At 63.8% G+C, this 55,867-nt stretch carries 56 protein-coding genes and 1 pseudogene; 28 read left to right on the forward strand and 29 right to left on the reverse strand.

Annotated features, from left to right (window positions below; all coding sequences use genetic code 11):
* From GCT19_RS25800 to GCT19_RS25810, 3 genes and pseudogenes are all read right to left on the reverse strand, one after another.
* Positions 1-144 (reverse strand): annotated as a pseudogene (locus GCT19_RS25800) (hydrolase); the annotation flags it as partial.
* Positions 145-301: 157 nt separating this feature from the next.
* Positions 302-1,309, reverse strand: a complete 1,008-nt coding sequence (locus GCT19_RS25805; RefSeq protein ID WP_152853521.1) for an alpha/beta fold hydrolase — start codon at positions 1,307-1,309, stop codon at positions 302-304.
* A gap of 289 nt (positions 1,310-1,598) precedes the next feature.
* Positions 1,599-2,516, reverse strand: a complete 918-nt coding sequence (locus tag GCT19_RS25810; protein WP_152853522.1) for a LysR family transcriptional regulator — start codon at positions 2,514-2,516, stop codon at positions 1,599-1,601.
* Positions 2,517-2,847: 331 nt separating this feature from the next.
* On the opposite strand from GCT19_RS25810, the gene GCT19_RS25815 reads away from it, so the two are divergent.
* Positions 2,848-4,062 carry an MFS transporter gene (locus GCT19_RS25815; RefSeq protein WP_152853523.1) on the forward strand — a complete coding sequence of 405 codons (1,215 nt, stop codon included), beginning with the start codon at positions 2,848-2,850 and terminating at the stop codon, positions 4,060-4,062.
* 134 nt (positions 4,063-4,196) lie between these two features.
* On the opposite strand, the gene GCT19_RS25820 is transcribed toward GCT19_RS25815, so the two are convergent.
* The 7 genes from GCT19_RS25820 to glnH form a co-directional block, all read right to left on the reverse strand.
* Complete coding sequence (locus GCT19_RS25820) at positions 4,197-4,793, reverse strand: FMN-dependent NADH-azoreductase (protein ID WP_152853524.1); 597 nt, start codon at positions 4,791-4,793, stop codon at positions 4,197-4,199.
* Positions 4,794-4,897: 104 nt separating this feature from the next.
* A complete protein-coding gene (locus GCT19_RS25825) occupies positions 4,898-7,192 on the reverse strand; it encodes a GAF domain-containing sensor histidine kinase (protein WP_152853525.1) in 2,295 nt (764 codons plus the stop codon).
* A gap of 93 nt (positions 7,193-7,285) precedes the next feature.
* The gene (locus GCT19_RS25830; RefSeq protein ID WP_152853526.1) at positions 7,286-8,284 is read right to left on the reverse strand and encodes a MurR/RpiR family transcriptional regulator; all 999 of its coding nucleotides are present in this window, start codon (positions 8,282-8,284) and stop codon (positions 7,286-7,288) included.
* A complete protein-coding gene (locus tag GCT19_RS25835) occupies positions 8,220-9,305 on the reverse strand; it encodes a C45 family autoproteolytic acyltransferase/hydolase (RefSeq protein ID WP_152853527.1) in 1,086 nt (361 codons plus the stop codon). The genes GCT19_RS25830 and GCT19_RS25835 overlap by 65 nt, the downstream gene beginning before the upstream one ends.
* Positions 9,306-9,315: 10 nt before the next feature.
* Positions 9,316-10,053, reverse strand: coding sequence for a glutamine ABC transporter ATP-binding protein GlnQ (gene glnQ / locus GCT19_RS25840; protein WP_018438275.1), 738 nt, complete (start codon positions 10,051-10,053; stop codon positions 9,316-9,318).
* Positions 10,050-10,706 (reverse strand): glutamine ABC transporter permease GlnP, encoded by a 657-nt coding sequence (gene glnP, locus GCT19_RS25845; protein ID WP_018438276.1) that lies wholly within the window; start codon positions 10,704-10,706, stop codon positions 10,050-10,052. The genes glnQ and glnP overlap by 4 nt, the downstream gene beginning before the upstream one ends.
* 27 nt (positions 10,707-10,733) lie before the next feature.
* A complete protein-coding gene (gene glnH, locus GCT19_RS25850; protein WP_018438277.1) occupies positions 10,734-11,480 on the reverse strand; it encodes a glutamine ABC transporter substrate-binding protein GlnH in 747 nt (248 codons plus the stop codon).
* A gap of 443 nt (positions 11,481-11,923) precedes the next feature.
* Between glnH and GCT19_RS25855 the strand changes: the two genes are divergently transcribed.
* The 12 genes from GCT19_RS25855 to GCT19_RS25910 all read left to right on the forward strand — a co-directional run bounded on the left by GCT19_RS25855 (position 11,924) and on the right by GCT19_RS25910 (position 23,849).
* A complete protein-coding gene (locus tag GCT19_RS25855) occupies positions 11,924-12,505 on the forward strand; it encodes a cytochrome b/b6 domain-containing protein (RefSeq protein WP_152853528.1) in 582 nt (193 codons plus the stop codon).
* 3 nt (positions 12,506-12,508) lie between these two features.
* Complete coding sequence (locus tag GCT19_RS25860) at positions 12,509-13,303, forward strand: molybdopterin-dependent oxidoreductase (RefSeq protein WP_018438279.1); 795 nt, start codon at positions 12,509-12,511, stop codon at positions 13,301-13,303.
* Positions 13,304-13,352: 49 nt separating this feature from the next.
* A complete protein-coding gene (locus tag GCT19_RS25865; protein WP_152853529.1) occupies positions 13,353-13,967 on the forward strand; it encodes a hypothetical protein in 615 nt (204 codons plus the stop codon).
* A 278-nt stretch (positions 13,968-14,245) separates the two neighbouring features.
* Complete coding sequence (locus tag GCT19_RS25870) at positions 14,246-16,630, forward strand: bifunctional salicylyl-CoA 5-hydroxylase/oxidoreductase (protein WP_152853530.1); 2,385 nt, start codon at positions 14,246-14,248, stop codon at positions 16,628-16,630.
* Positions 16,627-17,400, forward strand: coding sequence for an SDR family NAD(P)-dependent oxidoreductase (locus GCT19_RS25875; protein ID WP_321576873.1), 774 nt, complete (start codon positions 16,627-16,629; stop codon positions 17,398-17,400). Before GCT19_RS25870 ends, GCT19_RS25875 begins: the two co-directional genes overlap by 4 nt.
* A complete protein-coding gene (locus GCT19_RS25880; RefSeq protein ID WP_321576874.1) occupies positions 17,397-17,951 on the forward strand; it encodes a MarR family winged helix-turn-helix transcriptional regulator in 555 nt (184 codons plus the stop codon). Before GCT19_RS25875 ends, GCT19_RS25880 begins: the two co-directional genes overlap by 4 nt.
* 19 nt (positions 17,952-17,970) lie before the next feature.
* Positions 17,971-18,822 carry an enoyl-CoA hydratase family protein gene (locus tag GCT19_RS25885; RefSeq protein ID WP_152853531.1) on the forward strand — a complete coding sequence of 284 codons (852 nt, stop codon included), beginning with the start codon at positions 17,971-17,973 and terminating at the stop codon, positions 18,820-18,822.
* A 1-nt stretch (position 18,823) separates the two neighbouring features.
* Positions 18,824-20,035, forward strand: a complete 1,212-nt coding sequence (locus GCT19_RS25890; RefSeq protein WP_152853532.1) for an acyl-CoA dehydrogenase family protein — start codon at positions 18,824-18,826, stop codon at positions 20,033-20,035.
* Positions 20,032-20,472: an acyl-CoA thioesterase gene (locus GCT19_RS25895; RefSeq protein WP_152853533.1), complete on the forward strand. Its 441-nt coding sequence runs from the start codon at positions 20,032-20,034 to the stop codon at positions 20,470-20,472. The genes GCT19_RS25890 and GCT19_RS25895 overlap by 4 nt, the downstream gene beginning before the upstream one ends.
* The gene (locus tag GCT19_RS25900) at positions 20,472-20,867 is read left to right on the forward strand and encodes a RidA family protein (RefSeq protein WP_152853534.1); all 396 of its coding nucleotides are present in this window, start codon (positions 20,472-20,474) and stop codon (positions 20,865-20,867) included. The genes GCT19_RS25895 and GCT19_RS25900 overlap by 1 nt, the downstream gene beginning before the upstream one ends.
* An 84-nt stretch (positions 20,868-20,951) precedes the next feature.
* Positions 20,952-22,592 carry an AMP-binding protein gene (locus GCT19_RS25905; RefSeq protein WP_152853535.1) on the forward strand — a complete coding sequence of 547 codons (1,641 nt, stop codon included), beginning with the start codon at positions 20,952-20,954 and terminating at the stop codon, positions 22,590-22,592.
* 33 nt (positions 22,593-22,625) lie between these two features.
* Positions 22,626-23,849, forward strand: coding sequence for a dienelactone hydrolase family protein (locus GCT19_RS25910; protein ID WP_152853536.1), 1,224 nt, complete (start codon positions 22,626-22,628; stop codon positions 23,847-23,849).
* Positions 23,850-23,938: 89 nt separating this feature from the next.
* On the opposite strand, the gene GCT19_RS25915 is transcribed toward GCT19_RS25910, so the two are convergent.
* Both GCT19_RS25915 and GCT19_RS43550 read right to left on the reverse strand, forming a co-directional pair.
* Positions 23,939-24,271, reverse strand: coding sequence for a hypothetical protein (locus tag GCT19_RS25915; protein ID WP_152853537.1), 333 nt, complete (start codon positions 24,269-24,271; stop codon positions 23,939-23,941).
* A 41-nt stretch (positions 24,272-24,312) separates the two neighbouring features.
* Positions 24,313-24,486, reverse strand: coding sequence for a DUF6402 family protein (locus tag GCT19_RS43550; RefSeq protein ID WP_221309551.1), 174 nt, complete (start codon positions 24,484-24,486; stop codon positions 24,313-24,315).
* Here GCT19_RS43550 and GCT19_RS25920 point away from each other — a divergent pair.
* The 3 genes from GCT19_RS25920 to GCT19_RS25930 all read left to right on the forward strand — a co-directional run bounded on the left by GCT19_RS25920 (position 24,469) and on the right by GCT19_RS25930 (position 27,645).
* Complete coding sequence (locus GCT19_RS25920) at positions 24,469-25,143, forward strand: glutathione S-transferase (RefSeq protein WP_152853538.1); 675 nt, start codon at positions 24,469-24,471, stop codon at positions 25,141-25,143. The two genes, GCT19_RS43550 and GCT19_RS25920, sit on opposite strands and share 18 nt — an antisense overlap.
* A 129-nt stretch (positions 25,144-25,272) precedes the next feature.
* Complete coding sequence (locus GCT19_RS25925) at positions 25,273-26,766, forward strand: DHA2 family efflux MFS transporter permease subunit (protein WP_152853539.1); 1,494 nt, start codon at positions 25,273-25,275, stop codon at positions 26,764-26,766.
* A gap of 45 nt (positions 26,767-26,811) precedes the next feature.
* Complete coding sequence (locus GCT19_RS25930) at positions 26,812-27,645, forward strand: AraC family transcriptional regulator (RefSeq protein WP_152853540.1); 834 nt, start codon at positions 26,812-26,814, stop codon at positions 27,643-27,645.
* A gap of 44 nt (positions 27,646-27,689) precedes the next feature.
* Here the strand turns inward: GCT19_RS25930 and GCT19_RS25935 are convergent, their stop codons facing one another.
* Both GCT19_RS25935 and GCT19_RS25940 read right to left on the reverse strand, forming a co-directional pair.
* Entirely contained in the window at positions 27,690-29,051 is a 1,362-nt protein-coding gene (locus GCT19_RS25935) for an MFS transporter (RefSeq protein ID WP_013092728.1), read from the reverse strand.
* A gap of 380 nt (positions 29,052-29,431) precedes the next feature.
* Complete coding sequence (locus GCT19_RS25940; RefSeq protein ID WP_152853541.1) at positions 29,432-30,304, reverse strand: AraC family transcriptional regulator; 873 nt, start codon at positions 30,302-30,304, stop codon at positions 29,432-29,434.
* Positions 30,305-30,455: 151 nt separating this feature from the next.
* On the opposite strand from GCT19_RS25940, the gene GCT19_RS25945 reads away from it, so the two are divergent.
* Positions 30,456-30,839 carry a hypothetical protein gene (locus GCT19_RS25945; protein WP_018438295.1) on the forward strand — a complete coding sequence of 128 codons (384 nt, stop codon included), beginning with the start codon at positions 30,456-30,458 and terminating at the stop codon, positions 30,837-30,839.
* Positions 30,840-30,845: 6 nt separating this feature from the next.
* Here GCT19_RS25945 and GCT19_RS25950 read toward each other — a convergent pair whose 3' ends face one another.
* On the reverse strand, positions 30,846-31,127 hold the full coding sequence (locus GCT19_RS25950; RefSeq protein ID WP_084598462.1) for a His/Gly/Thr/Pro-type tRNA ligase C-terminal domain-containing protein: 282 nt from the start codon (positions 31,125-31,127) through the stop codon (positions 30,846-30,848).
* 254 nt (positions 31,128-31,381) lie between these two features.
* Here GCT19_RS25950 and GCT19_RS25955 point away from each other — a divergent pair, with 254 nt between their 5' ends.
* Positions 31,382-31,879, forward strand: a complete 498-nt coding sequence (locus GCT19_RS25955) for a GNAT family N-acetyltransferase (RefSeq protein WP_013092731.1) — start codon at positions 31,382-31,384, stop codon at positions 31,877-31,879.
* 6 nt (positions 31,880-31,885) lie between these two features.
* Here GCT19_RS25955 and GCT19_RS25960 read toward each other — a convergent pair whose 3' ends face one another.
* The 3 genes from GCT19_RS25960 to pdxR form a co-directional block, all read right to left on the reverse strand.
* Positions 31,886-32,467: a flavin reductase family protein gene (locus GCT19_RS25960; RefSeq protein ID WP_018438297.1), complete on the reverse strand. Its 582-nt coding sequence runs from the start codon at positions 32,465-32,467 to the stop codon at positions 31,886-31,888.
* A gap of 190 nt (positions 32,468-32,657) precedes the next feature.
* The gene (locus GCT19_RS25965; RefSeq protein ID WP_026229237.1) at positions 32,658-32,990 is read right to left on the reverse strand and encodes a hypothetical protein; all 333 of its coding nucleotides are present in this window, start codon (positions 32,988-32,990) and stop codon (positions 32,658-32,660) included.
* 192 nt (positions 32,991-33,182) lie between these two features.
* Complete coding sequence (gene pdxR / locus GCT19_RS25970; protein ID WP_152853542.1) at positions 33,183-34,775, reverse strand: MocR-like pyridoxine biosynthesis transcription factor PdxR; 1,593 nt, start codon at positions 34,773-34,775, stop codon at positions 33,183-33,185.
* A 91-nt stretch (positions 34,776-34,866) separates the two neighbouring features.
* On the opposite strand from pdxR, the gene GCT19_RS25975 reads away from it, so the two are divergent.
* Complete coding sequence (locus GCT19_RS25975; RefSeq protein WP_152853543.1) at positions 34,867-35,601, forward strand: GNAT family N-acetyltransferase; 735 nt, start codon at positions 34,867-34,869, stop codon at positions 35,599-35,601.
* A 208-nt stretch (positions 35,602-35,809) separates the two neighbouring features.
* Positions 35,810-36,472, forward strand: a complete 663-nt coding sequence (locus GCT19_RS25980) for a VC0807 family protein (RefSeq protein WP_018438301.1) — start codon at positions 35,810-35,812, stop codon at positions 36,470-36,472.
* A 21-nt stretch (positions 36,473-36,493) separates the two neighbouring features.
* Here GCT19_RS25980 and GCT19_RS25985 read toward each other — a convergent pair whose 3' ends face one another.
* Positions 36,494-36,832: a LysR family substrate-binding domain-containing protein gene (locus GCT19_RS25985; protein ID WP_018438302.1), complete on the reverse strand. Its 339-nt coding sequence runs from the start codon at positions 36,830-36,832 to the stop codon at positions 36,494-36,496.
* A gap of 171 nt (positions 36,833-37,003) precedes the next feature.
* Here GCT19_RS25985 and GCT19_RS25990 point away from each other — a divergent pair, with 171 nt between their 5' ends.
* From GCT19_RS25990 to GCT19_RS26015, 6 genes are all read left to right on the forward strand, one after another.
* Positions 37,004-38,521 (forward strand): efflux transporter outer membrane subunit, encoded by a 1,518-nt coding sequence (locus GCT19_RS25990; RefSeq protein WP_152853544.1) that lies wholly within the window; start codon positions 37,004-37,006, stop codon positions 38,519-38,521.
* 54 nt (positions 38,522-38,575) lie between these two features.
* The gene (locus tag GCT19_RS25995; RefSeq protein ID WP_013092738.1) at positions 38,576-39,727 is read left to right on the forward strand and encodes an efflux RND transporter periplasmic adaptor subunit; all 1,152 of its coding nucleotides are present in this window, start codon (positions 38,576-38,578) and stop codon (positions 39,725-39,727) included.
* 16 nt (positions 39,728-39,743) lie between these two features.
* The gene (locus tag GCT19_RS26000) at positions 39,744-42,812 is read left to right on the forward strand and encodes an efflux RND transporter permease subunit (protein WP_018438304.1); all 3,069 of its coding nucleotides are present in this window, start codon (positions 39,744-39,746) and stop codon (positions 42,810-42,812) included.
* 109 nt (positions 42,813-42,921) lie between these two features.
* Complete coding sequence (locus GCT19_RS26005; protein ID WP_152853545.1) at positions 42,922-43,890, forward strand: quinone oxidoreductase family protein; 969 nt, start codon at positions 42,922-42,924, stop codon at positions 43,888-43,890.
* A 150-nt stretch (positions 43,891-44,040) separates the two neighbouring features.
* Positions 44,041-44,628 carry a DUF4337 domain-containing protein gene (locus GCT19_RS26010; RefSeq protein WP_152853546.1) on the forward strand — a complete coding sequence of 196 codons (588 nt, stop codon included), beginning with the start codon at positions 44,041-44,043 and terminating at the stop codon, positions 44,626-44,628.
* A gap of 55 nt (positions 44,629-44,683) precedes the next feature.
* Entirely contained in the window at positions 44,684-45,301 is a 618-nt protein-coding gene (locus tag GCT19_RS26015) for a LysE family translocator (RefSeq protein WP_184128828.1), read from the forward strand.
* A gap of 25 nt (positions 45,302-45,326) precedes the next feature.
* Here GCT19_RS26015 and GCT19_RS26020 read toward each other — a convergent pair whose 3' ends face one another.
* The 5 genes from GCT19_RS26020 to GCT19_RS26040 form a co-directional block, all read right to left on the reverse strand.
* Positions 45,327-46,601: an RNA polymerase sigma factor gene (locus GCT19_RS26020; RefSeq protein WP_321576876.1), complete on the reverse strand. Its 1,275-nt coding sequence runs from the start codon at positions 46,599-46,601 to the stop codon at positions 45,327-45,329.
* Positions 46,602-46,617: 16 nt separating this feature from the next.
* Positions 46,618-47,031, reverse strand: coding sequence for a YciI family protein (locus tag GCT19_RS26025; RefSeq protein WP_018438308.1), 414 nt, complete (start codon positions 47,029-47,031; stop codon positions 46,618-46,620).
* Positions 47,032-47,209: 178 nt separating this feature from the next.
* On the reverse strand, positions 47,210-47,563 hold the full coding sequence (locus tag GCT19_RS26030; RefSeq protein ID WP_018438309.1) for a YciI family protein: 354 nt from the start codon (positions 47,561-47,563) through the stop codon (positions 47,210-47,212).
* A gap of 504 nt (positions 47,564-48,067) precedes the next feature.
* Positions 48,068-48,541 carry a hypothetical protein gene (locus GCT19_RS26035; RefSeq protein ID WP_152853547.1) on the reverse strand — a complete coding sequence of 158 codons (474 nt, stop codon included), beginning with the start codon at positions 48,539-48,541 and terminating at the stop codon, positions 48,068-48,070.
* Positions 48,542-49,266: 725 nt separating this feature from the next.
* A complete protein-coding gene (locus tag GCT19_RS26040) occupies positions 49,267-49,539 on the reverse strand; it encodes a DUF1488 family protein (protein WP_013092747.1) in 273 nt (90 codons plus the stop codon).
* Positions 49,540-49,940: 401 nt separating this feature from the next.
* On the opposite strand from GCT19_RS26040, the gene GCT19_RS26045 reads away from it, so the two are divergent.
* Positions 49,941-50,426, forward strand: a complete 486-nt coding sequence (locus GCT19_RS26045) for a GNAT family N-acetyltransferase (protein ID WP_013092748.1) — start codon at positions 49,941-49,943, stop codon at positions 50,424-50,426.
* A 47-nt stretch (positions 50,427-50,473) separates the two neighbouring features.
* On the forward strand, positions 50,474-50,824 hold the full coding sequence (locus tag GCT19_RS26050) for a DOPA 4,5-dioxygenase family protein (RefSeq protein ID WP_152853598.1): 351 nt from the start codon (positions 50,474-50,476) through the stop codon (positions 50,822-50,824).
* 26 nt (positions 50,825-50,850) lie between these two features.
* Here the strand turns inward: GCT19_RS26050 and GCT19_RS26055 are convergent, their stop codons facing one another.
* The 5 genes from GCT19_RS26055 to GCT19_RS26075 all read right to left on the reverse strand — a co-directional run bounded on the left by GCT19_RS26055 (position 50,851) and on the right by GCT19_RS26075 (position 55,689).
* Complete coding sequence (locus GCT19_RS26055) at positions 50,851-51,165, reverse strand: high-potential iron-sulfur protein (protein WP_018438314.1); 315 nt, start codon at positions 51,163-51,165, stop codon at positions 50,851-50,853.
* Between the two features lie 36 nt (positions 51,166-51,201).
* Positions 51,202-51,891: a nitroreductase gene (locus GCT19_RS26060; RefSeq protein ID WP_018438315.1), complete on the reverse strand. Its 690-nt coding sequence runs from the start codon at positions 51,889-51,891 to the stop codon at positions 51,202-51,204.
* Between the two features lie 108 nt (positions 51,892-51,999).
* Entirely contained in the window at positions 52,000-52,698 is a 699-nt protein-coding gene (locus tag GCT19_RS26065) for a PepSY-associated TM helix domain-containing protein (RefSeq protein ID WP_152853599.1), read from the reverse strand.
* 20 nt (positions 52,699-52,718) lie between these two features.
* Positions 52,719-53,402 carry a Fe2+-dependent dioxygenase gene (locus GCT19_RS26070; RefSeq protein WP_018438317.1) on the reverse strand — a complete coding sequence of 228 codons (684 nt, stop codon included), beginning with the start codon at positions 53,400-53,402 and terminating at the stop codon, positions 52,719-52,721.
* A 79-nt stretch (positions 53,403-53,481) separates the two neighbouring features.
* Positions 53,482-55,689: a TonB-dependent receptor gene (locus GCT19_RS26075; protein ID WP_018438318.1), complete on the reverse strand. Its 2,208-nt coding sequence runs from the start codon at positions 55,687-55,689 to the stop codon at positions 53,482-53,484.
* Positions 55,690-55,867 lie beyond the last annotated feature (178 nt).

A 55,867-nucleotide genomic window follows, 5' to 3' on the forward strand; every position in this document is an offset into this window, starting at 1 on the left:
GAACAGCCTGGCGGCCTTCGCGAGGATCTGCACGTTGTGCAGCACGGTGGTGCGCTCGTGCGAGTGCGTGCCGAAGAACATCTGCGGCTGGTGGTCGATCAGCGCGAGCGCGCAGTTCTCGGGGGTCAGCAGTTCAAAAGCCATGATTGCTCCAGTGAGGTACGGGTATGGACACGCGATGCCGCGCGCAGCGGTCATCGAACGCGTGCAGATTACGGATCGCGCGCCTTAAAGTCCTTGGGAAAACCTGAAGCGTTATGAACGCTTCAGGTCCGCCGAGGCGAGCGCGCGAGAGTGGGCTTCAGCCCTTGAGGAAGGCGAGCAGGTCGGCGTTGACCTGGTCGACGTGCGTGCTGCACATGCCGTGCGGAGCGCCCGCATAGACCTTCAGCGTGGCGTTCTTGACGATCTTCGCGGAGAGCTTCGCGGAATCGTCGATCGGCACGATCTGGTCGTCATCGCCGTGCAGGATCAGCGTGGGCACGCTGATCTTCTTCAGGTCTTCGGTGTAGTCGACTTCCGAGAACTGCTTGATGCACTCGTACTGGCCTTTGATCGAACCGGCCATGCCCTGGCGCCAGAAGTCCTGCACCAGACCTTGCGAGACCTTTGCGTTGGGACGGTTGAAGCCGTAGAACGGCGTGGCCAGGTCCAGATAGAACTGCGAGCGGTTCGCGGCCACGCCCGCGCGGATGCCGTCGAATACCGACATCGGCAGACCGTTCGGGTTGTTCGCGGACTTCACCATCTGCGGCGGCACCGCGCCGATCAGCACGGCTTTGGCAACACGCTTCTCGCCATGGCGACCGATGTAATGCGCCACTTCGCCGCCGCCCGTGGAGTGACCGACCAGCATCGCACCCTTCACATCGAGCGCGTCGAGCACGGCGGCCAGATCATCGGCGTAGGTGTCCATGTCGTTGCCCTCGGAGGGCTGGCCCGAGCGGCCATGGCCGCGGCGGTCGTGCGCGATCACGCGGTAGCCCTGATTCACGAGGAACAGCATCTGGGCGTCCCACGCGTCGGCGCTCAGCGGCCAGCCGTGCGAGAAGACCACCGGCGTACCGGTGCCCCAGTCCTTGAAGTAGATCGGCGTGCCGTCCTTGGCATTCACATAGCCGCCGCCATGATGATGGCCCGTGCCATGTGCGTGCGATGCGCCTGCCGCACCCGCGTTGCTTGCCGCGCCAGCCGCGTTGGCGGAAAAGCTGGCCATGGCCGCCGCGGCACCCGCCATGCCGGCGCCGGCAGAAAGCAGGCGGCGGCGTGTGGTCGAAGGAATGGACTGTTCGATGTTCTGCGTATTCATGGTGCTTCTCCGTCGTTGCATCGCTATGCGTGTGGTTAGCGATGAGGTTCGCATTTGCGTGGAAAGCGACGCGGCGCGGACCCGACTGGGTCGAGGAGCGCCGCATGCAGGACGAAGCTTAAGAACGCGACTCTTCAAAGTCCTTGTGGCGATCTGAAGAGTTCTGAAAATGCGAAAACGCGCGGTGAATGCGGCATCGAAGGTGCGACGACTCTAACTTTTGTCATCGCGTGGAAATACTTTTATGGGTGAGAGCCGACTGGCGGCTGTGAACTCACCACCCGTGCGGCTAGACCGGGGGCTGCCCGATGCGCGCTTCAAGAAACTGCAACAAGGCCCGCACTTTCGTCGAATGCCTGCGATTGGGCAGGTATGCCGCATGGACCACGACATCGCCACTCTGCGGCGTCACCTTCCAGTCAGCGAAGCATCGCATCAGGCGGCCGGAATCGATGTGTTCGTTCACCAGCCAGCCGGGCAATAGTGCGACCCCCTGCTCCGCGAGGACTGCTTGAAGGAGCATATCGAGGCTGTTCGAAATCAGTCGCCCGCGCACGTTGACCTTTTCAATTTCCTCCCCGCGCGTGAACGTCCAGATCTGGCGTGCCCGATAGCTTCCGCCATAGGCGATGCGCAGACATTCGTGTTCCGCGAGGTCGGCCGGCTCCTCGGGCCTTCCCGCTCTTTTCAGGTACTCGTGGGCCGCAACCACTAAGCGCGGATTGTCGGCCATCTTCCTGACGATGAGATTCGGATCGCCGCTGGGCAGCCCAATCCGCACAGCCACGTCGATGCGATCGAGCGCGAGATCCACGAAGTGATCCGCAACCACGACGTCTAGCGCAACGCGAGGATATTCACGCAGGAAAGCGGCGAGATGCGGCGCAAGCACGATGCGGTTGTACGTGGACGGCACCGTCACGCGCAATGCGCCAACGGGCGCCGCGCCGCTGTCCAGCACGCTTTCGTCGGCCTCGGCAAGCTCGTCGAGCAGCCTGGAAATCTGCTCGACATACGTCGCGCCAGCATCGGTCAGGCTGACACGCCGCGGGGTTCGCGTCAGCAGCGCGGTGCCGAGCGAGTCTTCGAGTGCGTCCATCAAACGCGTGACCGACGAGGTTGCCACGCCCAGACGCTGGGCGGCTTTCGCGAAGCCGCCGGCATCAGCCACTTCGAGCAGGGTGTTGAGGGCGAGCAATTTGTCCATGCGGGGGATTATGCCAGCGGAAATCGGGCGGTTCGCACTCTGCGCGCCTTCATCAAGCGCAAGGATTAATGGCGGGGCTCAGGACTTTTCAGGTGCGTGATGGCAGCCTACCGTCATCATGACCTTGGCTTTCGAGCGCCGCTCCTCGCGTTGCGTGGCGCGCAACGGGGGATTGCGCGCCGATCGTATTCCGCATGCACCGGCTCGCGCCTAACCTTGGTGCAGTCGCGAACACCAGTTTGGCTGTCGTACAACCCGACGCCAATTCGCGGACTGCATAGCAAGTCGAAAGGCCCAGTCGTCAAATAATTTCTTCGCTCAAGGAGCCATCATGTCCACTCCCTCGCGCACGCTCGGCGGCAACGAACGGCCCGTCAAGCTCACCCAGGGACTCATTGCACTATTCGCATTCAGTTGCGGCGCGATCGTTGCAAACCTGTACTACGCGCAGCCGATTACCGAGCTGATCGGTCCGGCGCTGCACATGTCGGGCGGCACGGCGAGCCTGATCGTTTCGCTCACCCAGATCGGCTACGCGCTCGGTCTGTTTTTCATCGTGCCCTTGGGCGACCTGCTCGAGAACCGCAAGCTGATGATTACGACCGCAGTCGTGTCGATCGCGAGTCTCGCCGCCGCATCGCTGATGCACACCCCCAGCTGGTTTCTGCTGATGTCGTTGCTGATCGGCTTCAGTTCCGTGGCCGTGCAGATCCTGATCCCGCTCGCGGCGCACCTTGCTCCCGATCATTCCCGGGGCCGTATCGTCGGTACGATCATGGGCGGTCTGCTTCTCGGCATCCTCCTGTCCCGACCGCTGTCGAGCATCGTCGCGGATCACTTCGGCTGGCGCGTCGTGTTTGCGGCGGCCGCAGTCGTGATGGCGCTCGTGACGACCGTGCTCGCGCTGACGATTCCGCGCCGGCAGCCGGACCATAGCGCCACGTATTTCGAGCTCATCGGCTCGCTGCTCGTGCTCGTGCGAACCATGCCGGTACTGCGCCATCGTGCGCTCTATCAAGGTTTGATGTTCGCGTCGTTCAGCCTTTTCTGGACTGCGGTTCCGGTTGAGCTTACGCGCCAGTACGGCCTTTCACAGTCGGCGATCGCGCTGTTCTCACTGGTTGGCGCAATCGGTGCGACATCGGCTCCCGTCGCAGGCCGCCTCGCGGACGCTGGATATTCCATTCGCGCCACGTTTGTGGCGCTGATCGTCGCCGCGTTGTCTTATCTGCCGGCACTCGTCCTTCCCGCGTCCGGAGTTTTCGGCCTCGTGGTTACCGGGATTGCGCTCGACTTCGCCGTGCAGATGAACATGGTGCTCGGCCAGCGGGAGATCTACGCGCTGCACGCGGCAAGCCGCAACCGCCTCAACGCGCTGTACATGACGAGCATCTTCGTTGGCGGCGCGATCGGGTCCGCGCTTGCGAGCACGCTCTTCGAGCGCGGTGGGTGGCCGCTGGTCGCAGGTGTTGCTCTTGCATTCCCGCTGGTTGCGTTCGTCCACTTCCTGCTGATCGGACGGCCGTACGCTCTCAGCGAGCGCTAGACCTAGGCGCGTTTCGCCAGGGCCGCCCTAGCAGCGCACCAATGACAAAACGCCACGGAGATCGCTTTTCGTGGCGTTTTTCTTTGTACCTTGTGCGCGTCGCCCTACCGGGGCGACGACGCATCGAGTGAGACTTACACTGCCGCAATCGCCTCACGTGCGCTCGCGAGCGCGGCGCCGGCCGCATCCGGACCCATCGCCAGGCCTTCGGCATAGATGAAGCTGACGTCGGTCATGCCGAGAAAGCCGAGAAACGACTTCAGATACGGCGTCTGGGTATCGTTCGGCGTGCCTTGATACTTGCCGCCACGCGCCGAAACCACGAACACTTTCTTGCCCTTCACCAGACCTTCCGGACCGTTCTCGGTGTAGCGGAACGTGATGCCGGCGCGAGCGATCCAGTCGAAGTAAGTCTTCAGCTGCGACGAGATGCCAAAGTTATACAGCGGGGCACCGATCACGATGATGTCCGCGGCCTGCAGTTCCGCGATCAGCCCTTCGCTGCGCGCATTGATCGCCTCCTGCTCGGGGGTGCGCTGGTCGTCCGGCGTGAAGAACGTACCGAGGATGGCGTCGTCCAGGTGCGGCAGCGGCTCGGCTTGCAGGTTACGCGTGACGACGGTCGCGCCGGCGTTCGACTGTTGCAGACGCGCCGTCAGTTCATTGACGAGCAGCGTCGACTGGGCGCCTTGCGAGCGGGCGGCGGAATTGATTTGCAGGATCGTGGCCATATTGGCTCCTTCGGGTTTCGGTTCTATCGGTTACGCAAGCTTGCGCGGTGAAGAATGTTTGCCCGAAAGCGCCATGTCGGCAACTGAAGCGTTATTAATTAAATTTAATCTGCGTCTGTCGCATCAGTCGATTGAGCCTCCCGCGACGAAACGGCAGGTCGCTGGGGCACCGTAAACTGAACGACCGCGCCGCGTGGCGAAGAGTCAGTAGCCCACAACCGCCCGCCATGGGCGTCGATGATGGAACGGCAGATCGAAAGTCCCATCCCCAAGCCGGTCGCCTTCGTGGTGTAGAACGCCGTGAACGCGTGTTCGGTACCGTTCGGGCCAAAGCCCGTTCCCGAATCGCGCACGGTCACGAGCACGCAGGCGTCTTCGGTCTCGGTCGTGCTGATGCAAACCCGCCGTACCCCATCGATATCGTTCAATGCTTCCAGCGCATTGATAATCAGATTGAGCAACACCTGCTGCAATTCCACCCGGTCGCCTTCAACGAACGGCAACCCCTCCGCGAGTTGCATCTCCAGCTGGGCACCACTCTTTCTTGCTTCGCCCTGGACCAGGTCGGCGATCTCACGGATGACCTCGTTGATATGCACCGGCTCCTTTCTCCGTGGCGCCTTCGTCACCAGCTGTCGGATTCGGCCGAGCACGTCGGCGGCGCGATTGGCGCCGCCGACGATACTGTCGAGCGCGCGGCTGGCCTCGTCGATGTCGGCGGGCTCGCGGTCCAGCCATCGCAACGCGGCCTCGGCGCTGATCACCGTCGAGGCGATCGGCTGACTGAGTTCATGAGCAATCGAGGCCGCGAGTTGCCCCATGGTCGCAACGCGGTTCGCATGCGCCAGTTCGGCCTGCACCTCGCGATAGCGCTCTTCGCTCTCGCGGACTTTCTTTTCCGCCTGCTTCTGCTCGGTCAGGTCGAGCACAAAGGCGACGCCTTTCCGGCCGTTTGCGTCGGAGGCGGCAAAGCCGACGATGACGGGTACGCGGCCGCCGTCCTTCCTGACGTATTCCATCTCGAATGGCTTGGTGCGACCGGTTTCTGCCAACTCGATCCGCGCGCGGATGGCGTCGTCATGCTTTTCCGGCGCCGTCAGATCCAGACAGCGCACGCGGCCCGCGACGAGATCGTCGCGCCCGTAGCCCACCATGCGCAGAAACACGTCATTGGCTTCGAGGATGTTCCCATCGGCATCCCAGACATTGAATCCGATGATGTTGGCATCGACCAGACGCCGCATCTTTGCCTCGCTCTCCGCGACGTCGCGATACAAACGGGCATTTTCGAGCGAAACTGCAGCCTGCGAGGCCATGATCTTCAGCACAGCGATCCTGCCAGGACTGAACCCGCGGGCAATACGATTGTTCTCGAGGTAGAGCGCACCCATCAGCTTTGCGCCATTCCTCAGGGGCAGGCACAGAATGGAACGCGCGCGATGCTCGCCGACATAGGGATCTGTGTTAGACATCGGCTCGGCTGAAGCATCGTCGAGAATCGTAGTCTCGCCCGTACGCAACACGTGGTACAGGATCGACTCCGGCAACATCGTCGCGTTGACCGGCGCGTCGGATAGCTGCAGACGGACCGCATCGCCGGCCGTGGTGGCTTCCGCAGCAAGCCGATGCGTACGCCCATCCGACAGGATCAACAACCCCCTTTCGGCGCCCGCCTGTTCGATTGCCGTGCGCGTGATCATTTCGATCAGCATTTCCAGCCTGATCTCGCTTGAAACCGCCTGTAACGCCTTGATCACTGTCGCCAACTCGGGGGGCTCGATTGCCGCTGACATAGCATTCGTCGATCCGGGCGCCGCCTCGTCGGTCCTCAGGTACGGATACTGTTCCTCGAGTTGCCGCACCTTTGCATTGGCGCCCCAACGCAGGTAGCCATCGCGGGCCTTCTGCATGTACATACGCGCAATGCTTCCAAGACCGCGCGCCGAGTAAAAACGGGACGCGAGTTCGCTCACCAGTGCCTCGACGTGCGCGAAGCCACTTTCCTGCGCTGAGCGGATGGCCTGCTCGTAGAGCATCGCGGCGTCGTCTGCGCGCCCCTCGATACGGGCGATCTCGGCACCGACCAGCGCGGTATGGCCTGCGAAATTCTCCGGGCAGAGATCGGCACAGACACGCAGTTGGTCGTGGTGCACAGTCAGTGCTTCCAGCTGCTGCAGGAGCTCGTTAGCCGGGATGGAGTCGCACCGTGCAGCTCTAGCCAGCGCGGCATAGAAGTGATATTCGGGCTCCTCGACGAACGGCTGCAAGGTTGCTGGCAGCCGTTGGACCTCTGAGGCAGCCACCATGGCCGCGTCGTGGTCTCCGGCGAGATAGCGTGCCTGCAGCTTCCCGACCCAGTCCCAGCCGTTGTCCCGCAAATTATTCTCGTTTTTATCCATCGTTCCTGCGATGAAATCGACTGCACCTGCGGGCGCAAGTGCTCTGTCTTTGTAAGACCAGCGGTTGCGATTGCGAAGATCACTGAGCGGAGATCAGTCCGTTTCGATCCCCAACGCAGTAATCAATCGTTCGCGCCGCGATAGCGCCTGCAAAGACCGCTTCCCCAGATGCGTCGCGACCAGATTGAGCAGGCCTTCGCAAAAGATCAGATACGCGCCCATGCTATTGCTGAAGAAACTGCTGTCGTGCGGAATCAGGAACGCGTGCCGCGCGGGTGGCACCAGTGGAGACGCGAGCGTATCCGTGATCGCGATGACCGTCATACCCGCCTCGGCCGCTGCCTTCGCAGCTTCAGCGACGCTGCGCGTATAAGGCGAGACGCTCGTGACGACCACCACATCTCCCGGTTGCAACTGCGCGAGTCCTTCAGCCACGCCCAGCCCTTGTGCATCGAGCAACCCGACGTCGGTGCGGATCATCCCGAGCCCGTAGCAAAGAAAGCTGGCGAGCGCGCTGAACTGCCGCAAGCCGTGCACGCGCACGCGCGGCGCCCCCGCCAGTAGCGCGGCCGCGCCACGCAAATCGTCAGCCGATAGCCGCGCGAGAAACGTCTCCACATTGACGATCGATTCGTGCGCGAGTTGCACGACGACCTCGACCTCGGGCGACGTTCCGCTATTGACGGGCGTGTGCGCACGCTGCTTTTTCCCCGCAACGAGCCGCTCCGCCTGATTCGTATAGAAATGCCGGTGACGCTCCGCCAGCGAATCGCGAAACACGCTTTGAAAATCCGCGAATCCTGTATAGCCGAGCTTCGTGCTGAGCCGCGTCAGCGTCGACGCATTGACGTCGAGTGCCGTCGCCAGATCGGTGATGGTCCGCACGGCCACTTCCTCCGGCCGTTCAAGCAGCCACGCCAGCACGGCGTGCGCCTTGCCGCCGAGCGACAGGCCCGCCTCGTCGCGACCGATGCGCAACACCAGTTCGCGCAGCGCATCGACACTGCGCGGCGCGCCAGCGACGGCTTCAGGCGCGCTCGCCTCGTCCTTGTTCGCCGGCTTGCGGCGCTTCGTGCGTAGGTTTGTGTCCATTGATCAATCGATATCGCGGCGGCGTCCCGGGTTGTTCATAAACGTCCCATTCTATGTGAGACGCCCTGATCACGATATCAGCGGTTGCGAGCGTGTTTTCGTCGTCAGGATCGGCGGGGTCGGCGCGGTAGATCGGCAGCGATGCGTCGTGCGTGTCCGCGAGGATCGCGAGCGGCTCAGGCGCATGCCCCGCTTCGCGTGCGTCCCGCAACATCCGGTCGCCGCGCGCCTGCCGACTACACGATGAATCGGTCACGAGCTGGGCGAAGCCGCGCATCGGCGGATGAATCGCGTGATTCGCATGCAACGACGGCTGCGTGATCTCCTGCACGGAACAACCGTGCGCGCTGAATTCGACGCTCAGCAACGGCGCGCTCGCCTGATGCGCAAGCGTCAGATGGAAGCCGCCCGCGCGAGGGTTGTCGCGCACCACGGCAACGGCCGCATCGAGATCGCGCGCATCCAGCAAGGCGCGTGTGAGCACCATGCGCGGCACGCCCGCCCCGGTCTGGCGCACCCGCAGGTTGTTCACGGTGACGGCGAGGCCCGCGTCCGTCACGGCGAACGTATGGCCCGGCAGTGAGCCCGGATACACGAACGCCGCAAAGCCCGGACTGCCGTCGATCCGACACGCGGCAATCGCGCAATGCCCGGCGAAGCCGGGGTCACCGTCTTCGTTGTGAGTGATGCGCTTGCAATCAACCGATGGCAATTGCACCGTCGTGCATCCGTCGGGCGACGCAGCCCACAGGTCGCCGCGGCAGTTCCACAGGAACACATCGTCGAAGGGCAGTCCGAGGCCATTGGCAAGCCCCTGCAATTCCGCCCAGATACGCGGAAAGCGCTGCTGCGTATGTGCGGAAAGCGCGGCGGCGAGCGGCGTGCCACGCCATTGCATGACGTCGCGCCAGGCGGCCGATTGCACTAGGTGGCGATGCACGGCCAACGCGCCGAAGCGCCCTAACGCCTCGCCCGCGCCGAACGGCGAGCCGGAGATTTCGATGAATCCAATTGCAGACATGAGTTCGAGATCATTCGACGTGTTGAAGGAAATCGCGCAGGCGCTGATTCGGCGGATTGTCGAGCAACTGCGCGGGCGGCCCGTCGACGGTGATGTGGCCGTGTTCCATGAAGATCAGACGCGTGCCGACCTTGCGCGCGAACGTCATTTCATGCGTCACGACGACCATCGTCATGCCCTCTTCCGCCAGCGACTGCATTACACGCAGCACTTCCTGGCGCAGTTCAGGATCGAGCGCCGAAGTCGGCTCGTCGAACAGCATCAGCTTCGGCTTGACGGCCAGCGCGCGCGCAATCGCGACGCGTTGCTGCTGACCACCCGACAACTCGCTTGCATAATGCCCGACGCGGCCCGCCAGGCCCACTTTCGTGAGCAGCTCGTGCGCGAGCGTTTCCGCGTCGGACTTGCTCATGCCACGCACCTGACGCGGACCGAACGCGACGTTTTCGAGCGCCGTCAGTTGCGGGAACAGGTTGAACTGCTGAAACACCATGCCCGCTTCGCGGCGAATCTCGCGCACTTTCTTCGAGCCGCCGTGCACGCTGATGCCATCGACGATCAGATCGCCGCCGTCGATATGCTCCAGCGCGTTGATACAACGCAGCAGCGTCGACTTGCCCGAACCCGACGGACCGATCAGCACCACGACTTCGCCCGCGCGAATGTTCAGATCGACGCCGTCCAGCACGGTGGTTTGCCCGAAGCGTTTCGTGACCTGCTTGAACTGCACCATATCGAGCGCGCTCATAGTATCCGCATCCTCTTTTCCATCGTGCGCAGACAGAACGTCAGCACACCGATCATGCACAGATAGATTGCGGCTACGGCCGTCCAGATTTCAACGGCCCGGAAATTCGCCGCCATGATTTCCTGACCCTGACGCGTGAGTTCACCGACGCCGATCACGATGAACAGCGACGTATCTTTCAGGCTCACGATGAACTGATTGCCAAGCGCAGGCGTCATGCGGCGAATCGCAACGGGCCCGACGACGAACCCGAGCACACGCCACATCGGCATGCCCAGCGCGAGTCCCGCCTCCTTCAATCCGCGTGGCACCGACAGGAACGAGCCGCGCACGATCTCGGCGATGTACGCGCCCGAGTTGACGATGATCGAGACGATCGCGGCCGTCAACGCATCGACGCGCACGTTCAACAGCACGGGCAGAGCGAAGTAGATGAACATCACCTGCACGACGATCGGCGTGCCGCGCACGAACTCGACGTACGCGAACGCGATCTTCTGCATGAATGCGTTCCCGTAAGCGCGCATCAAGCCGAACAGAAAGCCGACCGCCAGCCCTCCCGCAAGACCCGCGATGGTGATGAGCACCGTCAGCTTCGCACCCTGCAATAGTGCCGGTAGCGCATCGACGACGACTGACAGATCGAACTGCATGACTTGCCTCCCGCAGCCGTTGCGTTATCAGGACTTCGTCGGCTCGACGCCGAACCACTTCTTGTAGATCGCCGCATAGCGGCCGTCAGCCTTGATCTTCGCAAGCGCCGCATTGACCTTCGGCACGAGCGGGCTGCCCTTCGGGAAGCCGATGCCGTATTGCTGCGCCATCATCTGCGGACCGACCGCCTTCACGTGGCCCTTGCCCGCCGTGTTGACGTAGTAGAGAACGTTCGGCGTGTCGTGCATCGCCGCATCGACGCGTCCTGTCTGCAACTCCAGATACGCGTTGTCGATGTTCGGGAACTGGCGCAGATCGGTGCCCGCGAAGTGGGCCTTCGCGTAATCCGCCGCCGACGTCCCCGTCTTGATCGCGAGCGACTTGCCCCTCAGGTCGTCCGGGCCCTTGATCGCGCTGGTGGCCGGGACCATCAGCGTGAAGCCGCTGTCGTAGTAGCCATCGGAGAAATCGATCACTTTCTTGCGCTCGTCCTTGATCGTGATGCCCGCGAGCGCGACGTCGACGTTATGGGTTTGCAGCGCCGGCAGGATGCCGCTGAAATCCATCGGCTGCAGCTTGTAGTCGAGCTTCAGGTCCTTCGCGATGGCTTCCCACAGGTCGATGTCGAAGCCGACGTATTTGTCGCCCTGCTTGAATTCGAACGGCACGAACGCCGTGTCGCAGGCGACCAGCAAGGTCTCGGCCCGCGCGGCATGACCGAGGACGGAAACGGCGACGAGTGCAGCCGCGGCGAGCTTTGCTACGAGTTTCATGACGACCTCTTCGAGGTGGGGTTGAGGAACGACAGCAAATCGATTTGCGCTGAGTATCTTCGTGCAAATTTATTTGCGCAATAGGGTGGCGCGCAAATATGCTTGCAAAGCGGGTATACCCCGATACGAGATGTCCGACGGAAGACGCGGGGAGCCGAGGCATGTCTTTGCGCCGAGGCGCATTTGCCCGACGCAATAGGGCATGCGGGATGCTGCGAATCCTCTGGGGCTTAACGGCTTTCGCGCGCGGCGTGTGTCGCCATTGAAAGTCGATTGCAAGGGAAAAATCTTCACGCGCGACGGAATAACGGTCGATCGATCGCGTTAGCCCTTGTGTTGCAGATGGCAGCCTGATGATCGGAGCGCGACTCGGTGTCCGACCCGGCTTGCCCCGCGCTACTGGAATGAATGCCACCGAATCTGGAGTGATTTTGAGTCACAACATGGTTCAACCCGGTTGGGTACGGATCACACACTGGGTCAATGCTGTCGCGGTCGTGCTGATGGTCATGAGCGGCTGGCAGATTTACGATGCGTCGCCAATCTTTCCAGCCATTCAGTTTCCACCTTCGATCACACTTGGCGGTTGGCTCGCCGGAGCACTGCTATGGCATTTCGCCGTGATGTGGCTGCTGGTCGCCAATTTCCTGGTGTATCTCGCGCTGAATCTGGCGTCCGGACGCTTTCGACGCAAGCTGCTGCCCGTCAGGCCGAAACAGCTGGCCGCCGATCTGGTCGCCGCGCTGCGCGGGCGCCTGAAACACGACGACATCGCCCACTACAACTCGGTGCAGAAGCTCGCTTGTCTCGTCGTGATCGCCGACATCGTGCTGATCGTGTTGTCGGGGCTCGTCATATGGAAGTCGGTGCAGTTCCCGCTGCTGCGCACGCTGATGGGCGGATATGACAATGCGCGCGTCGTGCACTTCGTATGCATGAGCGTACTGGTGGCGTTTTTCATCGTTCACGTCGCGATGGTCGCGCTCGTGCCGCGCTCGTTACTGCTGATGATACGGGGACGGTAAATCATGACGATCCGAAAACGCACCGCGCAAAGAGGCACTTTTCTCGCGACGCATGGCGAATCGATCATCCATGACGCACAGCGCGAACTCAAATCGCCCGCGCGCCGCCTGTTCGGCCGGCGGCTGCTGACGCTGGGCGGCGTCGCGATGCTGTCCGGTTGCGATCTGATCAACGACAAATCGGTGGACACCGCGCTGCGCCGCATCTCATTCTTCAACGACCGCGTGCAGGCGCTGCTGTTCGATCCGAACAAGCTGGCGCCCACGTATCCCGAGTCGATGATCACGCGGCCGTTTCCGTTCAACGCGTTCTATGAGATCGACGATGTACCCGAGATCGATGCCGCGACCTACCGTCTGCAGGTCAACGGTCTCGCGCACGGCAAGCGCACCTGGTCGCTCGACGAACTGCACGCGCTGCCGCAGGAAAGCCAGATCACGCGTCTTGTCTGCGTCGAAGGATGGAGCGCGATCGGCCGCTGGGGCGGCGTGCGCTTTTCCGAATTCCTGCGTCGCGCGGGGGCGGACACGAGCGCGAAGTACGTGTCGCTGCATTGCGCGGACTACAACTACTGGACCAGCATCGACATGCCCACAGCGCTCCACCCGCAGACGCTGCTCACGCTGACTTACGACGGTGACGTGCTGCCCCCGAAGTATGGCTTCCCGATGAAGCTGCGCGTGCCGACCAAGCTCGGCTTCAAGAATCCCAAGCATATCGTCGCTATCGAAATCACGAACCGGTATCCGGGCGGCTATTGGGAGAACCAGGGCTACAACTGGTTCAGCGGCTCGTGAGGCAATGATGTCTTTCCCCGATCCTTCAACCATCCAGTTGGGAGCTGCTATGACATTCCGTATCCAACTTGGCGCAGCCTTGATGGCTGCTGCGTTCGCGAACGCTGCTTTCGCGCAGGCGCCCGCCACGACGCCCACGCGCATCCGTGGCGAAATCGTGTCGCAAAACGGTGACACGCTCAAGATCCATCGCCGCAGCGGCGATACTGTGTCGGTCGATGTGAAGCCGGATGTGCGCGTTTCGGCTGTGAAAACGATGCAGTTGTCGGATATCAAGCCGGGTACGTTTATTGGCACGGCTGCAACCACCGGCACCGACGGCAAGCTGACAGCAACGGAAGTGGTGGTGTTCCCCGAGTCCGCGCGCGGCACGGGTGAAGGGCATTACGCGTGGGACCTGGGCCCGAAGAGCTCGATGACCAACGCGAACGTCGACTCCGTCGTGCAGAGCACTAACGGCCGCGACCTGAAGCTGTCGTACAAGGGCGGCAGCAATGTGGTGACGGTGCCGCCAAACGTGCCCATCGTCACGTTCACGCCCGCGGAGCACAGCGATCTTACGACCGGCAAGAAGGTGTTCATTGTCGCAACGCCCGCGTCGCAGGGAAGTTACGTTGCGCAACGTGTCGTGGTCGAAAAGGACGGCGTGGTACCGCCGATGTGAACGCTGATTTTCGGCTCGGAGAGCGCCACGCACGGCTCATGGGTTGACGTGGCGCGTGCCGACTGCGTTCGCATACGCAACCAGAATGATCTCACTGGCGTGGCGCCAACAGGCGACGACCTTCACCGTCCGGCAAGACCCTGGCTCGCCTGAAGCCGCCACGCGCCGATGAGCGAGCGATCTCCGAATTTCCATACCCCACTCACGATATTTACTTGACATCTAAACTATCAAAACCTAAATTAATCTGACCGCGGAGTTCATTTTGGGGAACCAGCATGCGCATAGTCTGTATCGGGGGCGGTCCGGCCGGTTTGTACTTCGGTCTGTTGATGAAAAAACGCAACCCCGGCCATGAAGTCACGGTGATCGAGCGCAACCGCCCCTATGACACCTTCGGCTGGGGCGTCGTGTTCTCCGACCAGACGCTCGGCAATCTGCGCGCCGCCGACGCCCCGAGCGCCGAGGCGATTCTCGACGCGTTCAATCACTGGGACGACATCGAGATCCACTTCCGCGGCCGCAGCGTGCGCTCGTCGGGCCACGGCTTTTGCGGCATCGGTCGCAAACGCCTGCTGAATATCCTGCAGGCGCGTTGCGAAGAACTCGGCGTGAAGCTCGTGTTCGAAACCCAGGTCGTCGACGACAGCGCATACGACGCGGACCTGATCATCGCGAGCGACGGCCTGAACAGCGCCGTGCGCCAGAAATACGCGCATACCTATCAGCCCGACATCGACGTGCGCGACTGCCGCTTCGTGTGGCTCGGCACGAAGAAGCTGTTCGACGCGTTCACGTTCGCGTTCGAGGAAACCGAATTCGGCTGGTTCCAGGCGCATGCCTACCGCTTCGACGATCAAACCTCGACGTTCATCGTCGAAACCCCGGAACGCGTATGGCGGGCCGCCGGTCTCGACGAAATGAGCAAGGAAGACAGCATCGCGTTCTGCGAAAAGCTGTTCGCGAAGTATCTCGACGGCCATGCGCTGATGTCGAACGCGGCGCATCTGCGCGGCTCGTCGCAATGGGTCCGTTTTCCGCGCGTCGTCAACAAGGAGTGGGTGCATTGGCGCAGCAACGCGAACGGAACACGAACGCCGATCGTGCTGATGGGCGACGCCGCGCATACCGCGCACTTCTCGATCGGCTCGGGCACCAAGCTCGCGCTCGAAGACGCGATCGAACTCGCGAACAGCATCCGCGCGCATCCGGGTTCGCATCCGGACGACCTGGCCGCAGCGTTGAAGCATTACACCGAGGTGCGCAGCATCGACGTGCTGCGCATCCAGAACGCCGCGCGCAATTCGACCGAATGGTTCGAGCACGTCGATCGCTATACGTCGTTCGAGCCGGAACAGTTCGCGTATTCGCTGCTCACGCGCTCGCAGCGCATCTCGCACGAGAACCTGCGCGAGCGCGATGCGCGGTATCTGTCCGGCTTCGAAGACTGGCTCGCGAAGCGCGCGGGCGTGGAGCGCGCGGCGGACAAACATTCGATTCCGCCGATGTTCACGCCCTTCAAGGTGCGCGGCGTCACGCTGAAAAATCGCGTGATGGTGTCGCCGATGGCGCAGTACTCGGCGGTAGACGGCGTGGCCGGCGACTATCACCTGATGCATCTCGGCGCGCGCGCAATGGGCGGCGCCGCGCTCGTGATGACCGAGATGACCTGCGTGTCGCCCGAAGCGCGCATCACGCCGGGATGCCCGGGCATGTACGCGCCCGAGCATCTGGCCGCGTGGAAACGCATCGTCGATCTGGTGCATCTGCAATCGGATGCGAAGATCGGCATCCAGCTCGGCCACTCGGGCGCGAAGGGTTCGACGCGCGTCGCGTGGGAAGGCATCGACCAGCCACTCGACGACGGCAACTGGCCACTCGTCTCGGCGTCGCCGCAGCAGTATCTGCGCGGCATCAGCCAGCATTCGCGCGCAGCCACGCATGACGAGCTGCGCGCAATCGAGCAGCAGTTCGTGAAGGCGACGCGCATGTCGATCGAAGCAGGTTTCGATTGGCTCGAATTGCACTGCGCGCACGGCTATTTCCTGTCGAGCTTCCTGTCGCCGCTGACGAATCACCGTACCGACGAATACGGCGGCTCGCTCGAAAACCGTCTGCGTTATCCGCTGCAGGTATTCAGCGCGATCCGCGCGGTGTGGCCGCAAGACAAGCCGATCTCGGTGCGGATTTCCGCACACGACTGGGTCGAAGGCGGCAACACGCCGGACGACGCCGTGAAGATCGCGCAAGCGTTCAAGGCGGCCGGCGCGGACATGATCGACGTATCGTCGGGCCAGGTCAGCAAGGAAGAAAAGCCCGTGTTCGGCCGCATGTTCCAGACGCCGTTCGCCGATCGCGTGCGCAACGAAGCCGGCATCGCGACGATCGCGGTCGGCGCGATTTCCGAAGCGGACCACGTGAACAGCATCATCGCCGCGGGTCGCGCGGACCTGTGCGCGATCGCGCGTCCGCATCTGGCGAATCCGTCGTGGACCTTGAATGAAGCGGCGAAGATCGGCTACCTCGACATCGCGTGGCCGAAGCCCTACACCGCCGCGAAGCTGCAGCTCGAACGCAACCTCGAACGCGAGCGCGCGCAAGCCATCGCCAACGCCGGCCTGACGGCGCAACAACGCGCGCAACGCGCCGAAGGAACCGTGTGAACACGTCAGACACCTCTCTCGCCGGACAACACGCTGCCGTCACCGGCGGCGGCAGCGGCATCGGCGCGGCCATCGCGCAGGCGCTGCTGCGCGCCGGCGCGCGCGTCACGCTGATGGGCCGCAACGCACAACGCCTCGAAACGCAGCGCGAACAATGCGCGACGCTCGGCGATGTCGCGTGTATCAGCGTGGACGTCACGCGAGAAGATTCGGTCGCGCGCGCATTCGACCAGGCGGGCGCCGTCGATATCCTCGTCAACAACGCAGGCCAGGCGCAAGCCGCGCCGTTCACACACACCGATATCGCACTGTGGCAACGCATGCTCGACGTGAATCTGACCGGCGTGTTTCTCGGCACCCGCGCCGTACTGCCGGGCATGCTCGAGCGTGGCTATGGCCGCATCGTCAACGTCGCGAGCACCGCGGGGCAGATCGGCTATCCGTACGTCGCCGCGTATTGCGCCGCGAAGCATGGCGTGATCGGTCTCACGCGTTCGCTCGCGCTCGAAACCGCGACGCGCGGCATCACCGTCAACGCGGTGTGCCCCGGCTACACCGAAACCGAGCTACTGCATGCGTCGCTCGAACAGATCACGAGCAAGACCTCGCGCACCGAAGCTGATGCGCGCGAAACGCTGCTGCGCTCGAATCCGCAGCGACGCTTCGTGAGTCCGGAACAGGTCGCGAACGCGGTATTGTGGCTGTGTCGCCCCGGCTCGGATGCGATCACCGGGCAATCCATTTCCATTTCGGGTGGGGAAGTAACGTGAGCAAATCAACGCAAGCAAAAAAGTCGCCGCCGGATGCAAAGCCGTCGCGCAAAGGCGTCGCCCAACCCGCGGAGAATGTCGTGGACCTCGAAATGAGCACCGGTGCGGACAGCCACATGGGCCTGCGTCTGTGGCTGCGCATGCTGACCACCACCAACCTCGTGCAGGCCGAATTGCGCAAACGTCTGCGCGCCGAATTCGACACCACGTTGCCGCGTTTCGATCTGATGGCGCAACTCGAACGACATCCGGAAGGCCTGAAAATGACCGAGCTGTCGCGTCGTTTGATGGTGACGGGCGGCAATGTCACCGGCATCACCGATCAGCTCGAAAAAGAGGGGCTGGTCACGCGCGATACCGACCCGAACGACCGCCGCTCGATCAGCGTGTGCCTGACGCCCGCTGGCCGCAAGGCGTTCGACAAAATGGCCGTCGCCCACGAGCAATGGGTCGTCGAAATGTTCGGCGGCCTGAGCCTCGACGAAAAGATGAAGACCCATCAGGACCTCGGCAAACTCAAGCGGCATCTGCTCGACAGCCTGAAAGGCTGACTTCGCACCGGAGGAATACATGACACGATCCAACGCCGACGCACTGTTGGCCGGCAACCGCCTGACCCTGGCAGGCTATGAGGCGAAGCACTTCGGCTGGTCGGTGACCAAAAAGGTCGCGACGATCACGCTGAACCGCCCCGAACGCAAGAACCCGCTGACCTTCGAATCGTATGCGGAGTTGCGCGACCTGTTTCGCGACCTCGCGTACGCGACCGACGTGAAGACCGTCGTGCTGCACGGCGCGGGCGAAAACTTCTGCTCGGGCGGCGACGTGCACGACATCATCGCGCCGCTGATCGATCTGCCGATGCCCGAGTTGTTGCTGTTCACGCGCATGACCGGCGATCTCGTGAAGGCCATGCGCCATTGCCCGCAGCCGATCATCGCGGCCGTCGATGGCGTTTGCGCGGGCGCCGGCGCAATCCTCGCGATGGCTTCCGATCTGCGCCTCGGCACCGCGCGCAGCAAGCTCGCGTTTCTGTTCACGCGCGTCGGCCTTGCCGGTTGTGACATGGGCGCATGCGCGATGCTGCCACGCATCATCGGCCAGGGACGCGCCGCCGAACTGCTGTTCACCGGCCGTTCGGCAAGCGGCGACGAAGCTCACGCGTGGGGCTTTTACAACCGCCTGTGCGACCCCGCCGCGCTCATCGAAGAAGCGCAGAAGCTCGCCGCCGATCTCGCGTCCGGCCCGACCTTCGCGCACGGCATGACGAAGAAGATGCTGCACCAGGAATGGAGCATGAGCATCGACGAAGCGATCGAATCCGAAGCGCAGGCGCAGGCAATCTGCATGGGCACGCGCGATTTCGAGCGCGCGTACGACGCGTTCGCGGCGAAGACGCGTCCGGTGTTCGAAGGAGACTGAGTTGAGCGCCGATCATCACAACACGTCGATCGATTTGCACAGTCCGCTCGCGTGGCCGTTTTTCGAGCCGCGTCATCGCGAACTCGCGGCCGGCATCGACGCGTGGTGCCGCGCGAATCTCAAGCATCAAGAACATGGCGACCCCGATGCGATCTGCCGCCTGCTGGTGCGTGAACTCGGCGAGGCCGGCTGGCTGAAATACGGCGTCGGTGGTATCGCTTATGGCGGCCACGGCGACACGATCGACACGCGCGCGGTGTGCCTGCTGCGCGAAACGCTCGCGCGCTATTCGGGCCTCGCCGACTTCGCACTGGCAATGCAAGGCCTCGGCTCGGGCGCGATCTCGCTCGCGGGCACGCATGAGCAGAAATCGCGCTATCTGCCGCGCGTTGCGAGCGGCACGGCGATCGCCGCGTTCGCGCTGTCGGAGCCGCAAGCAGGCTCGGACGTCGCGGCGATGGCGCTGGCGGCTCGCGAAGAAGGCGACCACTACGTGCTCGACGGCGAAAAGACGTGGATATCCAATGGCGGCATCGCGGACTTCTATGTGGTGTTCGCGCGCACCGGCGAGGCACCAGGCGCGCGCGGCATCAGCGCGTTCATCGTGGATGCAGAAACGCCGGGCCTCGACATCGCCGAGCGCATTGACGTGATCGCGCCGCATCCGCTCGCGCGTCTGCGCTTCACGAACGCGCGCGTGCCGAAGAGCCGGATGCTCGGCGTGCCCGGCGAAGGCTTCAAGATCGCAATGCGCACGCTCGACATTTTCCGCACGTCGGTGGCGGCCGCATCGCTCGGCTTTGCGCGTCATGCGATGGCCGAAGGTCTCGCGCGCGCGGCGTCGCGCAAGATGTTCGGCCAGACGCTCGGCGACTTCCAGTTGACGCAGGCGAAGCTCGCGCAGATGGCGCTGACTATCGACAGCAGCGCGCTGCTCGTCTATCGCGCCGCGTGGCTGCGCGACCAGGGCGAAAGCGTCACACGTGAAGCCGCGATGGCGAAGTGGCACGCGAGCGAAGGCGCGCAGCAGGTGATCGACGCAGCCGTGCAGCTTTATGGCGGCATGGGCGTGCAAAGCGGCAGCGCGGTCGAGATGCTGTACCGCGAGATCCGCGCGCTGCGTATCTACGAAGGCGCGACCGAGGTGCAGCAGCTGATCGTCGGCCGAGATCTGTTGAAGGCGCATGCCGCCGCGAACGGAAACGCACAATGAGCACATCGTTCGAGCGGCCCGTACGCGTCCGCTTCTCGCACTGCGATCCCGCGGGCATCGTGTATTTTCCGCAGTACCTCGTGATGACCAATGTGCTCGTCGAAGACTGGTTCAACGAGGGCCTGCGCATCGACTACGCGCACATGATCGCGCGGCGCCGCATCGGCCTGCCGATCGTCAAACTCGACTGCGAGTTCTCGCGGCCGAGCCAGATGGGCGAAACGATCCTGCTCACGCTCGAAGTCCGCACCATCGGCCGCAGTTCTGTCGGCATCGAGATTCACGGGCATTGCAACGGCGAAACGCGATTCCGCTCGAAACAGGTGCTCGTGTTCATGTCGTTCGACAGCGGCAAATCGATCGACATTCCCGTCGACATCGCGAGCGCGCTCGCGGCGTACGCGCCATCGCCCTCCTCCATCGAGGCTCATCGCTGATGAAAAAAGCTCTCCTTCCCGCCGGCTGGGTCAAACCGCGCGGCTATGCGAACGGCGTCGCGGCGAGCGGCACGCAGGTGTTCATCGCCGGCCAGATCGGCTGGGACGAACAGGCGCAGTTTCATTCCGACGACTTCGCGCAGCAGTCCGAGCAGGCACTGAAGAATCTGCTCGCCGTGCTGCGCGAAGCAGGCGGCAAGCCCGAACATCTGGTGCGCCTCACGTGGTACGTGACCGACAAGCGCGAGTACCTCGCGTCGCTGAAGGACATCGGCCGCGCGTTCCGCGAGCTGATCGGCGACTACGACATTGCGATGAGCGCGGTGCAGGTCGTCGCGCTGATGGAAGACCGCGCGAAGGTCGAGATCGAAGCCACCGCGGTGATTCCGCACTGAACGCCATACAGGTACCGAACGCACAGGCAAGCCCTTCACACCGAACGAAGCGCATTTTCCGGCTCAACGCCCCGGGAGACCATGATGGAACCGTCAGCACACGTCGATACCTTCGCGCGCGACAATCTTCCGCCGCAGGATCAATGGCCCATCTTTCTGCTCGACAATCCGGACGTCGCCTATCCGCCGCGACTGAACTGCGCGACCGAACTGCTGGAGCGGACCATCGAGGCGGGACATCGCGACCGGCCGGCGATCTGGTCCGACGTGGATGGCAAGCCTCAAGCGACCACGTACGGCGAACTGCTCTCGATGGTCAACCGCAGCGCGCATGTGCTCGTCGATGAAATGGGCTTACGGCCCGGCAACCGCGTGCTGCTGCGTGGACCGAACACGTTGCAGATGGCCGTCGCCACGCTCGCGGCGCTGAAGGCCGGGCTCGTCATCGTACCGACCATGCCGCTGCTGCGCGCGAAGGAGCTCAAGCAGATCATCGAGAAAGCGCAGGTCAGCGCCGCGCTTTGCGATGCGCGCCTGACCACGGAACTCGAGCGCTGTACGAATCCGCGCGACGAGTTCTACTGCGCGGTGCTGAAGCAGACGCGCCGCTTTCACGACGACTCCGCGGATTCACTCGAGACGCTCGCCGTCAACAAGCCCGAGCACTTCACCGCATGCGACACCGCCGCCGACGACGTCTGCCTGATCGCGTTCACGAGCGGCACGACCGGCGCGCCGAAAGGCTGCATGCATTTCCATCGCGACATGATCGCGATGTGCGATCTGTTCCCGCGTCATGTGCTGAAGCCATCAGCGAGCGACATCTTCTGCGGCACGCCACCGCTCGCGTTCACGTTCGGGCTGGGCGGCCTGCTGTGCTTTCCGCTGCGCGTCGGTGCGTCGACGGTGCTCGTCGAAAAGCTCACGCCGCAGACCTTGCTCGACGTAGTCGAACGTTTTCATGCGACCGTGATGTTCACCGCGCCGACGTTCTATCGGCAGATGGCGCCGCTCGTCGCGCAACATGACGTGTCGTCACTAAAGAAGACCGTGTCGGCCGGCGAGGCGCTGCCCGATTCGACGCGCAGTCTGTGGCGCGAGGCTACCGGCATCGACATGATCGACGGCATCGGCGGCACCGAGCTGATCCACATCTTCGTTTCGTCGCAAGGCGCGGAGATCCGGCCGCACGCGATCGGCCGCGCGGTGCCGGGCTACGTCGTGCAAGCCGTCGACGACGACATGCAACCCGTGCCGCCCGGCACGATCGGCAAGCTCGCGGTGCGCGGCCCGACCGGCTGCCGCTATCTGGCCGACGAACGACAACTGCGCTTCGTGCGCGACGGCTGGAACCTGCCGGGCGATTCGGTCTATCTGGACGCGGACGGCTACGTGTTCTATCAGGCGCGCGCCGACGACATGATCGTGTCGGCCGGCTACAACATCTCCGGTCCCGAAGTGGAAAGCGTGCTGATGCAGCACGAGGCGGTGGCCGAATGTGGCGTGATCGGCGTGCCCGACGAAACGCGCGGGCAGATCGTGCGGGCCTTCGTCGTGGTGAACCCCGGCTACACGGCCGACGATAAACTGGTCGCGCAACTGCAGGATTTCGTTAAGAATAACGTCGCGCCGTATAAATACCCCCGCGTCATCACGTTCGTCGGCACGCTGCCGCGCACCGAAACCGGCAAGCTCAAACGTTTCGAGTTGCGCATGATGACGTAACCCATACCAATCACGAGACTGGAGACAGACTGCATGGCCGGCTCTTTCATCGAAGTCGTCGCCCACGATGGCGGCCGTTTCAACGCTTACGTCGCGCGCCCCGCGCAGGGCTCGGGCCCGGGGCTCGTGCTGCTGCAGGAAATCTTCGGCGTCAATGACACGATGAAGGCGACCGCCGATCGCTACGCCGAAGAAGGCTACGTCGTGCTCGTGCCCGATCTGTTCTGGCGCATCAGGCCGGGCATTTCGCTTGGCTACGGCGACGCCGATATGAAAGAGGCACTCGGCTATCTGGGGCAGTTCGATGCGGATGTCGCCGTGAAAGACATCGCCGCCACGATCGCCACGTTGCGCGAACTGCCCGAGCAGGCCGGCAAGGTAGGCGTGGTGGGCTACTGCCTCGGCGGCAAGCTCGCGTTTCTGAGCGCGGCGCGCACCGACGTCGATTGCGCGGTCAGCTACTACGGCGTGGGGCTTGACGCGCATCTCGGCGAAGTATCGGCAATCAACTGCCCGATGGTGTTCCACTTCCCTGCGAACGACGCGCACTGCCCGCCCGAAACGCGCGAACGCATCGGCGCCGCACTGCGCACGCGGCCGCAGATCGAGCAATACGTGTACCCCGGCTGCGATCACGCGTTCGCCGCGCCGGAGCGCAAGCAGTACGACAAGCCGGCCGCGATGATGGCGTACTCGCGCACGCTGGCGCTGCTGCGCAAGGTGCTCGGTCCGGTCTACGATCTGAACGCGCTGTGGGAAGCGCATTGCTATCACGAGTTCGCGACCCGTGACGTCGACGCGGTGATGCCGACGATGGTCGCCGAGCCCTATGTCAATCACGTGCCGACGATGACAGGCGGTGTTGGGCATGACAATCTGAAGCGCTTTTACACGCATCATTTCGTCAACTCGAATCCGCCCGACACGAAGCTGATTCCGATTTCGCGCACGATCGGTTCGGATCGCGTCGTCGATGAATTCATTTTCAGCTGCACGCATAGCTGCGAGATCGACTGGCTGCTGCCGGGCGTCGCGCCGACTGGCAAGTACTTCGAGGTGCCGATGCTCGCCGTGGTGTGCTTCCGCGGTGACAAGCTTTATAACGAGCACATTTATTGGGATCAGGCATCGGTGCTCGTGCAGGTGGGACTGCTCGATCCGAAGGGCTTGCCGGTGGCGGGGATTGAGAGTGCGAGGAAGTTACTGGATGAGACGTTGCCGTCGAATGGGTTGATGGGGGGTAAGTCGAAGGTTTGAGGATGTGGTGCTGCCGTCGCTGAGTATCATCCGAATGACTCGCGCCGGCAGCGCGTATTAATGGCGGCATGCGAGGCTGAAAAAGCTCATCATCCCCGTAGTGAAAATCTGGCGATCATCCGGTCGTAGAATGACGGCGGCAGTTTTATGAACGACGCGTCGTCGCCGCCACGGGAGAATGAGACGCCTTCGCCGTCCAGCCAAATCAATTCAGGAACAGGTGTGCTGAAGGTTCTGCGCACCAGCAGTTTGCCTGACACGGCGTCATAAACCTGACCGCGATAGTCCGGGTCGTTGCCGCCTCGCCATTGGAGCAGACATCGCTCCGCAATGTAGCGGCCGTTTTTTGACGTGCTTTTGATGCATTCGCTCGCATTCTTGGTATCGGTGTGCGTCGCGACGAGAAGTACGACAAACATCATTGCAAGCACTACTGCGGCCGACCCGATCGATCGCCCGTGTTTCACAAATACACCTTGATCGGTGGGTCGATTCGAACAAACTTTCGATCTGAATAGATCACGAAGTCACCTCCTCGTTGGTGTTTTATTGCCCACTCTCTAAAGTCCTTATTGTGAACCGGGTAGTACACGTTGCCAACCATCATCACGCGCCACTCATGCTCACCGTCCATCATCTGAACAACTCCCGCTCGCAACGCGTGCTGTGGCTGCTCGAAGAACTCGGCGTACCGTACGGGATCAAGCGTTACGAGCGCGATCCAAAGACGATGCTCGCGCCGCCCGAACTGCGTGCGGTCCATCCGCTCGGCAAGTCGCCCGTCATTACCGACGCTGGCCTCAAGATCGCCGAGTCGGGCGCGATCATCGAGTATCTCGTCGACAGGTACGGCGCGGGGCGTTTCGCGCCGCCGCCCGGCACGCCGGAGCGCTTGCGCTACACGTACTGGCTGCACTACGCGGAAGGCTCGGCGATGCCGCCGCTACTGCTCAAGCTCATCGCGCGACGCATCGCCAATGCGTCGATGCCGTTCTTCGCCAAGCCGATCGCACGCAAGATCGCGGCGAGCTTGCAAGCGAACTTCGTCGATCCGCAATTGAAGCTGCATTTCGGCTATATCGACAACGAGCTCAGCGCGACCGGCTGGTTCGCCGGCAACGACTTCACCGCCGCCGACGTGCAAATGAGCTTCCCGCTCGAAGCCGCCACCGCGCGCGGCATCACTGCGGAGTTGCCCGCGATAAGCGCGTTTTTGCAGCGCATTCACGCGCGGCCCGCGTATCAGCGCGCGCTCGAACGCGGCGGCAAATACGAAATTCTCACTGGCGATTGAAGCGGAACCGCGCGCCGGTTCGCGCGGCGCCGCCGCCCAGGATTTCGTAGTTGGACGCGAAATGCGCGGGTGCTAGACTCGAAAGCCCATCGTCGGTGATCGACAGAATCCGCGTAAAGGGGCACCCGCATGACCCACTCCCTCCACGGCAAACAACGTTGGCTCGCACTGATCGTGCTCTGCCTCGGCGTGCTGATGATCGTGCTCGACACGACCATCGTGAACGTCGCGCTGCCGTCCATCGCCGCCGATCTCGGCTTTAGCGAAACTTCGCTCGTATGGGTCGTCAACGCCTACATGCTGACGTTCGGCGGCTGTCTGCTGCTGGGGGGACGGCTTGGCGATCTGTACGGACACCGCAAGCTGTTCCTGTCCGGCATTACGCTCTTCACGCTCGCTTCGCTCGCCTGCGGCCTCGCGAATTCGCAAGTGCTGCTGGTCGCCGCGCGCGCCGTCCAGGGCCTGGGTGGTGCGATCGTCTCGGCGGTCTCGTTGTCGCTGATCATGAATCTGTTCACCGAACCCGGCGAACGCGCGAAAGCGATGGGCGTGTATGGCTTCGTCTGCGCGGGCGGCGGCAGCATCGGCGTGTTGCTCGGCGGACTGCTCACCAATCTGCTGAGCTGGCACTGGATCTTCCTGGTCAATCTGCCGATCGGCATTGCGGTGTACGCGCTGTGCCTCGCGCTATTGCCCGCCGCGCGCGGCCACGCGCATGGCGAGCGGCTCGACGTGGCCGGTGCGCTCAGCGTGACCGCGTCGCTGATGCTGGCGGTCTATGCGATCGTCAACGGCAACGAAGCGGGCTGGACTTCGGCGCAGACGCTCGGCCTGCTGTGCGTCGCGCTCGCGCTGCTCGCCGTGTTCCTGGCAATCGAGGCGAGAGTCGAACATCCGTTGATGCCGCTCGGTCTGCTGCGTTTGCGCAATGTCGCGACCGCCAACGTGGTCGGCGTGTTGTGGGCAGCCGCGATGTTCGCGTGGTTCTTTATTTCGGCGCTTTATTTGCAGCGCGTGCTCGGCTATCGCCCGTTGCAGGTCGGGCTCGCGTTTCTGCCCGCGAACCTGATCATGGGACTCTTTTCGCTGGGACTGTCGGCGCGTGTGGTGCTGCGCTTCGGGCTGCGCCGGCCGCTCGCGGCGGGCCTGCTGATCGCGGCATGCGGGCTCGCGCTGTTCGCGCGTGCGCCCGTCGACGGCAGCTTCGTGCCCGACGTATTGCCCGGCATGTTGCTGCTCGGCTTTGGCGCGGGCATCGCGTTCAATCCGCTGCTGCTCGCCGCGATGAGCGACGTCGATCCCGCCGATTCGGGCCTCGCGTCGGGCATCGTCAACACGTCGTTCATGATGGGCGGGGCGCTCGGGCTCGCGGTGCTCGCGAGTCTTGCCGCGGCGCGTAGCGAGGCAATGCAGGCGTCGTCGAGCGCGGCGGCCGCGCTGAACAGCGGGTATCACGTCGCGTTTCTGTTTGGGGCGGTTTTTGCAGCGGCGGCCGGCGTGCTGGGTGGGCTGTTGCTGAGGCCGGGGCAAGCGGGTGGCGCTGCGGGCGCGCATAGTGACGTGGCGCAGTCGGCTCCGCCCTCCGCCGCGCCTGCAAAACCGCAAGCGCGATCAAATGCGTGAGTGCGCCGCTGACTATGCTGGCTTCATGCTGACATGAGAGCTGAGATGAACCCGGTCGGAAAAGCGCTCTGGTATATCGAAAGCCACTTCGCGGGCGAATTGACGCTCGACGACATCGCCCGCTGTGGCTGCGTATCGCGCTTTCACCTCGCCCGCGCGTTCGAAGCGGCCACCGGGATGCCGGTGATGCGCTATGTTCGCGCGCGGCGTTTGAGCGAGGCCGCACGGCGTCTCGCCGATGGTGCGCCCGACATTCTCGCGGTCGCCCTCGACGCCGGCTACGGCTCTCACGAAGCATTCACGCGCGCGTTTCGCGAACAGTTCGGGCTCACGCCTGATGCGTTGCGCGCGCGGGGTCATCTCGACAACCTGAGCATCGTGGAGCCGATCAAAATGGACGAAACCCTTCTGACTCATCTGGAGCCGCCGCGCTTCGAAGACGGCAAGCCGTTTCTCATCGCTGGACTGAGCGAGCGCTATACATGCGAGACCAGCAAAGCGATTCCATCCCAATGGCAGCGCTTTGGCGCCTGGTACGGCAGGGTGCCGGGACAAGTCGGCAAGGTGGCTTATGGCGTTGGCTATAACGCCGATGAACTGGGTAACTTCGACTATATGTGCGGCGTCGAAGTCAGCGATTTCTCCGCATTGCCGCCGGAGTTGAGTCGTGTGCGCATCGCCGCGCAACGCTACGCGGTATTCAGTCATCGCGAGCATATCTCGGCGATACGTCGCACGATGAATACGATCTGGAATCAGTGGTTGCCCGCATCAGGGCACGTGCCTGCCGATGCACCGCATTTCGAACGGTATGGCGAGCAATTCGATCCGGTGACGGGAATGGGTGGAGTCGAAGTCTGGTTGCCGCTGAAAAGCTGATGGTTGATTCGGCGGATGGCCGCTGCGGCCATCCGCCTGATCGATCACGTGGCATGTCCGTGGTCATGCAATGCATGCACGTCGTCGTATTCGCGCGAAATGTCCTTATTCGTGTAATCGCCCAGTCGCATAGCGGCGGCCACGCTAATCACCGCACACGCGAAGACATACCACGCCACCGCAAATCCAGAATGGAAGTAGGCATAAAGCGCGGTTGCAATCAACGGTGCCGGACCGCCAGCGATGACGGAAGCCAACTGGTATCCCATCGACGCGCCGCTGTAGCGCAAGCGCCCTGTGAACGATTCGGCGATCAACGCGGCTTGGGGACCATACATCATTGCGTGCGGCACCAGCGAAAGCACGATGGCCGCGAAGATCCATCCGGGGTTATGAGTTCCGACCATGAAGAAGTACAGGAAACCGAATAGCCCGACAGCAGCGGCACCGATCACATACATGCGTCGACGTCCGATCAGATCGGATACGTGACCAAACAGCGGAATCGTGAAGAATTCCAGCACCGACGCGGCCAGCACCGCCGTGAGTAACAGATCACGTGTGACGCCCAGACTCATCACACCATAGGTGAAGATAAAGGCCGTGAAAATATAGAAAGGCGCCTGTTCGGCCATACGCGCAAGAGCCGATAGAAGAATGTCTTTCGGCTGCCGGCGCAGCACTTCACGCATCGGCGCCTTTTCGATCCTGCGCTCAGCGAGGAGCTTCGCGAAGACCGGCGTCTCGAGAATACTCAAGCGGATATAAAGGCCGATCCCGACCAGCGCAATACTGAGGAAAAACGGCACCCGCCAGCCCCACGTGAGAAATGCGCTGCCGGAGATCTGACTGGTGGCCAGCACCACCAGATTCGCGACGAACAATCCCGCCGGTACGCCGAACTGCGGCCACGACGCGACGAAACCGCGATGCTTGTTGGTGCGCGCCCATTCCATCGACATCAGCACCGAACCGCCCCACTCGCCGCCAACGCCCACACCCTGAATGAAGCGCAGCGCCGTGAGCGCAATGGCCCCCCAGATGCCGATCGACGCGTAGGTCGGTACAAAGCCGACGGCGAATGTCGCGAGTCCCATCAGCAATAGCGTGACGATCAACGTTGCTTTACGTCCGATGCGATCGCCATAGTGACCGAAAATCGCCGCACCCACCGGCCGCGCGACAAAGCCGACGGCGTAAATCAGAAATGCCTGGAGTGTGCCGACGAGCGGGTCCGATTCAGGAAAAAACAGCTTCGCGAATACCAGACCAGTGACCGTGCTATACAGGAAGAAGTCGTACCATTCGATCGTGGTACCAATCGTGCTGGCGATGACAGCGCGGCGCAACTGGCGCCGTGCCTCCTCTTCGGAGAGGGGCATAGCCCCAGATTGCGTGGCAGCCATTTGATATCTCCCCAAAATGGACGGGTGACATCCTGAGTTGACACTGCGGATATTGGGTGGTTCCGGCGATCACGCGGGATGCCGAAAGCGGAGCCGCCTTTTGCGCTACTGTCTTGGCTGGGAGCCGGGATCGATAAAAACCCGTATCTGAATCACTATTCGCAAAGATTGGCGCTTTATTTCAAGGTACATTTCGCAATTGCATTTTTTCCCGAATGAACGATCCGGCAATCATCGCTTCAATGCAATTGATACCGATGTCAAAATGGATCGAAGCTCGAATGAACCGGGACTTCGGACCTGGGATTTCGCGGAGAATGGGAGCGACTCGTTTTGCACTGGCAGGCATTCCATATGCTCGTCGTCCCCATTCCCTCCAATCACACCAACGGAATGTAGATATCCGTCTGCCACTGATCCAGCGGCGTCTCAGGATAGACGCTCAGGTAGTGGAAAAATAGCGGTTGATCCCGCAACTCTTCCCCACTCGAAGGCAGCCAGTCGCGAAAGATTGGGTAGATCGTCTCGCCGATGTGATCGGTCGATCCCGTGTGCCGCACCACTGCGAATCGCCCTCCCGGCATCACGAGTTCGCGCACGCCATAGAGATTCGGCGCGACCGGCTCGTCGATCTCTCCGCAGATATCGAAGCGGAATTCCTCCGCTGGCACCGTGTCCGGATTGCCGCGCGGGATGCCGAAGGTCCTGCTCGACCCCACCGGCGATTGTCCGCTTTGAATACGCCAATCGATGAATTTGCGCGCACTCTCGTTGACAAGTCCAGGTGAACCACAATGCTCCAGCGCGGCAACCCGGGTTTCCGCAAAATCGACGATTTTCACTTGCATGGTCAGTTTCCTCGAAAGATAGGGAACAATAAAACTCGCACTCCAGAATTGCCATGTTGGATGCCGTCGAAACGCGCTCGGCGCCATGCCGAACGCACGCTTGAACGCGCGGCTGAAGGCTTCGGGACTGTCGAAACCAGCGTCGAGCGCGGCATCGAGAACCGAGCACGACGCCTGCGACGCGAGGCGGTGAGCCGCGCGGCGCAAGCGCATCAACTGCACGTAGCGTGCGACGGGCACGCCGACATACGCGACAAACTGTCGATGGAAATGGAACATCGAGAAGTTTGCGATACGGCTTAGCGCGTCGACCGACAGATCGCCTTCGAGGTTTGCGTCGATATAGGCGAGAACGGCTTCGAAGCGTTTAGCGTAAGCGGCGGTGGCGTCTGTGTGAGTTAGCATGGTCTGGAATCGTGCGAGTTCCGATATGGTCGCCGAGGTTGGACACATCTTACCTAGCCGGACTTGCTCTCTCGTCTATCGGCTCGCTGCCGAGCCTGCAGAATTTACGTAAACTTATTCACTCGCCCTCGCTTCGTGAGAATTTCCGCCGATGCCCTCTTCGATCAGCAATTCGCTCCTCTGGATCTTCGACGCGTTCGAACGCGATCCGACTTACCTGCGCCGGCGAATGTTTGGTAGCGATGCCGCGTATATCGACGGCCTATTGTGTCTGGTTGCCGCCGATCGCGATAAGCCGTGGAATGGGCTGCTCGTCTGTACATCGCAGGAACGCCATGCTGCTCTGATTTCCGATCTGCCCGCGCTGCGGCCTCACCCGGTACTCGGAAAGTGGCTCTATGTGCCGCAGGAGGACCCTGCGTTTGAAGACACTGTCGAGCAGTTGACGGCACTCGTATTGGCGCGAGACCCGCGAGTAGGAGTGGAGCCTAAGCCGAAAAAGCGGCGCGGAAAGTCGGTATTGCCGCACGGTTGAAGCGGGTCAGCCTCTCGCCGGCGAACCCGGCAAGGCTCCTTTGCCTTTCAGGTACGTCACTCCCTCCGCGAGACCAAACTCCCGCTGTGCGCCATCCCTCGACCATCGCACACTAACCGTCCTGTCCGCCGCCTCCCTCTTCCCGACGACAACGAGAAAAGGCACCCGCTTCTCCCTCGCATCGACGATCTTCTGTCGCGAATGGCGTGGTCTTCGGATGCAATCTCGACTACACGAAAGGCACGATGTACGCGCTCGATTCTTCCAACGGAAAAGTACTGTGATCATTCGATAGCGGCGGCGCGTGCAATGCCGGACCGGCCGTTGCGGACGGCGTGGTGTTCTGGGGCCCTGGCCCAACGAACGGCCCGGGGCCGCAAAAATTGTTCGCGTTCGGTCTGTAGGAAACGCCCGAGGCCTCGCCCTCTCGCGGCGGGGCCTTCGGCACTTTGCTACGATGTGAGTCTGTTCCGAAGCCGGCGCATTTGACGCGTACCGTCAGCCGGACCGGAATCACCACCGAACTCACCGAGCATCAGACCTTGACGATCCACATCCGCCCCGCCACCGCATCCGACGCTCCCCTGATCCTGCGCTTCATCACCGAACTCGCGATCTACGAGAAAGCCGAGCACGAAGTCGTCGCCGGCGTCAAAGACATCGAGAAGAGCCTGTTTTCCGAGGGCGTGCCCGCGAAAGCGCTGATCTGCGAAATGAATGGCGAGCCCGTCGGCTTTTGCGTGTACTTCTTTTCGTATTCGACGTGGCTCGGCAAGCAGGGGCTTTATCTGGAAGACCTATACGTGTCGCCTGCATCGCGTGGCAGCGGCGCAGGCAAACAGATGCTGCGCCATCTCGCGCAAATCGCCTGCGAAACGGGCTGCGGTCGCTTCGAATGGAGCGTGCTCGACTGGAACGAGCCGGCCATCGGCTTCTACAAATCGATCGGCGCGAATCCGCAAAGCGAATGGGTGCGTTACCGTCTCGCCGGCGACGCGCTCAAGGCATTCGCCGAAGGCGAAACCGAACCGAACACCTAAGCGCGGTCATTGCGCGGAGGCCGCGACGGGCGCCACCTCGAACGCATCGCCCGTCGCGAAGAAAGTGCCGCCTGCCACGTAATGGCATGTGCGCAGGTCGGGATCGTCACCGAAATGCCAGCGGTTGTGCGAATACACGCGGCTATCCGCATACGCGGCGACCACCTCGCCGATGATCAGATCGTGGCGCTGGCTGTCGTCCGGAATCACCTTGCATTCCATCCACGTAATGCAGCCGGCCAGCATCGGCACGTCGATTTTTTGCGCGCGGAAGGTCTCGAGATCGAACGCGGAGAACTTGTCGAGTTCGACGCCCGCGTGAGTGCCGACCGCGAGCGTTTGCGCGGCGAAACCGCGGCTCGGCAGTTGCAGCCCGAACACGCCGCTCGCTTCGATCAGGCTACGCGTCAACGTGCGGCTATCGACGACCACCACCACCTTCGGCGGATCGAAGTCGAGCGGCATCGCCCATGAGGCGGCCATCACGTTCGATCGACCTGCGTGCGCGCTAGTGATCAGCGTGACGGGTCCGTGATTGAGCAGTTGAGTCGCGCGCGACAATTCCACGGGTTCGCGGGTGGCGTTCATAGCATCGTGATGGCGTCGAAAGGATGACGCTGATTGTAGCGGGGCGGGAGAAATGCGGTGCGTGCAGTGCGGAGCCGCGGTGCGCGGCGAGGGGCGGGCGATTCGAACCACGCGGCGGGCGAATCGAGCTGCCGGGCGGCAGCAAGCGAGCCGCCGCCCGAGCAGACTTCAAGCGAATTTCAATGGACCCTCAATGCGGCGCCTTGCCGTTCGGCACCACATTGAGCGGCTTATGCTGCTCTTCGCCGAGTCCCGGGAAGAACGCGTTCCAGGCGGCGCGCACGCCCTGCGCCGCGGTGGCTTCGGCGCTGACCGACTCGGCCGCGCCGTCCGCGGCTTTCGACGGATCGGCGGACAGTCCGCGCCAATGCGTGAATACGAGCAACGGCTTTTCGGTCCACACGCCGTCGCCAAATTTCGCAAACGCCGTGTCCCCGCTCGCCAACTGCACCTCGTACCAGCCTTCGCGTACAGGCGTATGGATGGCCAGGTCAAACCACGGGGTCGGTTCGATTTCCTTCATATCGTCTCCGGTCGGATAAATCGTCATCGATAACCACAGTCAAGGCATTGTTCGTGCCCATCGCCGGCGCCACGTCCGCGGCACGGCGGGCCGGGCAACGGCGGCACATGCGGGCAGACCGGCATTTCGGAGCGAAGTCGCCGCGCATACGACACGATAGCGCGACATGGGCCGGGCGGACAAACGTAAAACTTACATGTCCGGGGTGGCGAGTGTGCGGCGTTGCGCGGTCGGCTTTTTGCCGGGCCGGACGGCGGATTTTCCGGCCCGTTTTGGCACCCCTTTCGCAGCCGGTCGCGCCGCGCTCTCCATCTGCCGCACCAACTCCGCCAGCGATTTCACCGCCGGCCCCAAGCGCTGCGCCTCCGTATTGCCATATCCGATCACGAGGCCGTTGGTCTGCTCCGACGCCTCGATCGCAAACCCCGACAGCGCGCGCGGATTGAGCCCCAAGGCCTGCGCCCGCGCCGTCAGCGCGCGATCGTCGAGCGACGCGGGCAGCCGCAGCGTCAGATGCATGCCGCAATCGCCGCCAAGAATCGCCGCCGCCGGAAAATGTTCGGCCAGCGCGTCGCGCAGCGCCTGCTGGCGCTCACGGTACAGCCGCCGCATCCGCCCGAGATGCCGCCCGAATTCGCCGCTTTCGAGGAAATGCGCGAGCGCCAACTGCTCCAGCCGATGCCCGCCGCGCAGCATCTCTTGCAGCGCAACAGCGGCATGCGCGGCGATCGCCCGAGGCAGCACGACGAAGCCGATGCGCAGTGCCGGAAACATCGTCTTGCTGAACGAGCCGACGTACAGCACGGGCGCCTCGTCGACGAGGCCCTGCATGCTCGCGATCGGCTCGCCGGTGTGGCGCACCTCGCCGTCGTAATCGTCCTCGATCAGCCACGCGCCGCAGCGCCGCGCCTTTGCAATCAGCTCGAGCCGCCGCGCCACCGACAGCACCGCGCCGGTCGGATACTGATGCGCGGGCGACGTGTAGATCAGCTTCGGCGGATGCGTGCGCCACGCGTCGGCCGGCACGGCCATGCCTTCGGCGTCGACGGGAATCGGCAGCATGCGCAAATCGCCCGCGTTGAAGGCGGCCTTCGCGCCGCGGTAGCCGGGGTCCTCGATCCATGCGATATCGCCGGGATTGGTCAGCAGCCGCACGCACAGGTTCAGCGCCTCCTGCGCGCCCTCGGTGATCACGACCTGCGAGCCGTCGCAGCGCACGCCGCGCGCCATCCGCAGATGCGCGGCAATCGCGTCGCGCAGCGCCGGCTCGCCGGCCGGCGTGCCGTAGCCGAGCGCGTGCGGTAAGGCGCGCTCCATCGCACGTTCGAGCGCGCGCCGCCATGCGGCCAGCGGGAAGCGGTCGAGCGCGGGCGTGCCGGGGGTCAGCGCGTACGCATTGTCGGCGTGCTGGTGCGACGCCGCGAACTGCTCGACACGCGTCGCGTACACGACTTCCGGCGCGGTCGCCGCCGCCGCCCGCTCGCCGCCCGCGGCGGGGCTCGACAGCGGACTCACGCGCGTGCCCTGGCGATCGGCGACGACGTAGCCGACCGCGGCGAGATGCTCGTAAGCGATCACGACCGTGTTGCGCGACACGCCCATCTCGGCGGCGAGCAGCCGCGACGACGGCAGCAACGACCCGGCCGGCAGACGGCCCGCGAGAATCGCCTGCTGCAGACGTTCTATCAGTTGCTTTTGCAGCGGCGCAGGCCGTGTGGCCCCGCTGGCAACGCTCGCGGTGAACACGTCGTCAGCATGGACGAGCGGTCCGATGATTTCGATCATGGAGCTGGACCTATCGAATAAGCGTGTCGTGGATCTTTTGAACATACCACGTTTGCCGTATCGTTCGTGCATCGACGACAGGAGAACAGACATGGAACCCACACGTAACGCCTACGGTCAGCCGATCGGCAAGCCCGTGCCCGGCTGGCACGGCGCACGGCCGCCGGGCCGCGAGCCGCTGAGCGGCCGCTATTGCCGGCTCGAAGCGGTCGACGTCGAGCGCCACGCGGCCGGGCTGTTCGACGCGTACCGCTCGGCCACCGACGGCCGCGACTGGACCTACCTGGCGGTCGGCCCTTTCGACAGCCTCGCGGCCTATCGCGAGCACCTGACGCGGATGGCGGCATCGAAAGATCCGCTGCACTACGCAGTGATCGACCTCGCGACGGGCAAGCCGGTCGGCACGCTGTCGCTGATGCGGATCGATCCGGCCAACGGCGTGATCGAAGTCGGCCACGTCACGTATTCGCCGCGGCTCAAGCGCACGCGCATCGCGACCGATGCGATGTACCTGCTGCTCGGCGAAGTGTTCGACAAGCTCGGCTACCGCCGTTTCGAATGGAAATGCGATTCGCTGAACGAGCCGTCGCGCAAGGCCGCGCTGCGCTACGGATTCACGTTCGAAGGGATCTTCCGGCAGGCGATCGTCTACCGCGAGCGCAATCGCGACACGGCGTGGTATTCGATCATCGACAGCGAATGGCCGGCACTGCGCTCGTGCTATCAGCGGTGGCTCGACGCGGGCAATTTCGATGCGCAAGGGCAGCAGGTGGAACGGCTCGCCGATCTGATCGCGCAGCAGCGAGCGGCGGACGAGTCCCGGTAAAACCAGACGATCGCATCAGCGCGCCGCCGATACACCCGCACGCGGCGCGCTTCCGCCAGCCCTTCGCTGCGGGCCGCCAACCTCGGCAACCGAAGCAGCTTCGCCTACACTGCCTCCATACGTTTGTGCGCCGCTGTTCAAGTGCGATTGTCACAGCGGCACCAGCATGTGCCGCGCGTACCTCGCTCCAGCCGTTACAGCCCAGCCGATGAAATCCCGCCTGCGCTACCTGAGCGCATTGCTCGTCAATCTCGCGCTGCCCTTGCTTGCCTACCGGCTCGCGTTTCCGCACTGGGGGCAGGCGGGCGCGCTCGCCGCGTCGGCGTTGCCGCTGATCGCATGGATGACGGTCGATCTGCTGCGTTACCGGCATTTCGACGCGCTGAGCGCACTCGTGCTCGCGGGCGTGCTGCCAGCGCTCGCGACGAGCCTCGTTTTCAGCGACGCGCGTCTGCTATTGATCGAAGATCCGATGGTGTCGGGCTTTATCGGCATCGCGTTCCTCGCGTCGCTCACGCTGCGCAAGCCGATGGTGTTCTATCTGGCGCGCTCGACGATGTCGCGCGAAGACCATCGCAGCGTGGAATTGTTCGAGCGGCATTGGCGTGATCGTCCGATGCTCGCCACCTATATCCGCCTGATGACGCTCGTGTGGGGGATCGGCATGATCGGCGAGAACATCGTGCGCAGTGCGATCGTGCTGCATTGGCCGAACGACCCGCGCTCGGCGCTCGCATCCACCGTGCTGCGTTACGGTGTGTACGTGCTGCTGACGCTGTGGACGATCCTGATTCGCCGGCGCATCAAGCGGGACGCGCAGCGCTATCCGGCCGACGAGCCGGCGGCGGAGAGTTCGACGGCTGGTGCGTGATCGACTGCGCCGGCGGTCCGTTCACGCCAACTCCAGAAACCTCCCCAAACAAGGATTCCGGTTCGCCGGCGACCAGGCGAGCACCTGCCCGGTCAGCGGCGCGTCGGCAAGCGGGCGGAACACCACGCCCGCCAACTGCGCCTTGCGCATCGACGACGGCACCAGCGCGACGCCCACGCCTTCGTCGACGAGACTCAGCACCGTCTGTTGCAACTGCACCTCGAAGCGGATGTCGGGCTCGAAACCGCCCGAGCGGCAGTGTTCGAGGATCGTCGCGCGCAGGCTCGGCGCCACTTCTTCCGATGCGGCGTCGCGTGCCGCCGACGCGGCGTGCTCGGACCGAACGCCGCACGCTGTCATCGCCCTCCTACGTGATCTCGTATCCGCCTTCGTCGGCCAACGAACGCCAGGCCAAGCGCGTTTCGCGCCGTGCGTGGTAAATTCCAGCGTCGGCAAGACAACTCCAAGAACGTTCGGGTGCCCTGAACATCTTCGTCCGGTCCACCCGCCACTGGCGTACAAGGTAGATCGATGATCGACGTGAGTCAGCGTATTGTCTGGCGGCGCCTCTTCGTTGCGCTGTGCAGCTGCGTCGCGCTGGCCGGCTGCATGGTCGGCCCCGACCACCACGCGCCGCCCGCGCCGGCTACCGACACCTTCACCGCCAGGCCGCTGCCCGATCAGACCGCCTCCGCACCCGGCCCCGCCGGCCTGCCGCAGCGCTTCGCGCCGGCCCAGGACATTCCCGCGGCGTGGTGGACGCTGTTTCATTGCGAGCCGCTCGACGCGCTGATCCGCGAGGCTATCTCCAATAGTCCGAACATGACCGCGGCCCAGGCCGCGTTGCGCCAGGCCCGCGAGAATTACACCGCGCAGGCGGGCGGCACCTTGCTGCCAAGCGTCGACGCGCAACTGAGCGCCACGCGCGAAAAGATCAACGGCATCGCGTTCGGCGAGCCCGGCCTCGTCGAAGAATTCAATCTCTACAACGCGTCGGTCAACGTCTCGTACAAGCTCGACGTGTTCGGCGGCGCGCGGCGCGAACTCGAAGCGCTGCATGCGCAGATCGACTATCAGCGCTTCCAGCTACAGGCCGCCTATCTGACCATATCGGCCAACATCGTGACCGCGGCGGTCAAGGAAGCGTCGGTGCGCGCGCAGATCGACGCGACCGAGCGGATCGCCACCGAGGAAGAGCAGCAGCTGAACGTGCTCGACCAGCAACTCTCACTCGGCGGCGTGAGCCGCGCGGCAGTGCTCGCGCAGGAAACGCTGCTCGCGCAGACCCGCGCGACGCTGCCGCCGCTCTATCAGCAGCTCGATCAGGCGCGCCATCAGCTTGCGGTGCTCGCCGGCAAGCTGCCGAGCGACACGGGCGTGCCCGAATTCACGCTCGACATGTTCTCGCTGCCCGACACGCTGCCCGTGAGTCTGCCATCGTCGCTGGTGCGCCAGCGCCCCGACATCCTCGCCGCCGACGCCACGCTGCATCAGGCGAGCGCCCAGGTCGGCGTCGCGACCGCGGCGCTGTATCCGCAGATCACGCTGTCCGCGAGCTACGGCGCCGAGGCGCTGACGCCCGCGCAGGTGCTCCGGGCCGGCAGCACGATCTGGAGCATCGGCGCGGGCTTGCTGCAACCGCTCTTTCACGGTGGCCAGTTGAGCGCGCAGAAGCGCGCCGCCGAGGCCGCCTACGAGCAGGCCGGCGCGCAATACCGCGAGACGGTGCTGCTCGCGTTCCAGAACGTCGCGGACACGCTACGCGCGCTCGAACACGACGCGACCGGCCTCAAGGCGCAAACCGACGCGTCGCGCGCCGCGAGCGATTCGCTCGAACTGACGCGCGGGCAGTATCGCGTCGGCGGCGTGAGCTACCTCGCGCTGCTCGACGCGCAACGCCAGTATCAGCAGACAGTGGTGAGTCTCGCGCAGGCGCAGGCCGCGCGTTACGCCGACACGGCCGCGCTGTTCCAGGCGCTCGGCGGCGGCTGGTGGAATGCCGCCGCGCCCGATTCCGCGGCCGCGCCGGCCGCTACAACGCCACATTGACCATGCACTGACGCAACCCTTAGCCCTCGCCCCAAGCCGAGCAAGGACATCACGATGGCCGAAAGAAAACCGATGAAGAAGCGGATGGTGATCATGTTGATCTGCGTCGGCCTGCTGCTCGCCGCGCTGGTCGGGTTCAACCTGTTCCGCGCGCACATGTTCGCGAAGTTCATGGCGGCCAACACCACGCCGCCTGCGACGGTGTCGGCGGTGGTGGTCCACTATCAGTCGTGGCAGCCGCAACTCGCGGCGGTCGGCAGCCTGCGCGCGGTGCGCGGCGTCGATGTGACGACCGAAGTCGCCGGCCTCGTGCGCCAGGTTGCGTTCGTGTCGGGGCAGGAAGCGAAAGCCGGACAGATCCTCGTACGACTCAACGACGACAGCGACGTCGCGCTGCTGCAATCGCTGCAGGCCGCGGCCCAACTCGCGCAGACGGTCTACGAGCGCGACCGCGCGCAGTACGACATCAAGGCAATCGCGAAGGCGCAGCTCGACGCCGACGCGGCCGATCTCAAGGGCAAGAAGGCGCAGGTCGCGCAACAGCAGGCGCTGGTCGACAAGAAGACGATTCGCGCGCCGTTCGCGGGGCGCCTCGGCATCACGACGATCAATCCGGGGCAATACCTGAATCCCGGCGATACGATCGTCACGCTGCAAGCCATCGATCCGATCTACGCCGACTTCTCCGTGCCGCAACAGCAGCTCGGCCAGCTCGCGATCGGCGCGACCGTCAGCGTCGATACCAACGCGTACAGCGGACAAAGCTTCACCGGCAAGATCCAGTCGATGAGCCCGAAAGTCGACAGCGCGACGCGCAACGTGCAGATCGAGGCGAGCGTCGACAATCGCGAGCGCAAGCTGCTGCCCGGCATGTACGCGAACGTGAAGATCGATTCGGGCGCCGAGGAGCGCCACCTGACGCTGCCGCAAACGGCGATCACTTACAACCCGTATGGCGCGACGGTGTTCATCGTGAAGCCGGGCACGAAGCCCAACGCGCAGGGCAAGACGCTGCCCGTCGCGCAGCAGGTGTTCGTGACACCGGGCCCGACGCGCGGCGACCAGGTGGCGATTCTGAAGGGCGTCGACGACGGCACGCAGGTCGTGACGAGCGGCCAGCTCAAGCTGAAAAATGGCACGCCGCTGATCATCGATAACCGCGTCCAGCCGTCGGACAGTCCGAATCCGACGCCGCAGGAACAATAAGCGAGGCCGCCCGATCATGTTCACGGACATCTTCATCCGCCGGCCGGTACTCGCTTCGGTCGTGAGCCTGCTGATCCTCGTGCTCGGGTTGCGCGCGCTCGCGGTGCTGAAGGTCAGCCAGTATCCGCAGACCGAGAACGCGGTCGTCACGATCACGACGGCCTACTATGGCGCGAACCCGGACACCATCGCCGGCTTCATCACGCAGCCGCTGGAAGCGGCGATCGCGCAGGCGCAGGGCATCGACTACATGTCGTCGACGAGCATCACGGGCGTGTCGACGATCGTCGCGACGCTGCGTTTGAACTACGACGCGAACCGCGCGCTGACCGAGATCAACACGCAGATCGGCTCGGTGCGCAACCAGTTGCCGCCGCAGGCGCAGCAGCCGGTGCTGACGGTGCAGACCGGGCAGACCACCGACGCGATGTACATGGGCTTCTACAGCAGCGTGCTGCCGAGCAACAACGTCACCGACTACCTGTTGCGCGTAGTCAAGCCGAAGCTCGATTCGATCCAGGGCGTGCAGACCGCCGAAGTGCTCGGCGGCCGGCAGTTCGCGATGCGCGCGTGGCTGGATTCGGCGCGGCTCGCCGCGCACGGCGTCAGCGCGAGCGACGTGTTCACCGCGCTCGGCAACAACAACTATCTCGCGACGCTCGGCACGACGAAGGGGCAGATGGTCAGCGTCGACCTCGAAGCGGGCACGGACCTGCATACCGTCGACGATTTCAAGCAACTCGTCGTCAAGCAGAAGAACGGCTCGATCGTGCGTCTCGAGGATGTCGCGAACGTCGTGCTCGGCGCCGACAGCTACGACTTCAACGTCGCGTTCAGCGGCAAGCGTTCGGTGTTCATCGGTATCAAGGTCGCGCCGGACGCGAACATTCTCGATGTGGCCAGCCGCGTGAAGACCGTGTTTCCGGATCTGCAGAAGCAGTTCCCGACCGGCATGACGGGCGACATCGTGTATGACGCGACCGACTTCGTGAACACCGCGATCAGGGAGGTGATCAAGACGCTCGTCGAAGCGCTCGTAATCGTCACCATCGTGATCTTCCTGTTTCTCGGCAGTTTTCGCGCGGTGATCGTGCCGTTGATCGCGATGCCGCTGTCGCTGATCGGCACGTTCTTCGTGATGCAGGCGCTCGGCTATTCGATCAATCTGCTGACGCTGCTCGCGCTCGTGCTCGCGATCGGGCTCGTCGTGGACGACGCGATCATCGTCGTCGAGAACGTCGACCGGCACATGAAGCACGAAGGCAAGACGCCGTTCGACGCCGCGCTGATCGCCGCGCGCGAACTCGGCGGTCCGATCGTCGCGATGACCGTCGTGCTGATCGCCGTGTACGCGCCGATCGGCTTCCAGGGCGGGCTGACGGGTGCGCTCTTCACCGAGTTCGCGTTCACGCTCGCGGGCGCGGTGACCGTATCGGGCGTGATCGCCCTCACGTTGTCGCCGATGATGTGCTCGCGCTTCTTCCGCGCCGAGCAGGAGTCGGGGCGCTTCGCGCGTTTCGTCGACCGCCAGTTCGAGCGTGTGCATCGCGGCTATGGCCGCCTGCTGCATGCGACGCTCGATACCTGGCCCGTGTTCGTGATCATGGGCGCGCTGTTGCTGTGCGGCACCGTGTATCTGTTCATGACCTCGCAGTCGGAACTCGCGCCGCAGGAAGACCAGGGCGTCGTGCTGTCGCAGATCATCGGGCCGCCGAACGCGACGATCCAGCAGATGCAGACCTACGCGGACCAGGTGTTCGATGCATCGAAGTCGCTGCCCGAGTACTCGCAGATGTTCCAGCTGACGGGTTCGCCGACCATCAACCAGGGCATCGGCGGCGTGCTGTTCAAGACCTGGGATCAGCGCGGCAAGAACGCGACGGTACTGCAGCAGGAGTTGCAGCAGAAGTGGAATCAGATCGCGGGCGCACGCGTCGCGGCGTTCCAGTTTCCGCCGCTGCCGGGCTCGCAGGGCTTGCCGGTGCAGTTCGTGATCAGCACGACCGAGCCGTTCGAAAATCTCAACGAGGTGTCGCAAGCGGTGCTCGAAAAAGCGCGCGAGAGCGGCATGTTCTTCTTCGTCGATAGCGACCTGAAAATCGACAAGCCGGAAGCGGTGCTGGTCGTCGATCGCGACAAGGTGGCCTCGCTCGGGCTGTCGCAAAGCGACGTCGGACAGGCGCTCGGTTCGGCGCTGGGCGGCGGCTACGTCAACTACTTCTCGATTGCGGGGCGCTCGTACAAGGTGATTCCGCAGGTGCTGCAGACCGACCGGCTCAATCCGTCGCAGGTGCTCGACTACTATCTGCGCACGCCGGACGGCAGCGTGATTCCGGCGTCGACGGTCGCGCATCTGCGGCACAGCGTCGTGCCCGAATCGATCAATCACTTCCAGCAGTTGAACTCGGCGACGATCTCCGGCGTGATCGTGCCGGGCGTGTCGCAAGGCCAGGTGCTCGATTTTCTGCGCAAGGCCACCGCGCAGGTCGCGCCGGCCGGCTATTCGGCCGATTACTCGGGCGAATCGCGCCAGTTCGTGCAGGAGTCGGGCGGCTTCGTCATTACGCTGCTGCTCGCGACGATCATCGTGTTCCTCGCGCTCGCGGCGCAGTTCGAGAGCTTCCGCGATCCGATCGTGATTCTGATCTCGGTCCCGATGGCGCTGTTCGGCGCGCTGATCTTCATCAACATCGGTCTGACGACGCTAAACATCTACACGCAGGTCGGCCTCGTCACGCTGATGGGGCTCGTCAGCAAGCACGGCATTCTGATCGTGCAGTTCGCCAACGAATTGCAGCGCGCGGGCCGCGGCAAGCGCGAAGCGGTCGAGGAAGCCGCCGGCGTGCGACTGCGTCCGATCCTGATGACGACCGCGGCGATGGTGCTCGGCGTGGTGCCGCTCGTGATAGCGTCGGGCGCGGGCGCGGCGGGCCGCAACGCGATGGGGCTCGTGATCTTCACGGGCATGTCGATCGGCACGCTGTTCACGTTGTTCGTGGTGCCGGCGATGTACATGTTTCTTGCCGCCGATCATCAGCGGCGTGCTCAGGCGCCGAAGGCCGACGAGGCGGGTCAGGCGGGTTAGGGCCCGGGTGTTCGCGTACCCGGCGCGTGTCCATCATCTAGAGTCCATCATCTAGACTACGGTGCATTCGCTGCGCAACGCGGCGCAAGACCAACCGGAGCCATGCACGATGAAAGCGATCCAGTTCAAATCTTTTGGCAACCCCGAAGTGCTCGAATACGTCGATCTACCGACGCCGCAGGCCGACGCGGAACATGCGGTCGTGCGGGTCATGGCGGCCTCGGTCAATCCGAGCGACGTGAAGAACGTGGCCGGCCGTTTCGAACATACGGTGCTGCCGCGCATACCGGGGCGCGACTTCAGCGGCGTGGTGGTGGATGGGCCGGCCGCGTGGCGTGACGCCGAAGTGTGGGGCACCGGCGGCGACATCGGCTTCACGCGCGACGGCACGCACGCCGAGTACCTCAGCATTCCGGTCGCGGCGCTGTCGCGGAAGCCAGTTGCGTTGAGCCACGTCGAGGCGGCGGCAATCGGCGTGAACTTCGTGGTCGCGTGGCTCGGCACCGTCGAATACGCAAGCTTGCAGGCCGGCGAGACCGTCGCGGTGCTTGGCGCGGGCGGCGGTGTCGGCGGCGCGGTCGCGCAGATCGCGAAGGCGCGCGGCGCGCGCGTGATCGCCGTCGACCGCCGGCCGCTCGATCCGGCCACGCCCGCGGGCCGTCTGATCGACGCCTACGTGCCGTTCGACGAACACGCGGCCGAACGCGTGCGCGAGCTGACCGGCGGCGCGGGCGCGGAAGTCGTCTACGACACGGTCGGCGGTGTCGCGTTCGAGACCGCGCTGAGTCTCGCGAAGCGGCGCGGCCGCGTGCTCGAAATCAGCGCGACCGCCAAGCGTCGGGTCGAGTTCGATCTGATCGATTTCTATCACAACGAGACGCAGTTGCTCGGTGTCGACAGCGCGAAGCTCGGCGTCGCGCAATCGGCGCCGCTGATGACGGCGCTAGTCGAGGGCTTCGACAGCGGCAAGCTGAGCGGCCCGGCGATCGCGCAGGAATTTCCGCTCGCCCGCGCTCGCGAAGCCTACGAGGCGGTCGCCGCCGGTACGCGCGGGCGCGTCGTGATTCGCATGCAATGACCGTCGTCTGACACAGGTCTCCGCAACCGGCCCGCTTCGGCGTCGCGTTGAAGCCGCGGCCTCAGGCCGCCCGCAACACGCTAAGATTGAGGCCGCCGGGCGCCCCCGCCGCCCGGCGAGAACGACAAAAGCATTGCCTCGGAGAATCTGATGTCTGAAGAATATGAAGTGCACGGTCCGCACGACCACGCCGTCGAACACGCCGGCCACGCCGGGCATCGCGACGCCGACCCGTTCGCGAGCCGGATGGCCGTGATGACCGCGATCCTCGCGACGATCGGCGCGCTGTGCGCGTACCAGAGCGGCAACGCCGAAAACCTCGCGCTGTTCTTCAAGAACGAAGCCGCGATCAAAAAGACCGAAGCGTCGAACCAGTGGAGCTACTACCAGGCGAAGGGCGAGAAGGAAAACCTCGCCGAACTCGGAGCGGCGCTGTCGGCGCCCAATAGCGACGCGCACGCGAAATTCGCGGCCGACGTCGAGAAATACAAGAAGCAGAAGGAACCGATCCGCGCGAACGCCGAAGCGATCGAAAAACAGGTCGTCGCCGCCGACACGCGCAGCGAAGCGCTGCTGCACGGCCATCATCGCTGGGCTCAGGCGACGCTGCTGATTCAGGTCGCGATTGCGCTGTGCGCGATCACGCTGCTCACGCGCAAAAACTGGCTGCGCAATGTGTCGTACTTCGTCGCGGGAGCGGGCGTCCTGACCGCGGGCGCCGCGTTTTTCGGGCTATGAGCGGGATGCATCGGTTGCCTTCTTCGAGCCAGAGCTTTTCCACAGGGAGTGTGTCGTGATCGATGCGTCCGCCGTGGTCGGCGTGTTTTCCGTGTATATCGCGGGCGTGGTGAGTCCGGGGCCGAACTTCGTCGCTGTCGCGCACAAGGCCGCTTCGGCGACGCGCATCGAAGCGCTCGCGATGGTCGCCGGCATCGTGCTCGTCAATCTGTTCTGGGCAAGCTGCGCGATTCTCGGCGTCGGCATCGTGTTCGCCGCGTTCCCGTGGCTCGCGCTCGTGGTCAGGATCGTGGGCGCGTGTTATCTGCTGTGGTTCGGCGGACGGCTGATCTTCAATGCGTCGGCGGCAAGGCAAGCGGTGCTCGTCAAGGCACCCGCGGGTGGCTTCAGGCAGGCGTTCGCGCAGGGCTTCGCGACCAACATCGCGAATCCGAAGTCGATGGCGTTCTTTGCCGCGGTGTTTTCGTCGGCCGCGCCCGCGCATGTGAGCACCGGCACCTTTGCCGCGATGCTCGGTATGGTGTTCGTCGTCGCGAGCAGCTGGTATGGTTTCGTCGCGCTGGCGTTGTCGCATGCGCGGATCGCATCGGCATATCGGCGCGGCAAGAGGTGGGTCGATCGCGTGTGCGGCGGGTTGATCGTTGCGTTAGGGGTGCGGCAGTTGATTCGTTGAAGCGGCACTCGGAAGCGCGCGCTATTCAATGCGCAAGCCCGCGCGCACGCTCCAGCAACAACTCGCGCTCGCGCGTATTGCGTGTCATCGCCGCGGCGCGCTCGAACTCCGCGCGCGCTTCGTCGACACGTCCAAGCTTGACCAGCAGATCGCCGCGCACGCTCGGCAGCCAGTGATAATTGTCGAGCGCCGATCCGGCGGCAAGCGCATCGACGATCTCGAGTCCGGCCGCCGGCCCGAAAGCCATCCCCACCGCCACCGCGCGATTCAACTCCACGACCGGCGACGGCGCGACCTGCGCCAACGCATCGTAGAGCGCGACGATCTGCGCCCAGTCGGTGTCCTCGGCGCGGCGCGCCCGCGCATGACAGGCGGCGAGCGCCGCCTGCAACGCATAGGGCCCGCTCGCGCCGCCGAGCGCGTGCGCGCTGTCCAACGCCGCGAGGCCGCGGCGAATCAGCAGCGGGTCCCAGCGGCTGCGATCCTGATCGAGCAGCAGCACCGGACGCCCCTGCGCATCGGTGCGCGCGTGGGTACGCGACGCCTGAATCTCCATCAGCGCGACCAGACCGTAGACCTCGCTTTCGTCGGCGACGAGTGCGCTCAACACGCGCCCGAGCCGCAACGCCTCCTCGCATAGCGCCGGGCGCATCCAGTCGTCGCCGGCCGTGGCCGAATATCCTTCGTTGAAAATCAGGTAGATCACCTGCAGCACCGACGCGAGCCGCGCCGCACGTTCGTCCGCCTGCGGCACCTCGAACGGCACGCGCGCCGCCGACAGCGTGCGCTTCGCGCGCACGATCCGCTGCGCGATGGTCGGCTCCGGCACGAGAAACGCGCGCGCGATTTCGTCGGTGGTGAGGCCGCCGAGCAGGCGCAGCGTCAGCGCGACGCGCGCGTCGGTCGACAGCACCGGGTGGCACGCGGTGAAGATCAGCCGCAGCAGATCGTCGCCGATGTCGTCGGCGCGCGCGGCATCGAGCGCATCGACGAAATCGGGCACCACGTGCGCTTCGATCGCGTCGAGATCGTGGCCGAGTTCCTCGCGCTTGCGCGCATGCAGCGCTTCCTGGCGCAGGCGATCGAGCGCGCGGTTTTTGGCGGCCGTCATCAGCCAGGCTCCGGGGTTGTCGGGCACGCCCGCGTCCGGCCAATGCTCGAGCGCGGCCACCAGCGCGTCCTGCGCGAGTTCCTCGGCGAGCCCCACGTCGCGCACGATCCGCGCGACGTGAGCGATGACCTTCGCGGATTCGATCCGCCAGACAGCGTCGATCGCACGATGGGTGGCCTGTATCGTCACGGTGTCAGCCTTCACCTCAGCGGTGATCTTCTTCGAGCTTGCGAAAGCGCTCGACTTCCGGCCCCGGCTCGAAGTCGTCGAGTTCGAACAGCTGCCGCACTTCGATTTCGCCATCGGCGTGCTCACCGAACGGCGCCGGGAAACGCCGCGCCCATTCCATCGCCTCGTCGCGCGAGCGCACCTGGATCAACGTGTAGCCCGCGATCAGCTCCTTGGTCTCTGCGAACGGCCCATCTACGACGCTCCGTTTGCCACCGCTATAACGCACGCGCCAGCCTTTCGAGCTCGGCTGCAGGCCGGTTGCGTCGAGCAGCACGCCGGCCTTCGCGAGTTCTTCGTGGTAAGCGCCCATCGCGGCGATCAGCGACGGTTCGGGCATCTCGCCGGCTTCGCTCGCGGCCGTGGCTTTGACGATGATCATGAATCGCATGTCGTTGCTCCTTGTTTTAGTGGTTCGTCGTGAGTGGATTCGCGTGAATCGCTTGAAGGGGCCACGCCGGCTAGCCCCTTACTCACACGACGCGCGATGCGCGGTTCGATCGACACGCGCCGCAGTCCCGGTATCCCAGGGAAAACACCGAAGCGAACGAGGTGAGAGCCACGCGTGGCTAGATGAAGCACGGCCCGAGCTTGCGCACCTCGACCGTGCACCACGCCGCCGCCGGGCAGGTTTGCGCGATCTCCACGGCCTCTTCGCGGCTGTCGCAGTTCAGCAGAAAGAAGCCGCCGATCATCTCCTTCGCCTCGGCGAACGGCCCGTCGACGAGCTTCGGCTGGCCATTGCGGACCTGCACGCGCACGGCGTCCTTCTGCGAAGTCAGCGATTCGACCGCGAGCAGCTTGCCACGCGCTTTCAGGTTCTCGGAGAACCGCACCATCTGGTCATAGAGGTCGCGACCGGCGGCTTCGCCGCGCTCCTCGCGTTGCTCCGTGGGTTCGACGATCAGCAGCATGTAGGACATGGTGTCTCCGATAGGGCTCGGTTTGTATGCACGGGTCGGCATCGCAACGACGCCAGCGGCGCCTGGCCTCGGCGGCATCGCAGGTAGGCAGGCAGGTAGGTGGCAATCAGGCGCAGCCAGTCTAGCAAGCGGCAATCTGAGCGGCAAACGCGTCCGGTGGGACTTCTACGGACACTCGTAGCGAGCAACGCCGCTTGAATCAGCCGGCCGCGCGCGACGCGTCGATGCCGCTTTCAAGGATTCTGTCGTATCGGCGGTTTCACGAAGGTTCCATTCGGTCAGCGGGTGAACGCGGGCGTCGATTCGGCCGGCGCGCAAAGCTGCACGAACCGCCCGTCCCCTGCGCTGACGACCGGGACGTCGCCGTTCATTCAGTTGGGCGGAGCACGCAACGGAACCATCAAGCTTGATATCAGCGTTTGCCGCACACGCTTTCTTTCCAAATGCGCGGCGCCAGATGCGAAAAACGCCCCGGTATGGGGCGTTTTGCTCGTTGCGAGCCGCTCAAACTGGCGCTTCCGCCAGCGCCCGCAGCCGCGCAGAGCGCATCAAACCTTCGATCATTTTCGCTTCCGCGCTCGCCAGTTCGCTCAGCGACGCCGCCGACAACTGTCCGTCGAAGATCGCGAGCGCCCCGCAAAGATCTGCGTAGTCGTCGTCTTCGAGTAACCAGTGGCCAGTTTCGCGCTCGCGCACGTCGAGCCGAACCATCGCCGCATGCGCGCTTTCGATGTCCGCGCGCACATCGGCGCCCAGTCCGGCGCGCGTCAGTTCCTGCGACACCAGCAGATGCCGGCTCAGCGTCGTATGCAGCATGCGTGCGCCGTGGCCGCGGCGGAATGCATCGAGCGCGGCGTAGGACTGCAACAGCATGGTCTGCGTGACCGGCGCGTGCGCGGTGCGGCTCTGCGTCAACGAACGCAACAACGGGGACATGGCCGTGCGGCCGGGCTTGCGGACTCGCGATTTGCTGGACATCGATTCAACCTCCTTCTTTCGGCAGCGCGCCCGGACTTCGGCACGCGACGGCGGCAAACGCCGCGCTCAAACGTCCGACGCATTTCGCGCACGACAGTTCACGCTATGCGACGCGCCGGTTCTTCGAACGCATCGAAGAACACACTGTCCCCATATCGGTTCGAACCCGCCCGAATCAAGAAGCCCGCATCGTTGCGACGAAAAAAAGCCCTGTTCCGCGACGGAACAGGGCTGACAGGATGGAACAGTCGAGCAGGCGCGTGGAGTGCCTGCCAACCTATAACCACCTAACCTGCAATGCTATTGGATACGTGTACTACGCCGGCAATTTCTACCGCTCGACAGCCAGTTTCAAACTGCCGATTCAAACCACTTCTAATACAACTGCATGTGGGCCGGTCCTCGTTACTTCCTGGTGCTGGCCGCTACCCCTTTTGTTTCGTGCGCGTGTTCGATGCATTGCGCGCTTTGTATTGCGTCAACTGCGAACTGCGAACTGCGAACTGCGAACTGCGAACTGCAGACTACTTCATCAACGGTACGGTTCAAATCCGACACGAGGGGAAGATCGCATCGATGGAGTTCGGAGATTCGTCGCTCCATGGAAAAGAGTGTAGGCGCGCACGCGCGAATGCAATTGCGCGAAGCGAGGGGCTTTGGCGGGTTAATTTGGCGAATCGATGTAACAACGGGCTTTATGGCCCGTCGCGCCGCCGCGCCGCGCGTCAACCGCGTGTGGAGAAATCGTCGATGGTCAGCAACACTTTCTCACCGGGACGCGCGAGCATTTTTCGTTCGGCGATCGCGGTAATGCGTTTGCGCCCATCCGCGAACGTCTTCAGAACGCGCGCCTCACCCGCGCCGCGTTGCAGCCAGAAGTGCTGTTCGAGCGCCTCGCGCGTGACCGCGCATTCAAGGTCTCGTCCCCGCGACGAAAGCTGGAAAATCACCGCCCGTCCATCTGCCGAGACGCTGGGTACCGCCTCGATCATCGTCATAGCCCACCTCGCAACGTTGATTACGACGTTCGCCGCGTGACGCGAACGTCCCCGGAAAATCATCTGGCGCTCGTCGCATCGGCTGACGCGTGAAGTGGACGTTCACGCACCAGACGACGGAGGCTTCGTTCTGTCTTTCGTACGGTGGCGCGGATAGCGCGGCCGCGACGGGTCGACGACCGCGCCCGCGAAAAGCGAATCAAGCCCGGGGCTTGAGCAAAGCGCATGCCAGACATAGCGGAAGGCGACGCCTCGCCGATCAATCGGCGCCCCGACGCAACCCCAAGCACTCGCGGCACCGCGTGGTAAAAAAGCGCAGCGGACGCGACAATCGACGACAATTCTTACTCGCGCTTCGCACGATCATCGCGTGCGCCATCGCGCGCCACCATCTTGCCGACATGTCCGCCCAACTGCCCGACCACCAATCCGGGTTGACCTTGCGCCCCGCGCAACCCGACGACGAACCCTTCCTGCTCGAACTGCGCAAGGCGACGATGACCGAACACCTGGCGCGCGCCGGCGAGCCGACCGACGAAGACGCCCATCGCGCGCGCCTGCGGCATCGCTACGACGCCGCGCAGGTGATCTGCATCGACGGTGCGCCCGCGGGCCTGTTGAAGGCACATCGCAACGACGACGAATGGTTCGTCGTACAGTTGCAGATCGCGCCGGCGCTACAAGGCCGCGGTATCGGCGAGCAGGTGCTGCGCACGATCCTGCGCGCCGCCGCGGCCGAAGCGCTGCCGGTCAGCTTGCAGGTGCTCAAGGGCAATCCCGCCAAACGGCTGTACGATCGTCTTGGCTTCGAGATCGTCGGCGAGGATCAGATACAGTTTCACATGCGCCTTGCAGCGCGCGCGCCGGCGGAAAACGAAGCAGAATGAATGTCGGATAAAGACTGATACGGACTGAGCCTGCAATGAACTCTGATATGACCTTTCGCGATGCTTCAGCAATACAAAGCTGGCACGCGCACATCTATTTCGACGCGGCGAGCCGCGACGCCGCCTGGGCGTTTCGCGAGCAGATCGGCGCGCATTGGGGCGACAAACTGCAGATCGGGCGCTTCCACGAACGGCCGGTCGGCCCGCATCCGATGTGGTCGTATCAGCTTGCGTTTTCGCACCAGCAGTTCGCCGACGTGGTCGGCTGGCTCACGCTGAATCACGGCGCGCTCGATGTCTTTCTGCATCCGAATACCGGCGACGCGCTGCGCGATCATCGCGACGCCGCCGTGTGGATCGGGCACTCGCACGAGCTCGTGCTAAAGGCGCTGCTGTAGCAGCCGCGAGCGATGCGCCGGCGTGCTCACATATTCGTGTACGCGCTGCACCAGCCTCGCGATGCGACCTGCTTGGCGCCGAACAGCGTGCAGCCGCCGTACTCATCCGACGCCTTGCCCTGGAACAGCGAGCAGTTCGCGCACGATTGCCCGGCCGCGAAGTTCGGGAATTTGGCCTTGTCGACCTTCGACGCATCTTCGGTATAGGCGACCTTCTGCGCCTGCGGATCGCTCTCGCTCAGCGCATTGGGAGCGGTCGCGGCGAACGCGACGCGAGACAGCGCGAGCGACGAGCCGACGCCCGCGCTGACCAGCAGGAAATGGCGGCGCGATGTTTTCATTTTCGTTTGCCTCTGGGTGGGGACTGAGGTCTGCGATCAATCGAGAAAGCGCGTGAAGCGCTCGACCGGCTCGCGCTCCGGACGCAGCGTATTGACCAGCGCGTTGGGGTCGGCGAAGCCGAGCGACATGCCGCACACGAACTGCTCGTTCTCGGGCAGGCCGAGATGTTCGGCAATCAGCCGATGAAACCGCATGAACGCGGCCTGCGGGCAGGTGTCGAGGCCGCGTCCGCGCGCGGCCGTCATGATCGCTTGCAGGAACATGCCGTAGTCGAGCCAGCTGCCGCGCTCGAGGCTGCGATCGATCGTGAACAGAAGGCCGACGGGTGCGCCGAAAAAACGGAAGTTGCGCGAGTGCTGTTCGTGCATGCGCGCCTTGTCGCCCTTCTCAATGCCGAGCAGGCCATACATATCCCAGCCGATCTTGCGGCGCCGGTCGATGTACGGCGACTGCCATTGGCGCGGATAGTACGCGTACTCTTCCTGGTACAGCTCGTCGCGTTGCGGATCGTCGTAGGCCGCAAGCAGATCCCCCGACAGACGCGCGAGCGATTCGCCCGTCAGCACGTACACCTTCCACGGCTGCGTGTTGGTGCCCGACGGCGCGTAGCTGGCGGCTTCGAGAATGGCTTCGATGTCGGCGCGCTGCACCGGTGTCGGCAGAAAGGCGCGCACCGCGCGTCGCGTGGTCAGCGCGGTGTCGACGGGGTTCGCGGGAGAAGTCATCGGCAGATGGCGGCAGAGCCAGCGGAGTAGGTCTGCGACGATTCTAGCGCGTACTGCTGCAAGCCTGCCCGCCAGCGCGCAGGCTTCGTCCAGCCTTGCGCTGCGCCCTTACATCGTCCCCAACGCCACCGCCGCAGCGATCGAACCCGCCACGAGCACGAGCCCCACCGTCTTGCGCTTGTTCAACTCGGTCCACAACAGCACGCCCGTCAGCGACAGCAAGATCAGACTGCCCGCGAGCGTATCGATCAGCAGCACCCAGCCGACGCTGAGGCCCACGCCCTTGTGCATGTTCGTCAGCATTGCGAGAAAGGTATTCGCGCTGCGCTTGACCGACACCGTGTTATTGCCGACCCAGTATTCGGCCGAGGTATTTTCTTTCGGCGACGCGAAATTCAGCTGCCAGTGCTCGGGCTGCACGACGCTGCGATCGCCCCATGCCACCGGATGCTCGGGTTCCTTCTGCACGCGCCCCGGATTGCCGGCGATCTTCAGTTCTTGCTTGAGCCACTTCGCGAGTTCGCGCGGCGTTTCCGGTGCCGGTTGCGGCAGCGGCACCTGCATCACCGACACCTGCGGCTCGCCGGTCGACACGCGCAGCGGACCGCCGCGATGATTCAGGAAGAAACCGGTCGTGCCGAACAGCAAACCGAGCGCCGCGCCCCACAGTCCGACCCAGCCATGCACCTTGCGCAGCCACTTGATGAAGGTCGCGCGACGCGAGCGCTGCTGGCGCGCTTTCAGTTCGTCGCCATCGAGCCGGCGCAGTTCGTGCGCGCCAGCTTCGCCGGCCGCCGGCGGTTGCATGTCGAGGGTGTCCGATTCGCTCACGTTTCACTCCAGGTACGCAGCAGATTGTGATAACAACCGACGAGACTGCGTCGCGCAATCTCGTCGGCATGGGTGGCATTGAGCCGTTGAATCGCGGTGTCCATGTCGAACAGCAGCGCGCGATGCGTGTCGCTGCGCACGAGGCTCTGCACCCAGAAGAAGCTCGCCACGCGCGCGCCGCGCGTAACGGGCGTCACCTGATGCAGACTCGTCGCCGGATAGACGATCATGTCGCCGGCCGGCAGTTTCACCTGCTGCACGCCGTAGGTGTCTTCGATCACGAGTTCGCCGCCGTCGTATTCGTCGGGCGCGCTGAGAAACAGCGTCACCGACACGTCGGTGCGCAGCTTCACGCCGTTCGGCAGCACGCGCACAGCGCCGTCGACGTGGCTGCCGAACTGCATGCCTCCCTCGTAGCGGTTGAACAGCGGCGGATACACCTGGTTCGGCAGCACCGCGCTGATGAACAGCGGATTGCGCTCGATCGCCGCGACAATCACGTCGCCGAGTTCGCGCGCGATCGCGGAGTGCTCGGCGATCTGCTGATTGCGCTTGACCGGCGCGCCCTGATAGCCCGCGGTCGCGCGGCCATCCACCCACGCGTCGCCGGCTTGATCGAGCCGCTCGCGCACGAAGCGCAGTTGCTCGGCGTCCAGTACGTTCGGAATGTGCAGCAGCATAGTGTGTCCTTGGAGCCGGCTTGCCGTTTGCAAAGCGGCAAGCCTAACGGATGCGCTCAGTGCGTCGCAAAAGCGCCCATCAAAAGCGGTAATCGAACGTCGCGAGCAACGTACGGCCGATGCCCGGCACCGAACGGCCGCCGTCCGACGGAATCAACGCGTCGTAGTAGTACTTGTTGGTCAGGTTCAGCAGGTTCAGGCGCACGTCGTACTTCTTCGCGTGATAGGCCGCGGTCGCGTCCCAACGCGTGTAGCCCGGCACCTTCACGAAGTTCGTATTCGATGCATAACGCGACGACATATAGATCGGACCGCCGCCGATTTCCCAGTGCGGCGTGATCGCGTACGTGGTCCAGAACGTCAGCGTGTTGCGCGGCGTGTTGGCCGGCGTGTGACCCTGCGTGCCGTCGGCCGCTTTCAGGATCGTCGCGTCCATGTATGTGTAGCCGCCGAAAATCTGCCACTTGTCGGTGATGTGGCCCACCACGCTCGCCTGGAAGCCGTCGACGCGAATGTCACCGGCCAGCTCGTATTCAGTCGGCGAAACCTGGGTACGCGCGTTGTCCTTCTCCTGGCGGAACAACGCCGAGGTCAGCGAGATGTTGCCGCCGAACAGATCCCACTTGCCGCCGACTTCATACGACTTCGTCGACTCAGGCGCGAGGTTTTGCGTGAGGTTCGTGACCGTCAGGTTTTCGAGCGACGGGTTGAACGACGTACCGTACGACACGTAGTACGACTGCCAGTCGGTCGGTTGATAAATGACGCCCGCGCGTACGCTCGTGAAGTAGTTGGTCTGGCTCGCGTAGGCCGGCGCGCTGACGGTGTTGTGGATACTGGCCGAGAAGCGATCCCAGCGCAGACCGCCGATCAGCTTCCAGTGCGGAGTCAGCGTGACCGTATCGTTCAGGTAGGCGGCGATTTCGTTGGCGCTCGAATCGGCGTAGTTGCCGACCGTCGTCGTCACGTTCGACGGCGTGCCCATGATCGGCGGATTGAGCATCGGCACGATCGGCAGGTTGTTGCGTGTGTACGCCTGGTTCGTATAGCTGTCATGGCCCACTTCGACACCGGCGATCACGTCGTGCTTGATCGGCCCTGTGTCGAATTTGTATTCGACCATCGTGTCGTTGTAGACCGCGTGATTCTGGATCACGCGGTCATGACTCTGCAGCTTGATGAACAGCTGCGACGGCGACAGCGTCGTGAAGTTGCCGTTGCTGAGCGCCGGGCTCGACGCCAACGGGCCAGTCAGCACCGCTTGCGGCGCGGTTTCGCGCGCATCGGTCATCGAGTGGGAGATCTGCGTCTGGTTCGTCAGCGTCAGGTCGTCGGAGAACTTGTGCTTGATCGCCCCGGTGAAGATCTGCACGTTCTGGATCGTACGGTCGCTGGTCAACCCGTAGAACGTGTTTTTCGGCACCGGCGACGGGCGGCCGTTCAGCGCCTGGACGCCGTAGTCGGGCATGTCGTTGTTGCGCTGGATCAGCGCCGACAGCGTGATCTCGGTCGGCGTGCCAATGCCGAAGCGCAGCTCCGGCGCGACGCCGAAGTCCTTGTTCTTCATCACGTCGCGCGTCGAGCCGAGGCTCTGGCCGAACGCGTTCAGGCGGATCGCCGAGGTGTCGGTGAGCTTGTGGTTCACGTCGACGGTGGAGCGATAGCGGTCATTGGTGCCGATCATGCCGGAAACTTCCGCCGAGTCCGTCAGGTTCGCCTTCTTGCTGACCTGGTTGATCACGCCGCCAGTCGAGCCGCGGCCGAACAGCATCGACGACGGACCATATAGCACTTCGAGCGCTTCGAGGTCGAACGTGTCGCGGTAGTACTGGTTGCGGTCGCGAAAGCCGTCCCGATAGATGTCGTTCTGCGCGGTGAAGCCGCGCAGGTTGATGTTGTTGCCGATCTGGCCGCCCTCGGCCGCACCGATCGTCACGCCGGGTGCGTTGCGCAGCGCGTCCGTAAACGACGTCGCGCCCTGCGAAGCGAGCAGGTCGCGATTGATCACGGTGACGGTCTGCGGAATGTCGCGCAGCGCGGTCGGGGTCTTCGCGCCGACGGTAGCGCGCTCGGCCTGGAAGTCCTGCTGAACGGCCTGAGACTGCACGCCGATGGTCGGCAGCGTCTGCGCGTCGGCGGCGGGTGCGTTGTTCTGCGCGCTGGATTGTGCGTTCTGCGGCGCGCTGGAGGCGGCCGGTTGCGACGCGCTTTGCGCGAGCGCAGGCGTCGCGACAGGAATGGCAAAAGCGAGCGCTAGCGCTGTCGCTAGCGGCGTGTGATTGAGCATGGAAATCCCGTCAGAAATGCGTTTGTCGAATTCGCATCAATGACGTCGAATTCATGACAAAACCGCAAATGGCTGGCTGCCGCTCTCCGTTGTATGAGATGGAGATGACGGGATGGCTGGCTGGGTTTAAATGAGAATCGCTATCATTTCACACGGATACGAAGGCATCAATCGCGAC

The sequence above is a fragment of the Paraburkholderia atlantica genome (assembly GCF_009362785.1).
In the GTDB taxonomy this organism is placed as follows: Bacteria; Pseudomonadota; Gammaproteobacteria; order Burkholderiales; family Burkholderiaceae; genus Paraburkholderia; species Paraburkholderia atlantica.

Excerpts from the sequence above, each read along its gene's own strand:
- GCT19_RS25925 (WP_152853539.1), top strand. The coding sequence starts at position 25,273 with ATGACCCACTCCCTCCACGGCAAACAACGTTGGCTCGCACTGATCGTG.
- GCT19_RS25995 (WP_013092738.1), top strand. The coding sequence starts at position 38,576 with ATGGCCGAAAGAAAACCGATGAAGAAGCGGATGGTGATCATGTTGATC.
- GCT19_RS25905 (WP_152853535.1), top strand. The coding sequence starts at position 20,952 with ATGGAACCGTCAGCACACGTCGATACCTTCGCGCGCGACAATCTTCCG.
- GCT19_RS43550 (WP_221309551.1), bottom strand. The coding sequence starts at position 24,486 with ATGATGGACGGTGAGCATGAGTGGCGCGTGATGATGGTTGGCAACGTG.
- GCT19_RS26030 (WP_018438309.1), bottom strand. The coding sequence starts at position 47,563 with ATGTCCTACATGCTGCTGATCGTCGAACCCACGGAGCAACGCGAGGAG.
- GCT19_RS26005 (WP_152853545.1), top strand. The coding sequence starts at position 42,922 with ATGAAAGCGATCCAGTTCAAATCTTTTGGCAACCCCGAAGTGCTCGAA.
- glnQ (WP_018438275.1), bottom strand. The coding sequence starts at position 10,053 with ATGAGCGCGCTCGATATGGTGCAGTTCAAGCAGGTCACGAAACGCTTC.
- GCT19_RS25935 (WP_013092728.1), bottom strand. The coding sequence starts at position 29,051 with ATGGCTGCCACGCAATCTGGGGCTATGCCCCTCTCCGAAGAGGAGGCA.
- GCT19_RS26025 (WP_018438308.1), bottom strand. The coding sequence starts at position 47,031 with ATGCGATTCATGATCATCGTCAAAGCCACGGCCGCGAGCGAAGCCGGC.
- GCT19_RS25975 (WP_152853543.1), top strand. The coding sequence starts at position 34,867 with ATGGAACCCACACGTAACGCCTACGGTCAGCCGATCGGCAAGCCCGTG.
- GCT19_RS25805 (WP_152853521.1), bottom strand. The coding sequence starts at position 1,309 with ATGAATACGCAGAACATCGAACAGTCCATTCCTTCGACCACACGCCGC.
- GCT19_RS26040 (WP_013092747.1), bottom strand. The coding sequence starts at position 49,539 with ATGACGATGATCGAGGCGGTACCCAGCGTCTCGGCAGATGGACGGGCG.
- pdxR (WP_152853542.1), bottom strand. The coding sequence starts at position 34,775 with ATGATCGAAATCATCGGACCGCTCGTCCATGCTGACGACGTGTTCACC.
- GCT19_RS25940 (WP_152853541.1), bottom strand. The coding sequence starts at position 30,304 with ATGCTAACTCACACAGACGCCACCGCCGCTTACGCTAAACGCTTCGAA.
- GCT19_RS25865 (WP_152853529.1), top strand. The coding sequence starts at position 13,353 with ATGACATTCCGTATCCAACTTGGCGCAGCCTTGATGGCTGCTGCGTTC.
- GCT19_RS25825 (WP_152853525.1), bottom strand. The coding sequence starts at position 7,192 with ATGGATAAAAACGAGAATAATTTGCGGGACAACGGCTGGGACTGGGTC.
- GCT19_RS25870 (WP_152853530.1), top strand. The coding sequence starts at position 14,246 with ATGCGCATAGTCTGTATCGGGGGCGGTCCGGCCGGTTTGTACTTCGGT.
- GCT19_RS26065 (WP_152853599.1), bottom strand. The coding sequence starts at position 52,698 with ATGCAACCGCCGGCGGCCGGCGAAGCTGGCGCGCACGAACTGCGCCGG.
- GCT19_RS25885 (WP_152853531.1), top strand. The coding sequence starts at position 17,971 with ATGACACGATCCAACGCCGACGCACTGTTGGCCGGCAACCGCCTGACC.
- GCT19_RS25895 (WP_152853533.1), top strand. The coding sequence starts at position 20,032 with ATGAGCACATCGTTCGAGCGGCCCGTACGCGTCCGCTTCTCGCACTGC.
- GCT19_RS26000 (WP_018438304.1), top strand. The coding sequence starts at position 39,744 with ATGTTCACGGACATCTTCATCCGCCGGCCGGTACTCGCTTCGGTCGTG.
- GCT19_RS25990 (WP_152853544.1), top strand. The coding sequence starts at position 37,004 with ATGATCGACGTGAGTCAGCGTATTGTCTGGCGGCGCCTCTTCGTTGCG.
- GCT19_RS25860 (WP_018438279.1), top strand. The coding sequence starts at position 12,509 with ATGACGATCCGAAAACGCACCGCGCAAAGAGGCACTTTTCTCGCGACG.
- GCT19_RS25810 (WP_152853522.1), bottom strand. The coding sequence starts at position 2,516 with ATGGACAAATTGCTCGCCCTCAACACCCTGCTCGAAGTGGCTGATGCC.
- GCT19_RS25820 (WP_152853524.1), bottom strand. The coding sequence starts at position 4,793 with ATGGCCACGATCCTGCAAATCAATTCCGCCGCCCGCTCGCAAGGCGCC.
- GCT19_RS25945 (WP_018438295.1), top strand. The coding sequence starts at position 30,456 with ATGCCCTCTTCGATCAGCAATTCGCTCCTCTGGATCTTCGACGCGTTC.
- GCT19_RS26045 (WP_013092748.1), top strand. The coding sequence starts at position 49,941 with ATGTCCGCCCAACTGCCCGACCACCAATCCGGGTTGACCTTGCGCCCC.
- GCT19_RS26050 (WP_152853598.1), top strand. The coding sequence starts at position 50,474 with ATGACCTTTCGCGATGCTTCAGCAATACAAAGCTGGCACGCGCACATC.
- GCT19_RS25950 (WP_084598462.1), bottom strand. The coding sequence starts at position 31,127 with ATGATCACAGTACTTTTCCGTTGGAAGAATCGAGCGCGTACATCGTGC.
- GCT19_RS26010 (WP_152853546.1), top strand. The coding sequence starts at position 44,041 with ATGTCTGAAGAATATGAAGTGCACGGTCCGCACGACCACGCCGTCGAA.
- GCT19_RS26035 (WP_152853547.1), bottom strand. The coding sequence starts at position 48,541 with ATGTCCAGCAAATCGCGAGTCCGCAAGCCCGGCCGCACGGCCATGTCC.
- GCT19_RS25985 (WP_018438302.1), bottom strand. The coding sequence starts at position 36,832 with ATGACAGCGTGCGGCGTTCGGTCCGAGCACGCCGCGTCGGCGGCACGC.
- glnH (WP_018438277.1), bottom strand. The coding sequence starts at position 11,480 with ATGAAACTCGTAGCAAAGCTCGCCGCGGCTGCACTCGTCGCCGTTTCC.
- GCT19_RS25855 (WP_152853528.1), top strand. The coding sequence starts at position 11,924 with ATGGTTCAACCCGGTTGGGTACGGATCACACACTGGGTCAATGCTGTC.
- GCT19_RS25835 (WP_152853527.1), bottom strand. The coding sequence starts at position 9,305 with ATGTCTGCAATTGGATTCATCGAAATCTCCGGCTCGCCGTTCGGCGCG.
- GCT19_RS25930 (WP_152853540.1), top strand. The coding sequence starts at position 26,812 with ATGAACCCGGTCGGAAAAGCGCTCTGGTATATCGAAAGCCACTTCGCG.
- GCT19_RS25815 (WP_152853523.1), top strand. The coding sequence starts at position 2,848 with ATGTCCACTCCCTCGCGCACGCTCGGCGGCAACGAACGGCCCGTCAAG.
- GCT19_RS25830 (WP_152853526.1), bottom strand. The coding sequence starts at position 8,284 with ATGGACACAAACCTACGCACGAAGCGCCGCAAGCCGGCGAACAAGGAC.
- GCT19_RS26075 (WP_018438318.1), bottom strand. The coding sequence starts at position 55,689 with ATGCTCAATCACACGCCGCTAGCGACAGCGCTAGCGCTCGCTTTTGCC.
- GCT19_RS26060 (WP_018438315.1), bottom strand. The coding sequence starts at position 51,891 with ATGACTTCTCCCGCGAACCCCGTCGACACCGCGCTGACCACGCGACGC.
- glnP (WP_018438276.1), bottom strand. The coding sequence starts at position 10,706 with ATGCAGTTCGATCTGTCAGTCGTCGTCGATGCGCTACCGGCACTATTG.
- GCT19_RS25920 (WP_152853538.1), top strand. The coding sequence starts at position 24,469 with ATGCTCACCGTCCATCATCTGAACAACTCCCGCTCGCAACGCGTGCTG.
- GCT19_RS25960 (WP_018438297.1), bottom strand. The coding sequence starts at position 32,467 with ATGAACGCCACCCGCGAACCCGTGGAATTGTCGCGCGCGACTCAACTG.
- GCT19_RS25965 (WP_026229237.1), bottom strand. The coding sequence starts at position 32,990 with ATGAAGGAAATCGAACCGACCCCGTGGTTTGACCTGGCCATCCATACG.
- GCT19_RS26070 (WP_018438317.1), bottom strand. The coding sequence starts at position 53,402 with ATGCTGCTGCACATTCCGAACGTACTGGACGCCGAGCAACTGCGCTTC.
- GCT19_RS25915 (WP_152853537.1), bottom strand. The coding sequence starts at position 24,271 with ATGATGTTTGTCGTACTTCTCGTCGCGACGCACACCGATACCAAGAAT.
- GCT19_RS25910 (WP_152853536.1), top strand. The coding sequence starts at position 22,626 with ATGGCCGGCTCTTTCATCGAAGTCGTCGCCCACGATGGCGGCCGTTTC.
- GCT19_RS26055 (WP_018438314.1), bottom strand. The coding sequence starts at position 51,165 with ATGAAAACATCGCGCCGCCATTTCCTGCTGGTCAGCGCGGGCGTCGGC.
- GCT19_RS25900 (WP_152853534.1), top strand. The coding sequence starts at position 20,472 with ATGAAAAAAGCTCTCCTTCCCGCCGGCTGGGTCAAACCGCGCGGCTAT.
- GCT19_RS25980 (WP_018438301.1), top strand. The coding sequence starts at position 35,810 with ATGAAATCCCGCCTGCGCTACCTGAGCGCATTGCTCGTCAATCTCGCG.